Origin of the sequence: Mesorhizobium sp. LjRoot246 (genome assembly GCF_964254115.1) — a bacterium.
Lineage (GTDB): Bacteria > Pseudomonadota > Alphaproteobacteria > Rhizobiales > Rhizobiaceae > Mesorhizobium.
In genome coordinates this window covers 846,278-900,363 of the sequence record NZ_CAXUSN020000001.1, presented here as the reverse complement: position 1 = coordinate 900,363, position 54,086 = coordinate 846,278, and the positions used below count along the sequence as shown (strand labels likewise).

Annotated in this window: 58 protein-coding genes, 1 tRNA gene and 2 pseudogenes (1 of these 61 cut by a window edge); 35 read left to right on the top strand and 26 right to left on the bottom strand. The window is 64.3% G+C overall.

All coding sequences use genetic code 11. The features are described 5' to 3' along the window. Positions 1–166 precede the first annotated feature (166 nt). Positions 167–508, top strand: a complete 342-nt coding sequence (locus ACSQ3L_RS04195) for a hypothetical protein (RefSeq protein ID WP_292183573.1) — start codon at positions 167–169, stop codon at positions 506–508. Positions 509–522: 14 nt separating this feature from the next. Continuing rightward, positions 523–1,223 (top strand): annotated as a pseudogene (locus ACSQ3L_RS04190) (phosphatase PAP2 family protein). Between the two features lie 321 nt (positions 1,224–1,544). Here ACSQ3L_RS04190 and ACSQ3L_RS04185 read toward each other — a convergent pair. Further along, entirely contained in the window at positions 1,545–2,405 is an 861-nt protein-coding gene (locus ACSQ3L_RS04185; protein ID WP_436158792.1) for an SMP-30/gluconolactonase/LRE family protein, read from the bottom strand. 113 nt (positions 2,406–2,518) lie between these two features. On the opposite strand from ACSQ3L_RS04185, the gene ACSQ3L_RS04180 reads away from it, so the two are divergent. Then, the gene (locus tag ACSQ3L_RS04180; RefSeq protein ID WP_436158791.1) at positions 2,519–3,319 is read left to right on the top strand and encodes a helix-turn-helix domain-containing protein; all 801 of its coding nucleotides are present in this window, start codon (positions 2,519–2,521) and stop codon (positions 3,317–3,319) included. 23 nt (positions 3,320–3,342) lie between these two features. Here ACSQ3L_RS04180 and ACSQ3L_RS04175 read toward each other — a convergent pair. Then, positions 3,343–3,477 (bottom strand): annotated as a pseudogene (locus ACSQ3L_RS04175) (dienelactone hydrolase family protein); the annotation flags it as partial. A 148-nt stretch (positions 3,478–3,625) separates the two neighbouring features. On the opposite strand from ACSQ3L_RS04175, the gene ACSQ3L_RS04170 reads away from it, so the two are divergent. Then, positions 3,626–5,002: an adenylate/guanylate cyclase domain-containing protein gene (locus ACSQ3L_RS04170; RefSeq protein ID WP_436158790.1), complete on the top strand. Its 1,377-nt coding sequence runs from the start codon at positions 3,626–3,628 to the stop codon at positions 5,000–5,002. An 87-nt stretch (positions 5,003–5,089) separates the two neighbouring features. Here ACSQ3L_RS04170 and ACSQ3L_RS04165 read toward each other — a convergent pair whose 3' ends face one another. The 3 genes from ACSQ3L_RS04165 to ACSQ3L_RS04155 are packed head-to-tail and all read right to left on the bottom strand — an operon-like array spanning position 5,090 to position 7,376. Then, the gene (locus ACSQ3L_RS04165; RefSeq protein WP_436158789.1) at positions 5,090–5,917 is read right to left on the bottom strand and encodes a lipo-like protein; all 828 of its coding nucleotides are present in this window, start codon (positions 5,915–5,917) and stop codon (positions 5,090–5,092) included. Positions 5,918–5,967: 50 nt separating this feature from the next. Then, entirely contained in the window at positions 5,968–6,906 is a 939-nt protein-coding gene (locus ACSQ3L_RS04160) for a CHAD domain-containing protein (protein WP_436158788.1), read from the bottom strand. Next, entirely contained in the window at positions 6,903–7,376 is a 474-nt protein-coding gene (locus ACSQ3L_RS04155) for a CYTH domain-containing protein (protein ID WP_436158787.1), read from the bottom strand. The genes ACSQ3L_RS04160 and ACSQ3L_RS04155 overlap by 4 nt, the downstream gene beginning before the upstream one ends. 90 nt (positions 7,377–7,466) lie before the next feature. Between ACSQ3L_RS04155 and ACSQ3L_RS04150 the strand changes: the two genes are divergently transcribed. The 4 genes from ACSQ3L_RS04150 to ACSQ3L_RS04135 are packed head-to-tail and all read left to right on the top strand — an operon-like array spanning position 7,467 to position 11,153. Then, positions 7,467–8,153 carry a CerR family C-terminal domain-containing protein gene (locus tag ACSQ3L_RS04150; RefSeq protein ID WP_436158786.1) on the top strand — a complete coding sequence of 229 codons (687 nt, stop codon included), beginning with the start codon at positions 7,467–7,469 and terminating at the stop codon, positions 8,151–8,153. Continuing rightward, positions 8,150–9,103: an HlyD family secretion protein gene (locus ACSQ3L_RS04145; RefSeq protein ID WP_436158785.1), complete on the top strand. Its 954-nt coding sequence runs from the start codon at positions 8,150–8,152 to the stop codon at positions 9,101–9,103. The genes ACSQ3L_RS04150 and ACSQ3L_RS04145 overlap by 4 nt, the downstream gene beginning before the upstream one ends. Further along, complete coding sequence (locus ACSQ3L_RS04140; RefSeq protein ID WP_436158784.1) at positions 9,100–10,020, top strand: ABC transporter ATP-binding protein; 921 nt, start codon at positions 9,100–9,102, stop codon at positions 10,018–10,020. The genes ACSQ3L_RS04145 and ACSQ3L_RS04140 overlap by 4 nt, the downstream gene beginning before the upstream one ends. Further along, positions 10,017–11,153 carry an ABC transporter permease gene (locus ACSQ3L_RS04135; protein ID WP_436158783.1) on the top strand — a complete coding sequence of 379 codons (1,137 nt, stop codon included), beginning with the start codon at positions 10,017–10,019 and terminating at the stop codon, positions 11,151–11,153. Before ACSQ3L_RS04140 ends, ACSQ3L_RS04135 begins: the two co-directional genes overlap by 4 nt. 65 nt (positions 11,154–11,218) lie before the next feature. On the opposite strand, the gene ACSQ3L_RS04130 is transcribed toward ACSQ3L_RS04135, so the two are convergent. Next, positions 11,219–12,148: a LysR substrate-binding domain-containing protein gene (locus ACSQ3L_RS04130; protein ID WP_436158782.1), complete on the bottom strand. Its 930-nt coding sequence runs from the start codon at positions 12,146–12,148 to the stop codon at positions 11,219–11,221. Positions 12,149–12,268: 120 nt separating this feature from the next. On the opposite strand from ACSQ3L_RS04130, the gene ACSQ3L_RS04125 reads away from it, so the two are divergent. Then, positions 12,269–12,871 carry an NADPH-dependent F420 reductase gene (locus ACSQ3L_RS04125; RefSeq protein ID WP_436158781.1) on the top strand — a complete coding sequence of 201 codons (603 nt, stop codon included), beginning with the start codon at positions 12,269–12,271 and terminating at the stop codon, positions 12,869–12,871. A gap of 42 nt (positions 12,872–12,913) precedes the next feature. On the opposite strand, the gene ACSQ3L_RS04120 is transcribed toward ACSQ3L_RS04125, so the two are convergent. The 3 genes from ACSQ3L_RS04120 to ACSQ3L_RS04110 all read right to left on the bottom strand — a co-directional run bounded on the left by ACSQ3L_RS04120 (position 12,914) and on the right by ACSQ3L_RS04110 (position 15,218). Further along, positions 12,914–13,513 carry a DNA-3-methyladenine glycosylase gene (locus ACSQ3L_RS04120; protein WP_436158780.1) on the bottom strand — a complete coding sequence of 200 codons (600 nt, stop codon included), beginning with the start codon at positions 13,511–13,513 and terminating at the stop codon, positions 12,914–12,916. 97 nt (positions 13,514–13,610) lie between these two features. After that, entirely contained in the window at positions 13,611–14,588 is a 978-nt protein-coding gene (locus ACSQ3L_RS04115) for a threonine/serine dehydratase (protein ID WP_436158779.1), read from the bottom strand. A gap of 306 nt (positions 14,589–14,894) precedes the next feature. Then, a complete protein-coding gene (locus ACSQ3L_RS04110) occupies positions 14,895–15,218 on the bottom strand; it encodes a hypothetical protein (RefSeq protein ID WP_024502197.1) in 324 nt (107 codons plus the stop codon). 174 nt (positions 15,219–15,392) lie between these two features. Between ACSQ3L_RS04110 and mbfA the strand changes: the two genes are divergently transcribed. Then, positions 15,393–16,376, top strand: coding sequence for an iron exporter MbfA (gene mbfA / locus ACSQ3L_RS04105; protein ID WP_436158778.1), 984 nt, complete (start codon positions 15,393–15,395; stop codon positions 16,374–16,376). Between the two features lie 186 nt (positions 16,377–16,562). On the opposite strand, the gene ACSQ3L_RS04100 is transcribed toward mbfA, so the two are convergent. From ACSQ3L_RS04100 to ACSQ3L_RS04090, 3 genes are all read right to left on the bottom strand, one after another. Then, positions 16,563–16,907, bottom strand: coding sequence for an antibiotic biosynthesis monooxygenase family protein (locus ACSQ3L_RS04100; RefSeq protein WP_436158777.1), 345 nt, complete (start codon positions 16,905–16,907; stop codon positions 16,563–16,565). Next, entirely contained in the window at positions 16,904–17,236 is a 333-nt protein-coding gene (locus ACSQ3L_RS04095) for an NIPSNAP family protein (RefSeq protein WP_436158776.1), read from the bottom strand. The genes ACSQ3L_RS04100 and ACSQ3L_RS04095 overlap by 4 nt, the downstream gene beginning before the upstream one ends. Before the next feature lie 84 nt (positions 17,237–17,320). Then, positions 17,321–17,536 carry a DUF1127 domain-containing protein gene (locus tag ACSQ3L_RS04090; RefSeq protein ID WP_436158775.1) on the bottom strand — a complete coding sequence of 72 codons (216 nt, stop codon included), beginning with the start codon at positions 17,534–17,536 and terminating at the stop codon, positions 17,321–17,323. Between the two features lie 68 nt (positions 17,537–17,604). Between ACSQ3L_RS04090 and ACSQ3L_RS04085 the strand changes: the two genes are divergently transcribed. Beyond that, positions 17,605–18,279 carry an ArsR/SmtB family transcription factor gene (locus tag ACSQ3L_RS04085; protein ID WP_436158774.1) on the top strand — a complete coding sequence of 225 codons (675 nt, stop codon included), beginning with the start codon at positions 17,605–17,607 and terminating at the stop codon, positions 18,277–18,279. 216 nt (positions 18,280–18,495) lie between these two features. Here the strand turns inward: ACSQ3L_RS04085 and ligD are convergent, their stop codons facing one another. Continuing rightward, entirely contained in the window at positions 18,496–21,009 is a 2,514-nt protein-coding gene (ligD, locus tag ACSQ3L_RS04080; protein ID WP_436158773.1) for a DNA ligase D, read from the bottom strand. 11 nt (positions 21,010–21,020) lie between these two features. After that, positions 21,021–21,881, bottom strand: a complete 861-nt coding sequence (locus ACSQ3L_RS04075; RefSeq protein ID WP_436158772.1) for a Ku protein — start codon at positions 21,879–21,881, stop codon at positions 21,021–21,023. Positions 21,882–22,259: 378 nt separating this feature from the next. Here ACSQ3L_RS04075 and ACSQ3L_RS04070 point away from each other — a divergent pair, with 378 nt between their 5' ends. After that, positions 22,260–22,400 (top strand): hypothetical protein, encoded by a 141-nt coding sequence (locus tag ACSQ3L_RS04070; protein WP_436158771.1) that lies wholly within the window; start codon positions 22,260–22,262, stop codon positions 22,398–22,400. 179 nt (positions 22,401–22,579) lie between these two features. Next, positions 22,580–23,041: a thiol-disulfide oxidoreductase DCC family protein gene (locus tag ACSQ3L_RS04065; RefSeq protein ID WP_436158770.1), complete on the top strand. Its 462-nt coding sequence runs from the start codon at positions 22,580–22,582 to the stop codon at positions 23,039–23,041. 49 nt (positions 23,042–23,090) lie between these two features. On the opposite strand, the gene ACSQ3L_RS04060 is transcribed toward ACSQ3L_RS04065, so the two are convergent. The 4 genes from ACSQ3L_RS04060 to ACSQ3L_RS04045 form a co-directional block, all read right to left on the bottom strand. Then, positions 23,091–23,474: a DUF1850 domain-containing protein gene (locus tag ACSQ3L_RS04060; protein WP_436158769.1), complete on the bottom strand. Its 384-nt coding sequence runs from the start codon at positions 23,472–23,474 to the stop codon at positions 23,091–23,093. Continuing rightward, positions 23,471–25,585 (bottom strand): TRAP transporter permease, encoded by a 2,115-nt coding sequence (locus ACSQ3L_RS04055; protein ID WP_436158768.1) that lies wholly within the window; start codon positions 25,583–25,585, stop codon positions 23,471–23,473. Before ACSQ3L_RS04055 ends, ACSQ3L_RS04060 begins: the two co-directional genes overlap by 4 nt. A 233-nt stretch (positions 25,586–25,818) precedes the next feature. After that, entirely contained in the window at positions 25,819–26,778 is a 960-nt protein-coding gene (locus tag ACSQ3L_RS04050) for a TAXI family TRAP transporter solute-binding subunit (RefSeq protein ID WP_436158767.1), read from the bottom strand. A 146-nt stretch (positions 26,779–26,924) separates the two neighbouring features. Next, positions 26,925–27,386: a RidA family protein gene (locus ACSQ3L_RS04045; protein WP_436158766.1), complete on the bottom strand. Its 462-nt coding sequence runs from the start codon at positions 27,384–27,386 to the stop codon at positions 26,925–26,927. Positions 27,387–27,621: 235 nt separating this feature from the next. Here ACSQ3L_RS04045 and ACSQ3L_RS04040 point away from each other — a divergent pair, with 235 nt between their 5' ends. Both ACSQ3L_RS04040 and ACSQ3L_RS04035 read left to right on the top strand, forming a co-directional pair. Beyond that, positions 27,622–27,978 carry a YciI family protein gene (locus ACSQ3L_RS04040; RefSeq protein WP_436158765.1) on the top strand — a complete coding sequence of 119 codons (357 nt, stop codon included), beginning with the start codon at positions 27,622–27,624 and terminating at the stop codon, positions 27,976–27,978. Next, positions 27,978–29,222, top strand: coding sequence for an RNA polymerase sigma factor (locus tag ACSQ3L_RS04035; protein WP_436158764.1), 1,245 nt, complete (start codon positions 27,978–27,980; stop codon positions 29,220–29,222). The genes ACSQ3L_RS04040 and ACSQ3L_RS04035 overlap by 1 nt, the downstream gene beginning before the upstream one ends. Before the next feature lie 377 nt (positions 29,223–29,599). Here ACSQ3L_RS04035 and cysK read toward each other — a convergent pair whose 3' ends face one another. The 5 genes from cysK to hrcA form a co-directional block, all read right to left on the bottom strand. Further along, on the bottom strand, positions 29,600–30,577 hold the full coding sequence (gene cysK, locus ACSQ3L_RS04030; RefSeq protein ID WP_436158763.1) for a cysteine synthase A: 978 nt from the start codon (positions 30,575–30,577) through the stop codon (positions 29,600–29,602). Positions 30,578–30,749: 172 nt separating this feature from the next. Continuing rightward, complete coding sequence (locus tag ACSQ3L_RS04025) at positions 30,750–31,367, bottom strand: LysE family translocator (protein ID WP_436158762.1); 618 nt, start codon at positions 31,365–31,367, stop codon at positions 30,750–30,752. 278 nt (positions 31,368–31,645) lie between these two features. Further along, positions 31,646–33,001, bottom strand: a complete 1,356-nt coding sequence (locus ACSQ3L_RS04020) for a PQQ-dependent sugar dehydrogenase (RefSeq protein WP_436158761.1) — start codon at positions 32,999–33,001, stop codon at positions 31,646–31,648. Between the two features lie 99 nt (positions 33,002–33,100). Next, positions 33,101–33,298 (bottom strand): hypothetical protein, encoded by a 198-nt coding sequence (locus tag ACSQ3L_RS04015; RefSeq protein WP_013528634.1) that lies wholly within the window; start codon positions 33,296–33,298, stop codon positions 33,101–33,103. Between the two features lie 24 nt (positions 33,299–33,322). Beyond that, the gene (gene hrcA / locus ACSQ3L_RS04010; protein ID WP_436158760.1) at positions 33,323–34,405 is read right to left on the bottom strand and encodes a heat-inducible transcriptional repressor HrcA; all 1,083 of its coding nucleotides are present in this window, start codon (positions 34,403–34,405) and stop codon (positions 33,323–33,325) included. A 156-nt stretch (positions 34,406–34,561) separates the two neighbouring features. Here hrcA and rph point away from each other — a divergent pair, with 156 nt between their 5' ends. The 6 genes from rph to ACSQ3L_RS03980 all read left to right on the top strand — a co-directional run bounded on the left by rph (position 34,562) and on the right by ACSQ3L_RS03980 (position 39,654). After that, positions 34,562–35,278, top strand: a complete 717-nt coding sequence (gene rph, locus ACSQ3L_RS04005) for a ribonuclease PH (protein ID WP_436158759.1) — start codon at positions 34,562–34,564, stop codon at positions 35,276–35,278. Positions 35,279–35,462: 184 nt separating this feature from the next. After that, positions 35,463–35,873 carry a VOC family protein gene (locus ACSQ3L_RS04000; RefSeq protein WP_436158758.1) on the top strand — a complete coding sequence of 137 codons (411 nt, stop codon included), beginning with the start codon at positions 35,463–35,465 and terminating at the stop codon, positions 35,871–35,873. Continuing rightward, the gene (gene rdgB, locus ACSQ3L_RS03995; protein ID WP_436158757.1) at positions 35,873–36,535 is read left to right on the top strand and encodes an RdgB/HAM1 family non-canonical purine NTP pyrophosphatase; all 663 of its coding nucleotides are present in this window, start codon (positions 35,873–35,875) and stop codon (positions 36,533–36,535) included. Before ACSQ3L_RS04000 ends, rdgB begins: the two co-directional genes overlap by 1 nt. Then, positions 36,532–37,695 carry a radical SAM family heme chaperone HemW gene (gene hemW / locus ACSQ3L_RS03990; protein ID WP_436158756.1) on the top strand — a complete coding sequence of 388 codons (1,164 nt, stop codon included), beginning with the start codon at positions 36,532–36,534 and terminating at the stop codon, positions 37,693–37,695. The genes rdgB and hemW overlap by 4 nt, the downstream gene beginning before the upstream one ends. Before the next feature lie 137 nt (positions 37,696–37,832). Then, entirely contained in the window at positions 37,833–38,855 is a 1,023-nt protein-coding gene (locus ACSQ3L_RS03985; protein ID WP_436158213.1) for an IS110 family transposase, read from the top strand. Positions 38,856–39,216: 361 nt separating this feature from the next. Beyond that, positions 39,217–39,654: an EamA family transporter gene (locus tag ACSQ3L_RS03980; RefSeq protein WP_436158755.1), complete on the top strand. Its 438-nt coding sequence runs from the start codon at positions 39,217–39,219 to the stop codon at positions 39,652–39,654. A gap of 73 nt (positions 39,655–39,727) precedes the next feature. Here ACSQ3L_RS03980 and ACSQ3L_RS03975 read toward each other — a convergent pair whose 3' ends face one another. Then, a complete protein-coding gene (locus ACSQ3L_RS03975; protein ID WP_436158754.1) occupies positions 39,728–39,916 on the bottom strand; it encodes a hypothetical protein in 189 nt (62 codons plus the stop codon). Positions 39,917–40,065: 149 nt separating this feature from the next. Between ACSQ3L_RS03975 and rsmI the strand changes: the two genes are divergently transcribed. Both rsmI and ACSQ3L_RS03965 read left to right on the top strand, forming a co-directional pair. Further along, complete coding sequence (rsmI, locus tag ACSQ3L_RS03970; protein ID WP_436158753.1) at positions 40,066–40,992, top strand: 16S rRNA (cytidine(1402)-2'-O)-methyltransferase; 927 nt, start codon at positions 40,066–40,068, stop codon at positions 40,990–40,992. Continuing rightward, complete coding sequence (locus ACSQ3L_RS03965; RefSeq protein WP_436158752.1) at positions 40,985–41,362, top strand: YraN family protein; 378 nt, start codon at positions 40,985–40,987, stop codon at positions 41,360–41,362. The genes rsmI and ACSQ3L_RS03965 overlap by 8 nt, the downstream gene beginning before the upstream one ends. Positions 41,363–41,463: 101 nt before the next feature. Here the strand turns inward: ACSQ3L_RS03965 and ACSQ3L_RS03960 are convergent, their stop codons facing one another. Next, entirely contained in the window at positions 41,464–42,270 is an 807-nt protein-coding gene (locus ACSQ3L_RS03960) for an undecaprenyl-diphosphate phosphatase (RefSeq protein ID WP_436158751.1), read from the bottom strand. Between the two features lie 160 nt (positions 42,271–42,430). Here ACSQ3L_RS03960 and ACSQ3L_RS03955 point away from each other — a divergent pair, with 160 nt between their 5' ends. The 11 genes from ACSQ3L_RS03955 to ACSQ3L_RS03905 all read left to right on the top strand — a co-directional run bounded on the left by ACSQ3L_RS03955 (position 42,431) and on the right by ACSQ3L_RS03905 (position 53,327). Continuing rightward, entirely contained in the window at positions 42,431–43,123 is a 693-nt protein-coding gene (locus ACSQ3L_RS03955; protein ID WP_292183662.1) for a glutathione S-transferase family protein, read from the top strand. Continuing rightward, on the top strand, positions 43,104–44,258 hold the full coding sequence (gene queG / locus ACSQ3L_RS03950; RefSeq protein ID WP_436158750.1) for a tRNA epoxyqueuosine(34) reductase QueG: 1,155 nt from the start codon (positions 43,104–43,106) through the stop codon (positions 44,256–44,258). Before ACSQ3L_RS03955 ends, queG begins: the two co-directional genes overlap by 20 nt. Continuing rightward, the gene (locus ACSQ3L_RS03945; RefSeq protein ID WP_436158749.1) at positions 44,255–45,157 is read left to right on the top strand and encodes an SDR family oxidoreductase; all 903 of its coding nucleotides are present in this window, start codon (positions 44,255–44,257) and stop codon (positions 45,155–45,157) included. Before queG ends, ACSQ3L_RS03945 begins: the two co-directional genes overlap by 4 nt. Before the next feature lie 64 nt (positions 45,158–45,221). Next, positions 45,222–46,316: a penicillin-insensitive murein endopeptidase gene (gene mepA / locus ACSQ3L_RS03940; protein ID WP_436158748.1), complete on the top strand. Its 1,095-nt coding sequence runs from the start codon at positions 45,222–45,224 to the stop codon at positions 46,314–46,316. Between the two features lie 180 nt (positions 46,317–46,496). Next, positions 46,497–47,543 (top strand): glucokinase, encoded by a 1,047-nt coding sequence (locus tag ACSQ3L_RS03935; protein ID WP_436158747.1) that lies wholly within the window; start codon positions 46,497–46,499, stop codon positions 47,541–47,543. Between the two features lie 78 nt (positions 47,544–47,621). Further along, positions 47,622–49,481: an ABC transporter ATP-binding protein gene (locus ACSQ3L_RS03930; RefSeq protein WP_436158746.1), complete on the top strand. Its 1,860-nt coding sequence runs from the start codon at positions 47,622–47,624 to the stop codon at positions 49,479–49,481. Then, entirely contained in the window at positions 49,478–50,320 is an 843-nt protein-coding gene (gene dapB / locus ACSQ3L_RS03925; protein WP_436158745.1) for a 4-hydroxy-tetrahydrodipicolinate reductase, read from the top strand. Before ACSQ3L_RS03930 ends, dapB begins: the two co-directional genes overlap by 4 nt. 32 nt (positions 50,321–50,352) lie before the next feature. Then, positions 50,353–50,973, top strand: coding sequence for a 2,3-bisphosphoglycerate-dependent phosphoglycerate mutase (locus ACSQ3L_RS03920; protein WP_436158744.1), 621 nt, complete (start codon positions 50,353–50,355; stop codon positions 50,971–50,973). A 129-nt stretch (positions 50,974–51,102) separates the two neighbouring features. Beyond that, positions 51,103–51,187: transfer RNA gene (locus ACSQ3L_RS03915), tRNA-Leu, on the top strand. 149 nt (positions 51,188–51,336) lie between these two features. Further along, on the top strand, positions 51,337–53,022 hold the full coding sequence (locus ACSQ3L_RS03910; protein ID WP_436158743.1) for an FAD-dependent oxidoreductase: 1,686 nt from the start codon (positions 51,337–51,339) through the stop codon (positions 53,020–53,022). Then, positions 53,019–53,327: a UBP-type zinc finger domain-containing protein gene (locus tag ACSQ3L_RS03905; protein ID WP_436158742.1), complete on the top strand. Its 309-nt coding sequence runs from the start codon at positions 53,019–53,021 to the stop codon at positions 53,325–53,327. Before ACSQ3L_RS03910 ends, ACSQ3L_RS03905 begins: the two co-directional genes overlap by 4 nt. Before the next feature lie 14 nt (positions 53,328–53,341). Here the strand turns inward: ACSQ3L_RS03905 and ACSQ3L_RS03900 are convergent, their stop codons facing one another. Next, positions 53,342–53,521: a hypothetical protein gene (locus tag ACSQ3L_RS03900; protein WP_292183678.1), complete on the bottom strand. Its 180-nt coding sequence runs from the start codon at positions 53,519–53,521 to the stop codon at positions 53,342–53,344. Positions 53,522–53,740: 219 nt separating this feature from the next. Here ACSQ3L_RS03900 and ACSQ3L_RS03895 point away from each other — a divergent pair, with 219 nt between their 5' ends. Then, positions 53,741–54,086, top strand: the 5' portion of a protein-coding gene (locus tag ACSQ3L_RS03895; protein ID WP_436158741.1) for a hypothetical protein. Its footprint extends 8 nt past the window's final position; 346 of the gene's 354 nt are visible here — the first part of the coding sequence; it begins with the start codon at positions 53,741–53,743; the stop codon falls past the right edge of the window.

The window sequence follows — 54,086 nt, the reverse complement described above, 5'->3', positions numbered from 1 at the left end:
CCCCTGACCGCCCTTCAATCGACAGGCTGGGCGATGGCTGTACATTGACCTTCCGTCTTGCCATTGCCAAGAGCAACGTTTGGTCGAGGTCGCTTGACGTCCCGGCGCGCTTCGGAAACAACGTCCGACACACGCGGCGGGAGCCACTGCGAGGGGGGACGGGACGTTGAGTTTTTCGGGATTGCTGCAGCTCGGCTTTTCGACGGTGATCTTCCTGCTGGCGGCGACCGCCGCCAAGCAATGGGGCATGGCGCCGAGCCTGGGCAAGATCGCGCTGACGTTGGCGCTCTATTCGCTGGGCAATCTGATCATGCTGCGGCTGATCCGCGAGTTCGGTATGTCGGTGTCGTTCAGCCTGTCTGCCGTCATCCAACTGGTCTCGGTGAATGTCGTGGCACTGGTCTTCTTCGGCGAGCGCGTCAACGCGTTGCAGGCGACCGGCATCATGCTGGCAATCGCCGCCGTGGCGCTGATCACACTTGGACCCTATCTGCAAGGCAGGTTGTAACGGGCGAATTGCCGATGAAGAACGCCGCGAACGCTCTGCTCAACCGGGTCGAATTCCCGGTGCTGCTGGCCGGCTTGGTCATCGCCGCCGGCCTGTGGGGTTTGGTGGAGCTGATGGAGGTGGCGCGGTCCGCCACGCCGCACGCCTTCGACACCGAAATCCTGCTCGCCTTCCGCCAGCCCGGCCAGCCGGGAGTGCCGATCGGTCCGCTCTGGCTGGAAGGGGCGATGCGCGACATCACCAGCCTTGGCAGCTCAGCCGTGGTGGTGCTGATCACGACGGCGACGATCGTCTATTTTTTGTTGATCCGCCGGCCGGCAACGGCACTGCTCATCTTCGTCGCGGTGGCGGGCGGCCAGGTGTTGTCGAGCCTGCTGAAAGTCGGCGTCGACCGGCCGCGGCCCGAGCTCGTTTCGCATCTGGTCAGCGAAACCTCGCTGTCTTTTCCGAGCGGTCACGCCATGCTGTCGGCGGTGACCTACCTGACGCTTGGCTCACTGGCGTCGCGCTTCCTGAATGGGCAAACGACGAAGATCTATGTCTTGTCGCTGGCGGTGCTGACGACGCTGCTGGTCGGCATCAGCCGCATCTATCTCGGCGTGCACTGGCGTCGGACGTGCTGGCCGGCTGGTGCGCCGGCTTCGCCTGGGCGATGCTGTGCTGGCTTGCGGCGCGGCTTCTGCAGCGACGCAAGGTGGTGAATGACGATGCCTGATCGCGCCTGAACGGCGACAGCGAGACCCGAGATTAGATCAACCGGTTGATCAACCCGTGCCCGCAACCCGCCAACAGGAAAACCGCCGACAGTAAGGCTGCCGATGTCATGAAGGTCTTGAAGATAGTCAACCGCGTTATCCCCCGCCCAGATGGAACATCCTAGCTCGCAATTCTCAGGAAGTATCTGGAAAAATGGCCACTCACGCGGCGGCTTAGGTCTCAGACAGCCATGCTGACGATTATCGCCGACGAACGACGGTTCCATCTCATGGCTGTTGGCGAACGTCTCGGAGATCGGCCCGGAGGCGCCGGACGGCTCTCAATCGAGCTTCAGCGCGGCAACCTCGCCTTCGTTCATCAGCGGCACATAGAGGATCGACTTGCCATCCGTGCCGATGTCGGCGCTGCCCGGCTTGAAATGCGCCACCGCTTCCGGCGCGGCGCCGGCTTGATAGCGGTAGAGCGTGCCGGTCATGTAGGCGGTGGCGTAGATGGTGTCGCCGATGGCGACGACGCCGTCGAGGTCGGCGAATTTCTGGGCGCCTGGCAGTGGCGAAACCACCTTGCTGGCGATGTCGACCGACAGCAGTCCACCCGGCTCCGCCGTGCTGAAGTCGGGTCTGATGCCCTTGCCCCAGGAGGCGACGATCAACCTGTTACCATCGGCGAAGACGCCGTTGGGCGAGGCCAGCGTAGCGTCTTTGACGAACAGTTCCGGCCGCTCGCCGTCGATGCGGTAAATGGCGTCGGCCAGCATGTCGGTGACATAGACCTTGCCGGATTGGTCCGCCGTCATGTCGTTCAGGAAGACGGCGTTCGGCACCGCGATGCTGGCGACGAGCTTGCCGCTAGCGAGGTCGACGACGCGTACTCTGGTGATGTCGGCGACATAGAGCTTGCCGCCCGCTATCGCCATGCCTTTGGGCGCGTCCATGCCGTCGGTCCAGTGTTGAATGACCGTCTTGCCGTCCACGGACAGCACGGAGAGATAGCCGTTGCCGTCGGCCTCGCCGGGATTGCCGACGATGTTGGAGACGATGATGCGGTTGTTGGCGGCGTCGAACAGGGCCGATTCCGGCTGTTCGAGGCCGGTGGCGCGCCAAAGTTCGCCGGCCTCGGCGGCAGGCATTGCTGCAATGCCGATGACGGCGAGAAAGGCCGAGGTGATGAGGGTGTTCATGACTGCTCTCCTGTGATGACGGCGAAGAGCTATGATTTTCGATACTTTTCCGAAAGGTCGATTAGCGCTAGTATCGAAAGTCGATACGAAACCGTCGGCAAGAGGCGCATCCCATGAACGGTCTGATCTTCGAGGCGCTGAAGCGGACGCTGAAGGCGAAGGGCGTCACCTATCGCGCGCTTGCCGAACGCATGGGCGTTTCCGAACCGACGGTGAAGCGCATCTTTCACGAGCGCAACTGCAAGCTCGACCGGCTGGTGGAGATCTGCGCGGCCGCCGGCGTCGAGCTGGAAAACGTGCTTGGCTCGATGAACCGGGGACCGGGTCCGGTCAACCACATCGCGCCGGAAATCGAGCGCAGGCTCGCCGGCCGGCCGGCGCTGCTGTTCGTCTTCGTCATGCTGTCGGAAAAGTTCACGCCCGAAGGCATCATGCGCTCGCAGGGCCTGAGCGAGGCCTCGATGTTCCTCTATCTGCGCGATCTCGAGGAGCTCGGCCTGGTTGCGCTCGGCCGCGGTCTCACGGCAAGAGTGCTGGTCGAGACGCCGATCCAGTGGAATTTCGAAGGGCCGCTCAGGCCGCTGTTCGAGATGACCAACAAGAATTTCATCGGCTGGGCTATCACCCATATCGACAAGGAAGCGACCTTCGTCAGCTTCTCCAGGCGGATGCGGCCCGAGACGGCGGAGATGGTGCGGCGCGAGGCGGAGGATCTCGCCGACCGCGCCAAACTGCTCGCCCATCACGACCAGCACACGACGCCCGAAGACGGACTGGTCGGCTACAAATGGACGTTTGCCTTTGGCGCGACGCCATTTCCGGCGATCATGCCGATTGGTCCGCATCCGCGAGATGCCGGTGCGTTCGAGCGGCCCGCCGCTCCTGCAAAGGGACGCCGCCCGTTACCGGCCTGACGCGGCCAATCATCCCGAGCAGGATATGGCGCGTTGGGATAGAACAGATCCGGCACCAACACGGTATAGCCCTCTGCAGCCAGGCGTTCCGCCATGCCGCCCAGCACCGGCCGCGGGCCGAACGCATCCATGTGGAGAATGACGCCGGGCGGTTTTCGCCATGATCTTTTATCCGGACATTTTTTGCTCTTTGCAGCCGCGATTCAAAAATGAAATCACATTCATGATAGAGTTCGCGCACTGATTTGCCTGTAGAGGGCGGGTTTGCCGAATGCGTGACACGTCCCCGTGAATCGAAGTGATCCTATGCCGACCCCGCCAACACTTGAACTTCGCCGCTATTCGCGCCTGAAAAATTTGCGGGCGCGCGCAGAACGCCAGGGTGCTGCATTGCAGTTCTGGGCCCGTACGGCATCGCTCGCTGTGATCTCCTGCTTCTTTTCATTGATCAGCCGCTGGGATGCTTCGCTGCTCTTCGTGCTGGCGGGCCTCGTGCTGTTCCAGCTCGTCGGCCTGATCCAGTTTCACTTTGCGCGCCGTCGCACGGCGCGATGGTGGATCGGTTACCTCGTCGGTACGCTGGACATCATTCTGTTGACCGTTCTGCTGGTAACGCCCAACCCGTTTTCCCTGGAGGTCGCGCCGGCCGCGATGCAACTGCGCGAGGGCAGCTTCAAATTCCTGCTGATTTTCGTATGCCTTGGCGCGCTGACCCTTTCGACACGATTGGCGCTCTATCTCGGCGCGCTCGCGGCCTTGACATGGGCGATCGGGGTGGGATGGGTGATTTCTCATTCGGGAACCGTCATTCCGGCGACGAACCTCTATTCGCTGCCGATGACAGAGCGACTGAACCTCTATCTCAACCCCAATTTCGTCGATACATTTGCACAGGCGACCAACGTGTTGGTTGTGCTGATTATCGGCGCAATCATGGCGCTGGTTGTCTATCGTTCCCGACATCTGTCGGAAGACTATGTCAAGGCAGAGCGCGCCCGCGCCAATCTCGCCCGGCATTTTTCGCCCAATGTCGTCGACCAGCTCGCCACCGATGACGAGCCCTTCGGCCCGGTTCGCCGGCAGGATATCGCGGTGCTGTTCGCCGACATCGTCGGCTTCACACACTATTCCGAGGATCATCCGGCCGAAGCAGTGTTCGAACTTCTGCGTCAGTTCCACCGTCGCATGGAACAGGTCGTTTTCGACCACCATGGCACCGTCGATAACTATATCGGCGATTGCATCATGGCGACATTCGGGGTTCCGCAAGCCAGCCATGACGACGCGACTCGGGCCATCCAGTGCGCTGAAGCGATGGTCGCCGCTCTCGAAGACTGGAATGTACAGCGGGTGTCCAGGGGGTACCCGCCGCTGGACGTTCGGATCGGTGCACAATATGGCGCAGTGGTCATCGGCGCGGTCGGCAGCGAGCGCAATCTGTCCTTCGCGGTGGTGGGCGACGCCGTCAACGTCGCCAGCCGTTTGCAGTCGCTCTGCCGTGAGCTTCAGGCGAATATTTGCTTTGGGTCACGACTGATTGAGGCCGCGAAGGCGGAATCGCCCACGACACAGTTGAATGCGCGCGATCATGGACCGGTGAGCATCCGCGGCCGGGACGAACCGGTCCATGTCTGGGTCGAACACAGAGCCGAAAACCAGGGTGCTATTGCGGTTTCGGCGTGATAAGGCCGCCATGTGAAACGCCTGCACCTCGGCTGGATAGCGGTAGGCCGCGCCATAGGGGCATGTCCTGACCCAGGCCGAAAGCCATTACGTGTCTGAGGCGATTGCGCCAGCCTTTACGGCTGCGGCGTCTGTGCTTGCCTTGTCGTCCCAGACCATCTGTCGATAGTCGAAACCATATTCCAGCGTCGGTTTGACGATGCGGAAATACGGCGACAGGTCGAAATCGCGCGGTGTGTACAGCGAGTGGTGGCGGATGTGCAGGATTTCCTTGCGCGAATAGTTCGACTGCGCCGAGGCGCGGCCGGGCGCTCGGGTGATCTCGGGCAGGATCGGATAGCGGATCTGGCCATAGGCCTCGGCGATCAGCGTCGAGCAGATCGCCCGTGTCGGGTCGCCGGAGCCGAAGGCCAGCATGCGGCGGCGCCAGCGCACCGGCACCGGCGGCGTCGGGAAGAAGAAACGCAGCATGTCGAAAATGTTCTTGAGGTCGTATTTCAGGCCGAGCTTGCCGATCATGAAGGCGACGACCTTGTCGCGATCCTCCGGCGCCAGTCCGCTCGCCCGGCAGATGCGGGTGTTGTAGGTGCGATAGCGCGACAACGGCACGGCGACGCAGCCTTCGCCGAGCGTGACCTCGATCAGCCGCCGCCGTTCCGTTCCGTCTTCCGGTTCGGCCAGCGCGTCGCCCACATAAAAGGCCGCATGCGACCAGGTCGACTGGGTCAGGTACTTGATCGCCGCCGAGATCTTCTGGTTGCCCTCGATCAGCAGGATGTCGCCGGGCTCGAGCGTGCGGCGCAGCGTCTCGGCATCGGACGGCGTATAGGGTTCGTAGCCGGACGACTCTTCCTGCAGCCGGCCGGCAAGCCAGCGGCCAAGTCGATCCAGAAGCGTGTCGCCGGGCGAGGTCATGCCGTATTGCGATTAGCATGGGCGGGCGGCTGTGCGCCAGCCGCACGTGGTCAGCTTGCGGTCGCCGCGGCCTCTTCCGGCGGCTGAGCCAGGTCGTCGCGCGCCTTGCGGGCCAGTTTGCGGGTCGAGCGTTTGGGGCTGTCGCCGAACAGCTCGGCCGCCTGGGCCAGACAGCTCTTCTTCAGCTGCTTCTCCGACCGCTTCAAAAGCTTGCCCAGAAGCTTCGTGTCCTCGGGCGGTCCGAGCGGCCGGTCACCGGCCTGGAGAAGATCGCGCATCACCAGCACATCGTGTAGGTCGCCCAGCCGTTCACCCAGTTCGTCGACCGCCTTGCGCCTAGCCTTGATCGGTGTCGGCCACAGCCTGCCGAGCAGCGACAGATGCATGCCGTGGGTCTTGGCCGCCTTGCGCAGATCGTGGAAATCATTGGCCGCGCCGCGCGATCCGGCCTTGTCGAGCGCCTTCCTGGCCCGGCGCAGCGTGACGCGGGCGCCTTCGGCAAGCACGTCGGCCGCCTGTTCCGGCTGATCGGGCAAGGCCAGCGTGTCGATGCGGCGCAGGCCTTCCTCGCAAGCGGCGGTCGCCGCACCGATCGCCGCTTCGAGCCCTGTGCCCTCGTGCAATTCATGCTGGCGCGCGATCAGCCTGTCGCGCGCAGCAGTCAGCCCGTCGTCCGCACTCTCCTTGGGAAAGCTTGCCGCCAGCCGGTCGATTGTCTCGATCAGCGCCGTCGCCTCGCGCGGGCCGGCAAGCAGGGCCGCGACGTTGCGATAGCATTGGTTTTCGGTCTCGCAGAATGTTTCGTCGCCGGAACGAACGAGACGCAACAAGGCACGGGCGCTCTTCAACCGCCTGCGGCATTTGTGCAGCCCCTGTTCCGGCCGACCGCGCGCGGCGTCAAGATGGGCCAATGCCTTGCCGATTTCCTCGGCAAGGATACGCCTGACCTCGCCGGTCAGCGGCAGGCGCGGATCGATACGAAAGCTCATGCGGCGATCTCCGGTATCCCCCCGAGGGCGAGCGACGCGTTGTAGAATTTTGACTCACCAGTGACTTCACGGCCAAGCCAGTCAGGCAGCATTTCGTCCGGCACGTCCTCCGGCGTCTCAAGTTCGGCGACCACAAGTCCCGAAAGCGGGCCGCCAAAGACATCGACTTCGTAGAGATAGCCACGGTGCCTAACATGGTGACGTGTCTTCTCGATGACACGTCCGATGGCGAAGTCCAGCATCTCCAACGCCTCCGACAGCGGGATCGGGTATTCGAATTCGTCGCGCGCGCGCGCCTTGCTGCCGAATTTGAGCGTCAGCTTGGCGGACGTGCCATCGCTGATGCGGACGCGCACGGTTCGCCCGGGGCCGGCAGCGAGATAGAATTGCTGGATACGGATATCCGCCTCGGCAAGTTCTAGCCAGGCGGTGCTGGTGACCAGGAATTTTCGTTCGACTTCCTTGCCCATGGCCGCGCACTAAAGCGTTTGCCGCCGTCGATGGCAAGACAATGACGAGCAGAAGTTGACTTTAATCAATCGATTGATTAAAAGCTGCTCATGATCAAGCCACCTGACGCCAAAAGTCTTCGCCGCGAGCCCGCCGAGATGACGCGCGCGGCTCTCGTGCGGGCGGCGCTGAAGCTGTTCGGGCGGCAGGGTTTCGATGGCACCTCGACGCGCGAGATCGCCGCCGAGGCGCAAGCCAATATTGGTTCGATCGCCTATCATTTCGGCGGCAAGGAGGGCCTTCGCACCGCTGCCGCCGACTTCATCGTCGAGACCATCCAGGCGGTCGCCGGCCAGGCGCTCGGCGACGCGCAGACACCCATGCCGGTTGGCCCGGAGGCGGCGCAGGCCCAGCTCTTCGCGGCGCTGGAGCGGATGGTCGGCTTTGTCGTGGCAAGCCCGCAGGCCGGCGAGATCGTGCAGTTCGTGTTGCGCGAGCTTTCGCATCCGACGGCAGCCCTCGACCGTATCTATGACGGCGTGTTCGAGCCGACGCATCGCCGGCTGTGCCAGCTCTGGGAACAGGCGACCGGCGAGCCGGCCGAAAGCGAGGCCACAAGGCTGACCGTGTTCACGCTGATCGGCCAGGTCGTCTATTTCCGCATCGGCCGCGAGGCGGTGATGCGCCGCATGGGCTGGAACGACATCGGCGCCACCGAGGCGGCCAAGGTGGTGGCGGTCACATCGGGCAATCTCAAGGCCATATTGGCTTCCAGGACGAAGGGGCAAAGACCATGAGCTTTCTGTGTTCGCTGCCGCTCGCCGCGCAGCTCTTCAGTGCCTGTGCCCCGGCTGCTCCGCTGGCTGTCGGCTATGTCGAAGGCGACTACGTGCTTTTGGCGCCGATCGAGGTGGCGCAGGTCGAGACCGTCGCGGTGAAACGCGGCGACCGTGTGGTGCCCGGCACGACCGTGGTGACGCTGGAAAGTGCCGATGCGAAGATCGCGGTGGCGCAGGCCGAGGCCGGCCTTGCCCAGGCGCAGGCGCAATTGGCCGACCTGCAGATCGGCAAGCGGCCGGAAGAGATCGCCGTGCTGAAGGCCGAGGTCGATATGGCCAGCGCCCAGGCCGCCGACGCCAAGCGCAAATTCGACCGCGCCGCCGATCTGTTCAAGCGCGGCGCCGGCACGCAGGCCGATTTTGACACCGCGTCCGCGACGCTGGAGACCGCCAACGCGCAGGTCGGCCAGGCCACCGCCAATCTCGCCGTCGGCGGCCTGCCGGCGCGGCCGGAAACGATCAAGGCCGCCGACAACCAGGTCAAGCAGGCGCAGGCGACGCTGGAGCAGGCGCAGTGGCGGCTGTCGAAGCGGGTGCTGGCCGCCCCTTCGCCAGGCCGCGTCAACGATGTCATCCGCAATCCGGGCGACACGGCCGGTCCGACCGCACCGGTCATTTCGATCCTGCCCGACGGCGCGGTGAAGCTCAGCGTCTACATACCGGAGAGCGCCTTCTCCTCGGTCAAGGTCGGCACCTTGCTCGGCGTCCATTGCGACGGCTGCGGCCCGGCCGTGAAGGCGCGCGTCAGCTACGTCTCGCCGGACCCCGAATTCACCCCGCCGGTGATCTATTCGCTCGAAAACCGGCAGAAGCTGGTCTACCTCGTCGAGGCACGGCCGGAGGGCGATGCCGGCCCGCTGCAGCCGGGGCAGATCGTCGATGTCGATCTGGCGGACAGCGCAAAATGAACGCCATCGACGTCCATGGCCTGGTTAAGCGCTTCGGTGACAAGACCGTCGTCGACCATGTGACGATGTCGGTTGCCGAGGGTGAGATCGTCGGCTTTCTCGGGCCGAACGGCTCGGGCAAGACCACCACCATCCGCATCATGTGCGGCCTGCTGACGCCCGACGAGGGCGAAGGCACGGTGCTCGGCTTCAACATCCGCACCGACAGCCTGCGCATCAAGCGCGAAGTCGGCTACATGACGCAGAAATTCTCGTTCTACGAGGATCTGACGATCGGCGAGAATCTCGAATTCGTCGCGCGGCTCTACCGGCTGAAGCCGGTCGAGGAACATGTGGCGCGCACGTTGCAGGACCTCGGCCTGGCGTCGCGCCGCGATCAACTGGCCGGCACCTTGTCGGGCGGCTGGAAGCAGCGGCTGGCGCTGGCCGCCTGCATCATGCACAAGCCGAAATTGCTGCTGCTCGACGAGCCGACGGCCGGCGTCGACCCGAAGGCGCGGCGCGAATTCTGGGACGAGATCCATCGCCTTGCCAGCGGCGGACTGACCGTGCTGGTCTCCACCCACTACATGGACGAGGCAGAGCGCTGCCACCGCATCAGCTATATCTCCTACGGCAAGATGCTGGCCACCGGCACTGTCGCCGAAGTGGTGAAAAATGCCGGGCTGACCACCTTCGTCCTGCAGGGTCCGCGCCTCGACCAGGTGGCCGAAGCGCTTCAGGGCCGCCCCGGCGTCGATCAGGTGGCGCCGTTCGGCGCGACGCTGCATGTCGTCGGCTCCGACAAGAAGAAGCTTGAGGCGGCACTCACCGATGTCGAGAAGCAGCACAAGGGCGTGAAAGTTTCGCCGGGCGAAACCAGCCTCGAGGACGTCTTCATCCAGTTCATGTCCGGCTCGAAGGACAATATGGCATGAACGATGTCTTTTCCTTCGCCCGGCTTGGCGCGCTGCTGATCAAGGAATTCATCCAGATGCGGCGCGACCGCATCACCTTCGCCATGATGCTGGGCGTACCGCTGATACAGTTGGTGCTGTTCGGCTACGCCATCAACAATGATCCCAAAAGCCTGCCGGCCGCGCTGGTGGCAACGAGCAACGATCCCTACACGCGTGCCATTGTCGCGGCGCTGCAGACCACCGGCTACTATCGTTTCGACCATGTCGCGCAAAGTGCCGCCGAGGCCGAGTTCCTGATATCGCGCGGCGACGTCGCCTTCGTCGTCACCATCCCCGCCGATTTCGCCAGGCGGGTGGAGAGCGGCAACAACCCGGAGATACTCATCGAGGCGGACGCCACCGATCCGGCGGTGGCCAGTGGCGCCATCTCGACGCTCGGCACCGTCGCCAGCCAGGCGCTGCTGAGGGCGCAAGGCACGCAGGAAGCCGCCGCCGAGGCCGCCAAGGGTCAGCTCGATGTCGTCGTACACCGGCGCTACAATCCCGAAGGCATCTCGCAATACAACATCGTGCCCGGCCTGCTCGGCGTCATCCTGCAGATGACCATGGTGATGATGACCTCGATCGCGCTGACGCGCGAGACCGAGCGCGGCACGATGGAGAATTTGTTGGCGATGCCGTCGAGCCCGCTTGAGATCATGATGGGCAAGGTGCTGCCCTATCTGGCGGTCGGCGCCGTGCAGGTGGTGGTGGTGCTGGCGGCGGCGAAGCTTCTGTTCGCCATCCCCTTCACGGGGTCGATGTCGCTGCTCCTGACCGCCGTGCTGATCTTCGTGCTGGCGCTGGTGCTGCTCGGTTATACGATCTCGACCATCGCCCGCACGCAGATGCAGGCGCTTCAGCTCACCTTCTTCTTCTTCCTGCCGTCGATCATGCTGTCGGGTTTCATGTTCCCCTATCGCGGCATGCCGGACTGGGCGCAGACCTTCGGCGAGATCTTCCCGCTGACGCATTTCCTGCGCATCACCCGCGCGGTGATGCTGAAGGGCGCGCAATTGCCGGCGGTGGCGAGCGAGATCGGCTGGCTGGTGGTGTTCGTGGCCTTGTTTGCCGGCGTCGCACTGGTGCGGTTCAGGCGGACACTGGATTAGACGCCGCGCTCGTGGCGTCGTCGTCCCAAGGCGAAACGGAAGCGTGCGCTGGCTTCCCTCGAGCCTCACCCGAGGCTGCCGGCGAAGCGCTCGGCAAAGTGTTCGCGTCGGAAAGCGTCGACGACGAAATCGATGAAGACGCGGGTTTTCCCGGGCAGCAGCCTGCGGCTGGCGAAGTAGATCGAGAGCGCGCCGGCATCGGCATACCAGCGCGGCAGCACCCGGACGAGGTTACCGTTTTCAAGATGCTGCAGTGCGTCCGACACCGCGATCATGGTGACGCCAAGCCCCAGCAGAGCGGCTTGCCGCATGGCGGCCGGATCGTTGACGACAATGGTCTCGCGCGGTGAGCCCGCCATCTCATTGCCTGCGGCATCCCGCATCGTCCAGTGACGGATGCGGCCGGTAGTGAGCGAGCGCATGAGAATGCCATCAAAGGCGGCAAGGCCGGGAGGATCGGTCGGAGGCGTCCGCCCTGCCATATAGGCGGGCGAGGCGACGGCGATGACGTGGACCGGCGCTAGCGACCGCGATACGACGCCCGGCGAGAGGTCGAAGCCACCGCCGATTGCCGCATCATAGCCCTCGGCCACTAGGTCCACCGGCCGGTTCTCGAAATGCCATTCCGGGCGGATGAGCGGATAGCGCATGAGAAATGCCGGCAGCAAGGGCAAGCAATAGGCGATGCCAAGCGTCGGCGACAGGCTGAGCTTGAGCACGCCGGCGGGTTCGCTGCCGCCGCTGGACGTCATGGCAATGGCGTCTTGCAGCGCTTCGAGATTGCCGCCAATGTCGTGCAGGAAACGCTCGCCGGCTTCCGTCAGAGCCAGTTTGCGCGTCGACCGATGGAACAGGCGCAAGCCGAGATTGCGCTCCAGCATGGCAACGTTGCGGCTGACGGCGGCAGGTGTCAGTCCGAGCAGCCGCGCGGCGGCGGAAAAGCCGCCAGCTTCCGCACTGCGAACAAAGGATTCGAGATTGGCGAGCGTCTCCATCGTTCTCCGTCACGAACAATTTTTCAACCAATGCTTGAGAATAAGACAAGCAAATGCCGGCTAATCCTAGACCAATAAAAGGGCGATATCCACTCCCACGAAACCAACGGAGTGAAGATAATGAACAGCATCGGCATCATCGGCGCCGGCAATATCGGTCAGGCATTCGCCAGCGCGCTAGCCAGGAACGGCATCGAGGCCACCATCGCCAATAGCCGCGGCCCGGAGACACTGGCGGAGCTCGTCGCGTCAATCGGCTCCTCGATCAAGGCCGGCACGCTGCAAGAGGCGGCAGCCAAGGATATCGTGCTTGTCGCGGTCAACTGGTCGAAACTTCCGGCAGCGCTTGCCGGCCTGCCCGACTGGAACGGGCGCATCGTCATCGATGCCAACAACTCGATCGAGGCGCCGCTGTTCAAGCCGGTCGATCTCGGTGGCCGCTTCTCGAGCGAGGTGTTTGCCGATCTCGTGCCCGGCGCCAGGGTGGTGAAGGCGTTCAACCATTTGCTGGCAAAGCTGTTGGCCAGCGACCCGGCGGCGGAAGGCGGCAAGCGCGTGCTGTTCTATTCGGGTGATGACGCGCAGGCCAAGGCCGAAATCGGCGCGCTGATAGGCAGGCTTGGCTTCCATGGCATAGATCTCGGCCCGCTGGCGCTGGGCGCTCGCCTCGTCCAGTTTCCGGGCGGTCCGTTGCCGGTCCTCAATCTCGTTCGCTTCGAATAATACACCCGGGCTGGCGTCCTCTTGCGGGCGACCAGCCGTCGCCTAGCCGTTCAGCGAAGCCGGACCGCTAACGAACGGGTTCTTCCGGACATGGAACCGCAGCACGCGGTCCGCATCCTTCGAAATGCCGATCCTGACGCTCTGTCCGATTTCGCCGGGCTCGTCACTATCGCGTGCGAGCCATAGCGGACCTTTGCGGCAAAGATCGAGCCCGTCGAGCGAACGATCGATCCGCAACGCCTGGGCCAGCCTTCCCGGTCCCCGCGCCAGGTCGCGCAAGCGGTCGATGCCGCGATTGAGCCGCATGATCGGAATGCCTTCGAGCGGCTCGAGCGCCCTGATCAGCACGCCGGTTCCGACCCCCGGCATCTCGCTCGAGACATTGAGCATGTAGGAGATGCCGTAGGCGAGATAGACATAGGCGTGCCCAGCGTCGAGAAACAGCGAACGGTTGCGCGGCGTCTGGCCCCGGTAACCGTGCCCGGCGGCATCGCCGACGACGTAGGCTTCTGTCTCGACGATGCGGCCGCTGGCGATGCCTTCGGGCAGTTCGCGCACCACAATCTTGCCGATGAGGGTGCGGGCAAGGGATGCTGTATCGTCGGGCAGCTCAGAACGCGTGAGCGGGCGGTAGATGACCATGCTCAGCGCGGCGACGATTTGGCGGCGGGCGAGAAGTGATCCAAGGCGGAGCCTGTCGCCAGATACTCCATGTCAGATCCCCTTGGACATCGCCGTCTCAAGCCGCCGCCATGATCCCGGCATACGTCCCGAAGTCGACATTGCCGCCGGACAGCACCACGGCAACGCATTTGCCGGACAGTTCGATCTCGCCCGATGACAGCGCCGCCAGCGCGACGCAGCCGCCGGGCTCGACCACCAGCTTGAGATAGGCCATGGCGTCGCGCATCGCCTGTGCGGTCGCCTTGTCGGAGACGGCGATGGCACCGGCGAGGTTCCTGCGGTTGATCTCGAAGGTGATCAGGCCGGGCTCGGCGGTCAGGATCGCGTCGCAGATCGAGGCGTGGCCGGGTTCGTTCGAGACCCTGGCGCCTTCGATGAGCGAACGGCGGGTATCGTCGAAATGCTCGGGCTCGACCGCCCAGACCGCGGTGTCGGGCGAGGCGTCCTTGATCGCGACCGAAATGCCGCTCGACAGGCCGCCGCCGCCGCACGGAATGACGACCGCGTCGAGGTTGACCCCAAGCGCCTTGGCTTGGCGCATCAATTCGAGCCCGATCGTGCCTTGGCCGGCAATGATGGCCGCATCGTCGAAGGGCGGCACCAGCACCATGCCTTTGTCGATGTAGGGCCGCACCACGGCCATGCGGTCGTCGCGAAAGCGGTCGAACGGCACCACCTCGGCCCCCATCTTGCGCACGTTGGCGATCTTCATAGCCGGCGCGTCTGAAGGCATGGCGATGACCGCCTTGACGCCGAACATCGCCGCCGATGCCGCGACGCCTTGCGCATGATTGCCCGACGAGAAGGCAACGACGCCACGGCTGCGTTCCTCTTCACTGAGCGACGACAGCTTGTTGTAGGCGCCACGGAACTTGAACGAGCCGGTGCGCTGCAGCGTCTCCGGCTTGAACAGGATGCGGCCGCCGAAGCGCTTGTTCAGCTCCTGCGATTCGATCAACGGGGTTTCGACGATCAGGCCGGCGAGCCGCGCGGCGGCGGCGTGGATGTCGGCGATGCCGGGAGGGGTGGTCATGGCGGATCCTGCGGAAGTGTTGTCCGTTCATGGTGCACGGAAAGGGCCGCGCGACACCAATGAAAAAATGTGACCGTTACAAAGTTTGGCGTCGCCAACGCCACGGCTGCACGCCCCCCTCTGGCCTGCCGGCCATCTCCCCCTCAAGGGGGGAGATTAGACGTCACGAAAGCTCTCACCAACTTACAACGCCGACAAGAGAAGCGCCGAAGTCGAAACTGCCAATCTCCCCCCTTTGAAGACCCTTGAAGGGGAGATGTCCGGCAGGACAGAGGGGGGCGCTGTCCCGCTGACATCTCGCCAGTTTCACCCCAGCAGCGTCCTCTGCCTCTTGCTCCCGCCCAGCTTGCGCCAGTTGTTGAACCGGTGGCTGGCGGCGGCGAACGAGATCTTCATCTGCTGGGCGACCGAATAGCGCGACTTGCCTTCGTCGAACATGCGGTAGCAGCACTCCACGCCTTCCTCGGTCAGTTTGCCGTCCGGCGCCTTGTTGTGCGGATTGGCGGGGTCGAATTTCTCGACCTGCTGCTCGACCAGGCCTTTCAGGCGCTGCAGATCGGCCTCGATGCTGGCGATGAGATCGAGAACGGGCTTTGGGTCATAAGGATGCGGAGGCTGTTTTGCCGTCATCTGCGGATTCCTTGTTCTGGCTAGGTCAAGTTATATAGGTGAACATTCACTGATAATGAAGGGGCAGCCTGGCATGCGAGCTTCAACAATTCTTGACCGCGACCCAAGCGCGCAATTGACCAAAGGCGATACAAGCCATAGTTTAGAATGGTTCTAAACTAGGGTGAATTCCTCATGCTTTCCCGCGTTTTCGGCCTCGGCCGCCGTCCTTTCGAATCGCTCTCCGAACAGGAGATCCTGGCGCTGGCCATTTCGTCGGAGGAAGACGATGGCCGCATCTACCGGGCCTATGCCGACGGGTTGACGGAAAACTTTCCGCAATCGGCGAAAGTCTTCGAGGAGATGGCCGAGGAAGAGGACGGTCATCGCGATGCGCTGATCGGGCTTTTCCGCAAGCGTTTCGGCGAGCGCATACCGTTGATCCGTCGTGAGCATGTGAGGGGCTATTACGAGCGCAAGCCCGACTGGCTGGTGCGGCCGCTCGGCATCGAGCACGTGCGCAGCCAGGCCGAGGCGATGGAGCGGCAAGCCTACCTTTTCTATGTCGAGGCGGCCAAGCGCACGGCAGATGCCTCGACCCGGAAACTGCTCGACGATCTGGCGGTGGCCGAGCTGGGCCACGAAACGCTGGCGCAGCGCCTGGAGCAAAAGCACGTGCCGGGCGAAGTGAAGGACGAAGAGGCCGCCGCCGAGCAGCGCCAGTTCATCCTCACCTATGTGCAGCCGGGGCTGGCCGGGCTGATGGACGGGTCTGTGTCGACGCTGGCGCCGATCTTCGCCGCCGCATTCGCCACGCATGACACCTGGCAGACTTTTCTGGTCGGGCTTGCCGCCTCGATCGGCGCCGGCATCTCGATGGGGTTTACAGAAGTGGCTTCCGACGACGGCAAGCTGTCGGGCCGCGGTTCGCCGGTGAAACGCGGCATCACCACAGGCGTCATGACGTCGGCGGGTGGTCTTGGCCACGCATTGCCTTACCTCATCCCGCATTTCTGGACGGCGACCGCCGTCGCAGCGGTGGTGGTGTTCTTCGAACTGTGGGCAATCGCCTTCGTCCAGAACCGCTACATGCAGACGCCCTTCCTGCGCGCCGCCTTCCAGGTGGTGCTGGGCGGCGCGCTGGTGTTCGCGGCGGGGGTATTGATCGGCAATGCGTAGCTTCTTTCCGGGGAAGGTGGATCGGCGCGCAGCGGTGAGACGGATGAGGGGTGTTCCAGCGGAGTGAGACGCTGATTGCGTACCTTTGCGTATCCGCTTTAGACGAAGGTTCCCGCCAAGCTGGAACACCCCTCATCCGTCGCCTTCGGCGACACCTTCTCCCACAGGGGGGAGAAGGGAAGAACCTCACCCATTCACCGCCCGACTGTCGGCCGGCGCCTCATCCCTCTCGGTCAGTCCATAATCGCGCACTACATGCGCGATGCGCAGTCGGTAGCCGGCAAAAATACCGCCACGGCCGGCCTTCTGCGCCTGCCGGTGTTCCTCGGTGTTGCGCCAGGCCTTGACCGCCTCCTCATCACGCCAAAATGACAGCGACAGGATGCGGTTCGGGTCGACCAGGCTCTGAAAACGCTCGATGGAGAGAAAGCCGTCGATGCCGTCGAGCAGCGGACGCAAGTCGGCGGCGATGCCCAGATACGCATCGCGCCTGCCCGCCGCCGGCTCGACCTCGAAGATGACGGCGATCACGGCAGCACCAGTTTCGCGTGCGGGCCTGACGCCAGTTTCAGGAACATGCGGTCCTCCTTCAGGATGAATCTCTCACGCTTGGCGAATTCGTAGTTTGCCTTGCCGACGGGATCGGCGGCAAGCCGCGCACGATAGGCTTCGTAGGCCGCCAGGCTGTCGATGTTGTAGGCGGCGTAGGCGGTCGTCGCCGAGCCCTCATGCGGCGCGTAGTAACCGATCAGATCGGCGCCGCAGCGTGGAATGGTCTGGCCCCAGTTGCGCGCATACTCCTCGAACGCCGCCTTGCCGAACGGGTCGATCTCGTAGCGGATGAAGCAGGTGATGGTCATTGTGGTCTCCTTGGTTTGCGTCGATAGTTCAAGCGGCATCGAAACGTTCTGCCGCCCCGGTCTGCTAGGCAGTTCGTCGTGCGGTCAGGCCTGCCAGAAGGATTTCGCGCATTCGCGGCGCACGTCTTGCCGCGTCAGGCCAAGGTCGCGCAGCAAATGATCATCGATCTCGGCGAGGTCGAGACGCTGCAAATGGCGGTCATACCAGCGGGCCAACAGCCGCGAGCGAAGCCAGGTGACGAACGGGAACGATTGACGGCTGGCGAGCGGTGTCGAGGGGAAAGCGGGTCGTGCGGTCATCGTCGTCTCCTTGATCTGATCGGAGAATAGTGGTTATCTGACAAGAATGCTTCGATGAGGAACGAACTATGCGCGAAGGACCTGACATTGCCCACATCGCCAGCCTGGTCGGCGACCCGGCCCGGGCAAACATGCTGAACGCGCTGATGGGCGGCACGGCGCTGACGGCGAGCGAACTGGCGCTCGAGGCCGGCGTGTCGCTGCCGACCGCCAGCTCGCATCTGTCCAAACTGATCGAAGGCGGGCTGCTCACCGTGGCGAGCCAGGGCCGGCATCGCTACTATGGCCTCGCTGGGCCGCAGGTGGCGGGCATGATCGAAGCCATCACCGGTGTCGCGGAGGCCGTCGGCCCAAAGCGCGTACGGCCCGGTCCGCGCGATGGAGCCATGCGCGTGGCGCGCGTCTGCTACGACCACCTCGCCGGTGAGCAGGCGGTGGCGATGCTCGATCGTCTTGTCGCCAAGAATGTGCTGGTCCGCGACGAACAGGAGATCAGGCTCGGGCCGTCGGCGGCATCGCATTTCGCTGCCATCGGCATCGACGTCTATACCAAGCCGCGCCGGCCGGTGTGCCGCGCCTGCCTAGACTGGAGTGTGCGGCGCTCGCATCTCGCCGGCACGCTGGGCGCCGCCATCCTCGACAAGATTTTTGCCGAGAAATGGGCTCGGCGCGAGAAGGACAGCCGCGCGGTGATTTTCTCGCCGCCGGGCAAGCAGGCGTTCGAGCGGGTTTTTCTGAGTTGAGGGGCCGACGCTGATTTCGCCACGCTGGCGGGCCAGCGCCCCCCTCTGCCCTGCCGGGCATCTCCCCCTCAAGTGGGGAGATTGGCAGTTTCATCGTCTCGCTCGCCCTACAGCGTTGATAGTTGGCGAAAGCGCCGGAGCGCATAATCTCCCCCCTTGAGGGGGAGATGGCCGGCAGGCCAGAGGGGGGCGTGACAGAGCGCTACGTGCGGTGGATCACCCCCGCTTCAACACCTTCCCTTGCTCGAAAAAATCCCTCCACGGATCGGCTTCCGCCAGCCGCTTCATCGTCGTTTTGTCGCCGATCGGAAACGCGTTCGGGGCCAGCCCTGCCTCGATCTCGGCCCAGGTCACCGGCATCGACACGGTGGCGCCCTTTTTGGCGCGCGACGAATAGGGCGCGACCGTCGTCGAGCCCCGGCCATTGCGCAGATAGTCGACGAAGATCTTTCCGGTGCGCGCCTTCTTCGACAGCGTCGCCGTGTAGCGGTCCGAGGCGCCCTGCTCCAGCGCCTTGGCAAAATCGTGGGCGAAGGTCTTCACCGCCTCCCAATCCGCCGAGGGCTTCAGCGGCACCAGCACATGATAGCCCTTGCCGCCTGAGGTCTTGACGAAATTCGGCAGCGACAGCTCGTCGAGCTTGCCTCTGATGTCGAGTGCCGCCTCGCGCACTGCCTTCACGTCGACGCCTTCATCGGGGTCGAGATCGAAGATGATCTGGTCCGGCTTCTCCAGCTCATCAACGGTGCAGCCCCAGATGTGGATCTCGACCACGCCGTACTGGACCAAAGCCGCAACGCCATCGAAGTCCCGGATGAACAGGATCTCCTCGCCGTCGGTCGGGTCCTTCATGCGGGCGATCTTGTCGCTCATGCCGGCCGAGGCGTGTTTCTGGAAGAAACGCTGGCCGCCGACCCCGTCCGGCGCCCGCACCAGGCTGAGCGGCCGGTTGACGATGAACTGTTCCATCCGCGGCCACACTTGCGCGTAATGGTCGAGCAGGCCTTGCTTGGATATTTTCTCGTCCGGCCACAACAGCTTGTCGGGATGGGAGAGTTTCACCGTGGTCGTCATCGACCCCGACGCGCTGCCCGATGCCGTCTTGGCCGTGCTCTTGGCTGTCGCGGCCTTGCCTGCCGACGCCTTGGGCTTTTCCTGCACGACTTCCTCCGCCGGCTTGTCCTCACGCAATCCCTGGAACGAGGCGTGGCGTATTATACGGTCCGACGTCCAACTGCGAAACTCCACTTCGCCGACAAGTTCCGGTCTGACCCAGACCAGGCCCTTGCCCTTCGGCACGGCTTCGGCGAAGGGCGATGATTTAGCCGTCAATGCATCGAGTTTTGCCTTCAGCTCATTGGCGCCCTTGCCGGAAAAACCGGTGCCGACGCGACCGGCATAATGCAGTTTGCCGCCCTCGTGGAAGCCAACGAGAATCGAGCGCAGTCCGCGCCCGGTCTTGTCCGACGGCAGATAGCCGCCGATGACGAATTCCTGCCGCGCCGTGCATTTCGATTTCACCCAGCTGGGGCCGCGGCCGCTGCGATAGGGCGCGTCGGCACGCTTGGAGACGACACCTTCCAGGCCCATGCGGCAGGCATGCTCCAGCATGATCTTGCCGGGCTCGGAGAAATGGTCGCTGAAACGCACCGCCGGATTGTCGGACTGCTTGCCGAGCAGCTCCTGCAAGGCCTGCTTGCGCTCGACCAACGGCTCGCGGCGTAGATCCTTGCCGTCGAGGCGCATCAGGTCGAAGACGTAATAGATGAAGCGATTCGTTCGCTTCGCCGACAGGTCCTGCTGCAGCAGCGCGAAGGACGAAACACCGCTGTCGGCCAGCACGACCACCTCGCCGTCTATGATGGCGTCGCTGCACTTCAGCGCGGCCAACTCCGCGATGATCTCGCCGCCGAATTTCTCCGTCCAGTCGAGGCCGGTGCGGGTCAGCAGCCGCACGTCGGTGCCGGCGATCTGCGCCTGCATGCGATAGCCGTCGAACTTCACCTCATGCAGCCAGTCCTTGCCCGGCGGCGCATCGCGCTCCAGCGTGGCCAGCTGCGGCTCGATGAAGTCGAGTTTCTTGCCCCCGGCCTTCGCCTTGCCGGCGGCCGGCTTGCTGGAATGCCAGACCTTTGGCTTCTCGCTCTTGGCTGTCTTGCCCTCGCCGACCTCCTCGATGGTCAGGCCCGACTTCACCGATTCCGGCGCTTCCTTCAGGATGTCCTCGCCCGGACGCGCTGCGGCATCGTCCGACTTGATCAGCAGCCAGTTGTCGCGTTTTTCGCCCGCTCGGGGTTTCAATCTGACCAGGTGCCACAACCCATGCAGCTTGTGGCCTTTGAGCTCGAAGCTGATATGCCCCTTCTTCATCGCCTTGGCCGGATCGGCCTCCGGAATCCAGGTGCCTTCGTCCCAGACGATGACCGAGCCGCCGCCATATTCGCCCTTCGGGATGGTGCCTTCGAACGGCGCGTAGTCGATCGGGTGATCCTCGACATGCACGGCGAGCCGCTTCTCATGCGGGTCGAGGCTCGGGCCGCGCGTCACCGCCCAGCTCCACAGCACGCCGTCATGTTCGAGCCGCAGGTCGTAATGCAGCCGCGTTGCCGCGTGCTTGTGGATGACGAAGATGCCGCCCGCCTCGCCCTTCCTGGTACGGGCTATCTTGCCGGCCGGCTCGGCGGTCTTCTTGAAATCGCGCTTGGAGTGATACTGTTCGAGGCTGGCCATCGCTCGTGTCCTCAGGCCGATTTGCGTTTGGGCGCGCTGGCTTTCGGCTTGCCGCGTTTGGCTTTCGGCGAAGAGGAAGCCTTCGCTGAGCCGCTATCCGACGACAGGCTCTTCTTCAGCGCGTCGAACAGATTGACGACATTGGAGGGTTTTGGCACCGCCTTGGCCTTCGGCGCCTTGTGGCCGGCCTTCTTGGCGCGGATCAGCTCCAGCAGTGCCTCCTCGTATTTGTCGTCGAATTTCGAAGGATCGAACTTGGCCTTCTTCTTGTCGATGATCAGTTCGGCGAGATCGGTCATTTCCTGATCGGTCTTCACCGACTTGATGTCGCCAAACACAGTCTCCGGCTGGCGCACCGTGTTGTCGTAGCGCAGAGTCGTCAGCACCATGCCTTTGCCGAGTGGCTCGATGACCACGGGCCGCTCGCGTTGATAGAGCACGATCCGCGCCAGCCCGGCCATCTTCTTGCCCGCCATGGCGTCGCGGATGACGGCGAATGCCTCTTCCGACACCTTGTCGGCCGGTGCGACATAGTAGGGCGTGTCGAGATAGATCTGCTGGATCGAGGCTTTGTCGACGAAACCGTCCAGCGCCATCGTGTGCGAGGACTCGATCTGCACCGCCTCGATCTCGTCTTCCTCGATATGGACGAAATCGCCATCGTCCAGCTCATAGCCCTTGATCTCGTCGGCCTCACCGAGCGGCTTGCCGGTTTCCGCATCGACATAGATGCGCTTGACCGTATTGCCGGTCTTGCGGTTGAGAATGCGGAACGACACCCGCTCCGTGTGGGTGACGACATTGGTCAGCTCGACGGCACAGGTGACCAGCGAAAGCTTCAGGTAGCCCTTCCAGGCTGGACGCGGCGCCATGAGAAATTCCCTTCAAGAACCAGATGAAAGTGAGAACGGACAGACGCCGCTCCAGTTCCGCCGCGCGGGTGTTCAGATGCAAAGGATCGTTTCCCGGGCGCCAAAGGCGTGCAGCACGGAAATTTCACGGGCGCGGCAAAAGTTGAAACAGAACCGCGCGCGGACGACATTCAAACGAAACATATGTGATGCAAAAGTCACACCAGGCGAAATGGCGACAAAGAGCACGGAAACACCCCGAATCAGCCGCATTCCGGCCACGAAGCAACGGGTTTTCGACCAGAAATTAACATCACGTTCACCGACTATTCACGCCTCGATGCTATCATTCTCGCAATTCGGAAGGGACATCCGAAAATCGGGACAGGGACAGGTAAAATGAACTTCCTCGCGCACCTCATCGGCTATGTCGCCGCCTTCCGCGAATTCGTCGCGCCGACCTATCGGCCCGAGCGCTATTACATGCGCGGCCCCGGCCCGGCCTGCGCCCGTCGCGGCAGTTCGCTGGGCGCGCACTGATCATGGCTTTCGAAAATCGACACGACAGCCGGATCTGCAGGCCGGCCGCCTCTACCCGCGCCACCACCTATCGCGCCGAGCGTCCCGCTCTCGCCGACAGGCGGCGTGCGACAACGCCGCGGCTTTGATGCCATCGCTGGCTGGCTTAGTGTCATAGGACACGAGCAGCCGAGGCTAGCGTGACCGACCTTCCCCAATCAAGTCGACCCAAGTCAGACCATCCCTCCGAAATAGTCCTCGATGTACGCCATCCATTGATCGTTTTCGATGGCGTCTGCGTGCTCTGCTCCGGCTTCGTGCGCATGGTGGTCAGGCTCGACCGTCAAAGCCGTTTCCGCTTCGCCACCGCGCAGTCGCCGTTAGGCGAGGCGCTGTTCCGGACCCATGGACTGCGCACCGACTCCTACGAAACCAATCTCGTCCTGATCGACGGCGTCGCCTTCACCCGGCTCGACAGTTTTGTCGCCGTGATGTCGGAACTCGGCTGGCCCTGGCGGGCGATGAAAGCTTTGCTGCTGTTGCCGCGCCCGCTGCGCGACTGGCTGTACGACCGCATTGCCAAGAATCGGTACACGTTGTTCGGCAAGAAGGACAGCTGCGACATTCCTGCTCCGGAACTGCGCGAGCGGTTCCTTGGCTGAGGGTGTGGTTGCTGGAGAACGAGCCGCCGCTCGCCGGCTTGAATATGCTCTACCGCGGCTGGCTCGTGCCGTCCGGTCCGCAGGGCTCCAGCACGATCGTGCCGCCTGCCGTCTTGCCCAGTTCACGGCAGTCCTGAACCGAGCACAGAGTCCAGCCGTCACCGGTCGCGCCGGAGGCGGCGAGGACGACGCGCCGCTGTGGGCCGACATCAGGTGTATAGATCCACCAGCCGTCCTTCAGCACCGCGCTCTCCGGCGGTTCCATGCCGGCGCCCGAGCCCTTGATCCGGGCTTCAACCACCTGCAGGCCGGAAGGCATCACCTTCCAGTCCTCCTCCCAGCGCGTCCGTTCCACCGAATGGATCCAGGACAGCGTGAAGGCGGCGACGGAGAGCGTCACCGTCTTGCCGGCGGCCAGGATGCACAGGCTCATGTGGTGGCCGGCCGTGCCTGCCAGCAATGCCAGCCGATCCAGGCGAGCGCCAGCACCCAGCCGGCCTCGTCGGTGAGCGGCACCGCGGCGACCAGCAGCACGCCGGCGGCGAAGGCCAGCAGGCGTTCCCACCACGCCATGCGCTTGGCAAGGAAGCCGACGGCGGCGGCACCCCACAGCACGATGCCCATGCATGCCTTGGCGACGATATAGGCTACCTCGACGGGATAGCCGAACTGGGCGGCAATCGGCCCGGCGTCCTGCAGCATCAGCGCTGGCGTGTAGACCGCCATGAACGGCACGACGAAGCCGGCGATGGCGAGCTTGGTCGCCTGGATGCCGATCTTGAGGCCGCTTTCCTTGGCCATCGGTGCGGCGGCAAACGCGGCCAGCGCCACCGGCGGCGTCAAATCGGCCATGATGCCGAAATAGAAGACGAACATGTGGCTGACCAGCAGCGGCACGCCGAGCGACAGCAGCGCCGGCCCGGCCAGCGACGAGGTGATGATGTAGTTGGGAATGGTCGGGATGCCCATGCCGAGCACCAGGCAGGTGAGCATGGTCAGCACCAGCGACAGGAACAGATTGTTCTCGCCGATCGAGATGATCCAGCCGATGAAGGTCGAGGCGATGCCGGTCAGCGTCAGCGTGCCGATGACGATGCCGACGATGGCACAGGCGATGCCGACCGGCAGCGCGTTCTTGGCGCCTTCCGCCAGAGAATCGACGCAGATTTGCAGCGTCTCGCGGCCGCCCTTGAACGTGAAGCAGGCGACGACCAATGCGGCGATGACCAGGCCGAGGAGATTGACGCCGAATTTCATGAACGAAGCGGCGGCAAGCCCAAGCGCCAGCCAGAAGACGATGCGGAAGGCGAGCGGCCCGATCGCTGCCGCCAGCGGCGTGCCGAGGATAAGCACGATGGTCAGCGCAAGGCCCATCGTGCCGGCGAAGATCGGCGTGTAGCCGGCAAACAACAGATAGATCAGGGCCGCCAGCGGCAGCACGAGCGGCCAGTGTTGCCGCACCGCGTCCCACGGGTTGGGCAGGTCCGCCTTGGCCATGCCGTGCAGGCCGGCCTTGCCGGCTTCCAGATGCACTTGCCAGAAGCAGGCGCCGAAATAGAGCAGCGCCGGGATGATCGCCGCCTTGACCACTTCGGCATAAGGCACGTTCAGTGTCTCGGCCATGATGAAAGCGACCGCGCCCATTACCGGCGGCATGATCTGGCCGCCCATCGACGAGGTCGCCTCGACCGCGCCGGCAAAAGCCGAGCGGAACCCAAAACGCTTCATCAGCGGGATGGTGAACTGCCCGCTGGCCACGACATTGGCCACACCCGAGCCGGAAATGGTGCCCATCAGCGCCGACGATAGCACGCAGACCTGCGCCGGGCCGCCGCGCCATGTGCCAACAAGGCCGAGCGCGAAATCGTTGAACAGCGCGATCATGCCGGCGCGTTCGAGGAAGGCGGCAAAGACGACGAAGATGAAGATATAGGCGGCCGAGACATAGATCGGCGTGCCGTATATGCCTTCGGTGCCGTAAGCGAAGGTGTCGACCAGCTGGGCGAAATCATAGCCGCGATGGATGAATGGCGGCGGCAGATGGTTGCCGACGAAACAATAGGCGAGAAAGATGAAGGCGATGACCGCCAGCGGCAGGCCCATCAGCCGCCGTGCCGCCTCGAAAACCAGCACCACCAGCACCGCGCCGACGATCAGGTCCGGCGTGGTCAGGAAGCCGGAGCGCCGGATGAGGTCGGCATAAAACACCCAATTGTACAGGCCGGTGCCGAACCCGAGCACGCCGAGCGTCCAGAACGCGACTTTCGCCGGCAGGCTTTTGGCGCGCAGATTGGCGATCAGGCTAAAGCCGAGCAGCAGCAGGAAGCCGACATGCATAGCCCGCACCACCTGGCTCGGAATGCTGCCATAGGCGGCGACATAGATCTGGAACACGGAAAAAGCGACGGCGATGAGAAAAGCCGCCTTGCCGGCGATGCCGTCGCCGAAGCCGGGTGGCAGACCTTCGACCTGCTCTTCGACGGCAGGGAGATGGAGGATGGGGGATTTGCCGTCGCTTGTTGTTCCAGACGTTGCTTCGCTCATCCAACGGTCTCCAAAACGAGCGAATTGTAGTGCGAGGCGCCCCCCTCTGTCCTGCCGGACATCTCCCCTTCGAGGGGGGAGATCGGCAGCATTGATGTCGGCGCTCGTCCAGCAACGTCAGCGATTGGCGAAGGGCGTGGTGACGGCCAATCTCTCCCCTCGAGGAGGAGTTGCCCGGCAGGACAGAGGGGGGCGCCTGGCGAGTACATCTCAGATAGCCGAGCCATCCTCCGCTACTTCAACAATCCCTTCTCCTTGTAATACCGCTCAGCACCCGGGTGCAGCGGCACCGGCATGCCGTCGAGCGCCTTGGTGGGGTCGATCGCCTTGGCGGCGGCATGTGCCGCGGCAAGCTGGTCGAGATGGTCGAAAATCAGCTTGGTCATCTGATAGGCGGTTTCGTCCGAGACATCAGCGCGGGTGATGAGGAAATTGCCGACGGCGGCGGTCGCGACATCCTCGCCCTGGCCCTCATAGGTGCCCTTGGGAATGATCACTGAAAGATAGGGCGCGCCGATCTTGGCGACGTCTTCCGCCGGCACCGCCACGACATTGATCGGCACGGAGGTGGCGAGGTCGCGTATCGAGGCGACGCCGAGCCCGGCCGATTGCAGCGTGGCGTCGAGCTGGCGGTTCTTGATCAGCTCGACCGATTCGGCGAAGGGCAGATACTCGACCCTGCCGAGATCCTCATATTTCAGCCCGGCGGCGGCGAAGATGGCGCGGGCGTTGAGCTCGGTGCCGGACGCCGGCGCGCCGACCGACAGGCTCTTGCCCTTGAGGTCGGCCAGCGTCTTGATGCCGGACTCCTGGCTGGCGACGATCTGGATGTAGTTGGGATAGATGGCGGCGATGCCGCGCAATTTGTCCAGCTTGCCGGGGAAGCCGGCCTCGGTGTTGCCTTCGGCGGCCATCTTGACGGAATCGCCAAGCGCAAAAGCGATCTCGCCCTTGCCCTGCTGCAGCAGGTTGAGGTTTTCGACCGAAGCCTTGGTCGCCTGCACCTGGGTGCGGGCACCCTCGATGCCCTTTCCGTAGATTTCCGACAGGGCCACGCCGAGCGGATAATAGACGCCGGAAGTGCCTCCGGTCAGCACGTTGATGAATTCCTGCGCTCCTGCTGAAACAACGCCAAGGCCGAGCGAGAGCGCCACGGCGCCGGCCGCAACAAATTTCGTTCTGAAATGGAACATCTGATTTCCTCCCTGAAATAGCGGCCGCATCACCTCCCTGACGCGAACAGGGGCGAGTTTAGACGGCAGACGGCAAATGCCAACCCGGAATTGCAGCCGTTAGACGAACGGTTGAGGAGGCGCGCAAACCAGAGCGCTGTTCTCCATCAATCCGGCAGGGCCGCGACCGCTACGATTTCAATGACGATGTCTGCCTGGGCAAGCGCTGCAACGCCGATCACCTCCGAGGGCGGTGGATTGTTGTAGCTGCAGTGCTTCGGACAATGCTCGGCAAAGAAGGCGTCCAGCACGTCGAGGCGAAAATTGGGAGAGCTGAGAACGCCGCCATCGGGAAAGGGACCTCTGACGAAGAAGGTCAGCCTGATGAGATGGTCCAGCCCGGTGCCCAGTTCCTCAAGGTCCGACTTGATGTTGCCGAGCACCGCGCGCCACTGCGCCGCCACATCGCCGGCGAAGCCGCCACCCTTCTTGCCGGCCGGATCGTAATCGTCTGAAGTGGCGGTATTTCCGCTGAGGTAGACAGTCCCTTTCGCGCCGCTGACGACTGTGCCCTTTCCCCACGGCATCAACCGGCCGTTCTTGAATTTCTTGTGGGCCACGAGTTGCATTTTTCCTCTCCTGTCGCTCGCGCCATCCGCCCTGTCCTCGACAGAGGATAGTGCTGCGAGGAACCGCAGCCAGTGCGGCGCAAGCTGTCATCCTGCGGACGAGGTGAGATCTGGTCCTTGCGAAATGTCGTGGTGGAGCCGAAAGATTTTTCCAGTGCCTGTCGAAATCAGACGAAGCCGCGCGACATACGTCCGGCTCGCAATGACGCGGCCTTCGAAACCACGGGAGAAGACCATGCGATACATGCTTTTGATCTACGCCAACGAAGCCGCGATGGCGGCGGCGCCGACGGACGCGACTTATCAGATCAGCGCCGCCTATGGCGCTTACACCGAAGCGCTGAAGAAGTCGGGCGCCTGGCTTGGCGGCGACCGGCTGCGGCCGACCCAAGCGGCGACCCTGGTGCGGATGGCCGATGGCAAGACCAACGTGCTCGATGGCCCCTATGCCGACACCAAGGAACAGCTCGCCGGCTTCTACATGATCGAGGCCGAGGATGCCGACGCCGCGATCGCCTGGGCAGCGCGCTGCCCCGCCGCCAGCACCGGAACGGTCGAAGTGCGGCCGATCTTCGAACAGACCGCCATGTGATGGCCAATGTCTCGGAGACCGCGAGGGCGGCCGCCGAGGCGGCCGCCCGGCAGAGCTACGGCAAGCTGGTCGCCTGGCTCGCGGCGCGCACGCGCGACGTGGCGGCCGCCGAGGACGCGCTGGCCGACGCCTTTGCCGCCGCTCTCGAACGCTGGCCGCGAACCGGCGTGCCGGAAAAGCCGGAAGCCTGGCTGCTCGCGGTGGCGCGGCGGCGGCGCGTCGACGCGGTGCGGCGGCGGCTGACCAGCGAGGCCGGCCGCGAGCATCTCAAGCTGATTGCGCAGGAGATGGAGGCGCGCATGACCGACGAAGACCTTCCCGACGAGCGGCTGCGGCTGATGTTCGCCTGCGCCCATCCGGCGATCGAGCCCGGCGTGCGTTCGCCGCTCATCCTGCAGACCGTGCTCGGGCTCGACGCGGCAACGATCGCCTCTGCCTTCCTGGTCTCGCCGGCCACGATGGGCCAGCGCCTGGTGCGCGCCAAGAGCCGCATCCGTGAAACCGGCATCCCATTCCGCGTGCCGGAGCGAGCCGAGCTTGGCGAGCGCCTGGACGCGGTGCTGGAAGCGATCTACGCCGCCTTCGCCGAGGGCTGGTCCGATCCGGCGGGCACCGAGACGCAACGCCGCAATCTGGCGACCGAAGGCATATGGCTCGGCCGCCTGGTGGCTTCGTTGTTGCCGGAGGAGCCTGAGGTGCTTGGCCTCTTGTCGCTGATGCTGTTTGCCGAGGCGCGCCGCGCCGCACGGCGCAGTGCCGAAGGTGACTTCGTGCCGCTTGCGGAACAAGATTGCCTTCTATGGGACCGCGTCCTCATCGACGAGGCGGAGATGCTGCTTTCCCACGCCGCGGCCAAAGGTGTCATTGGTCGCTACCAGCTTGAAGCGGCTGTGCAGTCCGCGCATACGGCACGGCGGCTGACCGGCTTCACCGACTGGGTGGCGATCCGCGAACTCTACGACGCGCTGCTTTCGATAGCAGGATCGCCGGTGGTGGCGATCAACCGCGCGGTTGCGATCGCCGAGGCTGACGGCGCTGTGACAGGACTCGCGACCCTTGACGCGCTGGGCGACGACAAGCGGCTCGATGAGTACCAGCCCTATTGGGCGGCCCGCGCCGGTCTCCTGGCCAGGCTTGGTCAGGTACCGCAGGCAACCGAGGCCTATGACCGGGCGATCGGTCTCGAGCGCGATCCGGCGGTGCGCCGGTTCCTGCAGGGCAAAAGGGCGGTGCTCCGAAACTGAGCCTCGCTCTCGGCCGTCCGTTCAGCCTGGCCACATCTCATGCGATGTGTTGAGTGTCTTCATCAGGGAATGCCGGCGCAGCTTCGACCACACACGGTCGATATCCGGCCAGGCCGCCTGCGCCTTGTCTGCCCCGGCCGGTTTTCGGCGGGCAAGATTTGCAGCGTTGGCGGGACAGCACCCCCCCTCTGTCCTGCCGGACATCTCCCCCGCAAGGAGGGAGATTTGCAGCTTAGGCGCTCCGCCGACTCTAAGACAGTGACGATTGGCGAAAGCCAAGATGACGGCCAATCTCCCCCCTTGCGGGGGAGATGCCCGGCAGGGCAGAGGGGGGTGCGAAGGATCTCGGCGTTTCTATTCTTGGGAATAGCGCGAACCTACGCTCCCAACCCCTCGAACAGGATCGTCGAAAGATAGCGCTCGGCGAAATCGGGGATAACCACCACAAGGTTCTTGCCCTTGTTCTCCGGCCGCGAGCCGACGACAATGGCTGCCTGCAAGGCGGCGCCCGACGAGATGCCGACCGGCACGCCTTCGAGGCGGGCGACGAGGCGGGCATTGGCGACCGAATCCTCGTTCGAGACCTTGACGATCTCGTCATAGATTGTCGTGTCGAGGATCTTGGGTGCAAAACCGGCGCCGATGCCCTGGATCTTGTGCGGGCCGGGCTGGCCGCCCGACAACACCGGTGAGGATTCCGGCTCGACGGCGACGACATGCACCGAAGGCTTGCGCTTCTTCAGCACCTGGCCGACGCCGGTGATGGTGCCGCCGGTGCCGATGCCGGCGACGAAGATATCGACCTCGCCATGCGTATCGTTCCAGATTTCCTCGGCCGTCGTGGTGCGGTGGATTTCCGGATTGGCCGGATTCTCGAACTGCTGCGGGATGATCGCGTTGGGGATCGTCGCGGCCAGTTCGTCGGCCTTGGCTATGGCTCCCTTCATGCCCTTCGGACCCTCGGTCAGCACCAGCTCGGCGCCGAGCAGCGCCAGCATTTTCCGGCGCTCGACCGACATCGTTTCGGGCATCGTCAGGATCAGCTTGTAGCCCTTGGCGGCGGCGGCGAAGGCAAGCGCGATGCCGGTGTTGCCGGATGTCGGTTCGATCAGCGTGGTCTTGCCGGGAGAAATCTTGCCGGATGCCTCCAGCGCCTCGATCATCGCCACGCCGATGCGGTCCTTGACCGAGGCGATCGGATTGAAGAATTCGAGCTTGGCAATGAGATTGGCGACGATGCCCTTTTCCCTGGCGAATTTGTCGAGCCGCACCAGGGGCGTGTCGCCGATCGTATCGGTGATGGAATCGTAGACGCGGCCGCGACCGGGCGCACGGGCTGTGACGGGCTTGTTCATTGGTTTCGCTCCCAGAATTTCAGGCAGGTGGTCCGCAAGATAGGACCTTCGGCCGCGCAAGATAGACTGTCGGCAGAAAATATCCGAGTGGGACCTGTGTCTAAAACAGTGCCGTCTCGGAAAAGCATTTCCCGCAAAGGCCTGTTTGCGAAATGCTTTGGCCGAAAGCCCTCTATTGGCGGGCGGCAATCGCCGCGGCAGCGCCGACCATGAAGCCCGCGGCCGTGCGGTTCAGCGCCTTGAGCGCGCGCGGCGATCTCAGGAACCAGCGCGCCTTGGCGGCAAGCGCCAGATACGGCACCAGCACCGCCAACAGCACGACCACCGTCAGCGCGACGAGAATGCCGTAATCGGCCAGCGTGATGGTCTTCAGGTCGACGATGGTCGGCGTGATCGCGAGATAGAAGATCATCGTCTTCGGATTGCCGAGCGTAACGGTGAGGCCGGCGACGAAGCTCGACAGCAGCCCGCCTTTGCCTTTCCTCGCCTCGACGGTCTCGGGCGTGATGCCGCTGTTCCAGAAGCGCCAGCCGAGGAAGGCGAGATAAGCGACGCCGAGCCATTTTATGGCGAGAAAAACCATGCCGAAACTCTGCGCGACGAAGGCGAGGCCGAGCACCACGGCGGTCAGATAGGTGATGTCGCCAACCATCAGGCCAAAGGACATCGCCAGCGACGAGCGGAAGCCGGAGCCAAGCGCACGCGCGACGAGCGCGGTGACGCCGGGACCAGGAATCGCGGCGGCGATGCCGAGAGCGGCACTATAGGCGAGGAATCCGGTAAGGGTCATGGCATTCGTCTCAGATCAGAGCGCTTTATCGCATGGGACCGGCCAAGATTGAATTCCCTGGGGTCGGATTCTATTGCACCAGATATCGGGGGCCTCGCCTTACGAAGCCCCCTCATCCGGCCGCTTCGCGGCCACCTTCTCCCCGAGGGGAGAAGAGACGGGCGCCAGCGCCTGCTGACTCCTCTCCCCTCGGGGAGAGGTCGGATTGCCCCGAATTGCTGTTGCAATTCGGTTTTGGCAATCCGGGTGAGGGGGCTTGTGTCGCCCGGTAAAATTGCTCAAGAACGGCCGTCGCCATGGGTGACGCGCCAGATGGTGCCGTTGCCATCCTCGCTCACGATCAGCGCGCCATCGCTCGCCACCGCCACGCCGACCGGACGGCCCCAGACCTCACCGTTGGAGGCGACGAAGCCGGTGATGAAATCTTCATACTCGCCGGTCGGCTTGCCGTCCTTGAACAGCAATCTCACCACCTTGTATCCGGTCCTGTTGCCGCGGTTCCATGAACCATGCAGCGCGACGAAGGCATCGCCCTTGTATTCGGCCGGAAAGCTTGTCCCCTCGTAGAAGGCGATGTTGAGCGGCGACGAATGCGCCTGCATCAGCACATCGGGAATATCAGCCTTGCCGGCAAGATCGGGGCGCTCGCCCTTGTGGCGCGGATCCTCGTTGTTGCCGATATAGTACCAGGGCCAGCCATAGAAGGCGCCCTCTTTGACCGCGGTCGCGTATTCGGGCGGCACATTGTCGCCAAGCGCATCGCGTTCGTTGACGACGCACCACAACGCCCCGGTCGCCGGCTGAACGGTCATGCCCGAGCAATTGCGCAGGCCGGTGGCAAAGATGCGGCCGTTGTTGCCGTTGGGATCGAAGGCCAGCACGTCGGCGCGGCCGTCCTCGGATCCCCAGGCAGCACCGAGCGGCTGCGACTTCGCCCAGGCGGCTAGGCCGCCTTTCGGTTCCTTGCCCATACCCTCGGCGACATTCGATCCCGAGCCGACCGACAGATAAAGCGTCTTGCCGTCCGGCGAGAAGGCTATGTCGCGGGTCCAGTGATGATTGGCAGGGATGTTGTCGACGATGGTTTCAGGGTCGCCGGATGTCTTCAGGTCGCCATTGCGGTAGGCAAAGCGCACGATGCTGTCGCTGTTGGCGACATAGACCCATTGCGGGCTATCGCCCGGCGGATAGAAGGCAATGCCATAGGGCTGGTTGAGATTGCTGGCAAAGATGCCGTCCTCAGCCGGCTTCGCGCTGCCTTCGGTCAAGCGATAGACGCGGACCTGGTTGGCTTCGCTGTCGGCGACGAACAGGTCGCCATTCGGCGCGACGCGCACGACGCGCGGATTGTCGATGCCCGATGCGATCAGCTCGGCCGAGAACCCTGGCGGCAATTGCGGCTTGGCGTCTTGTGGCCGTTCCGCTGGGCTGGCGCTGTTCGACGCGGATTTGGTGGCATAGGGCTTTGGCATATCGTCCGGCCTGATCAGGCGACGCACGCCCGGCTTGTCCGCTCGCCAGTCGCCGAAAGCGGCAGCACCTTTCAGCACGGACTTATCCGCCTGCTGGGCGAATGAAACGGTCGAGAGAAACAGTGCGGCGGCGGAAATCGCCAGACCGGCGGAACGGATCATCCTATCCTCCAATGTTTGGCCGAGAAGACAGGAACGGGCGGCTTTATCGATCGTTCCCGCGGCACACAATGAGTTGAAGGAAGCTCCCGTTTTCCGGGCTCAGGTGCCGGCGGCGTAGAAATCGTCGTCGAGGCGTTTTTCCAACTCGACGAGATCGGCCGGCAGTGGCAGGCCCATGGCACGCATTTCCCGCAGTTTCTCGCGCAACTGCTCCTGGATTTCGTGCTGGTCCTCCGGCTGGTTGACCATTTCCTCGAGCAGCAGGCTGATCCGGGCCTTGAATTCTTCGAGCGCCATCGTCGTCTCCTCGGTTAGATCAGCTTAACGGAGCATGCGCGATATCAGCTGCGCGGTGTAATCCACCATCGGCACGATGCGCGCGTAATTCAGCCGGGTCGGGCCGATGACGCCGAGCGCGCCGACGACGCGGGCGTCCTTGTCGCGATAGGGGGCGACCACCAGCGACGAGCCCGACAGCGAAAACAGCTTGTTTTCCGAGCCGATGAAGATGCGCACGCCCGACCCCTGTTCGGCGAGGTCGAGCAACTGGATCAGACCGTCCTGCGTCTCCATGTCCTCGAACAGATGGCGCAGCAGTTCGATGTCGGCCTGCGCGGTGACATTTTCGAGCAGATTGGCGCGGCCGCGCACGATGAGCCGCGCCGGCAGGCCGCTGTCGGCGCCGGCCCATACTGCCAGCCCCTTTTCGACCAGGTCCTGCGACAGCGTGTCGAGTGCGGCCCTGGTTTCTTCCTTGATGCGGGCGATCTCGATCCGCGCCTCGGCCAGCGTGCGGCCACGGATATGGGCGTTGAGGAAATTCGAGGCCTCGTGCAGTTGCGAGACGGTGACGCCGGCGGGCAGCTCGACGACGCGGTTTTCGACGTCGCCATTCTGCGACACCAGCACCGCCAGCGCCTTGGTCGGTTCGAGCTGAATGAATTCAATGTGCTTCAGCGCCACCTCGTTCTTGGCGGCCAGCACCAGACCGGCGCCGCGCGACATGCCCGACAGCATCTGGCTGGCCTCGGTCAGCATCTGCTCCAGCGTCGCGCCCGAGCCGGACGCCCGCACCTGTGCCTCGATGGCGCGGCGCTCCTCGTCGGAAAGGTCGCCAAGCTCCATGAAGGCGTCAACGAAGAAACGCAGGCCGGCTTGCGTCGGCAGCCGGCCGGCCGAGATGTGAGGCGCGTAGATCAGGCCGAGATGCTCGAGGTCGCTCATCACGTTGCGGATGGTGGCTGGCGACAGCGAGGACGGCAGGATGCGCGACAGGCTGCGGGATCCCACGGGTTCGCCGTCCTTGAGATAGGAATCGACGATGCGCCGAAAAATGTCGCGCGAGCGCATGTCGAGCGATTGAAGAGCGGGCAACTGCGAAGCGGGATCGACTGTCTTGGTCATACGGCCAAAAACCTCCGGCCCAAGGATATAGACTTACGCTGCGCCCGCGCAACCCGGTGTCTGTGTCAGATCGCCCGGCCATTTTCCTTTGCGCCACGCGTCCCATGCGGTTACAAGCCGGCCAAGATTCCGAAAAATGACAAGAAAGCAGCCTGAATGCGCCCCTCCAAACGCCAATTCGACGAAATGCGTGCCATCTCCTTCGAGCGCGGCGTGTCCAAGCATGCCGAAGGCTCATGCCTGGTGAAGTTCGGCGACACGCATGTCCTGTGCACGGCAAGCCTCGAAGAGAAGGTGCCGGGCTGGATGCGCAATTCCGGTAAGGGCTGGGTGACGGCCGAATACGGCATGCTGCCGCGTTCGACCGGCGAGCGCATGCGCCGCGAGGCTTCCGCCGGCAAGCAGGGCGGCCGCACGCTAGAGATCCAGCGGCTGATCGGCCGCTCTTTACGCGCCGTGGTCGATTTGCAGGCATTGGGCGAGCAGCAGATCACCGTCGACTGCGACGTCATCCAGGCCGATGGCGGCACCCGCACCGCCTCGATCACCGGCGGCTGGGTGGCGCTGTACGACTGCCTGCGCTGGATGGAAGCGCGCCAGATGGCCAGCGTCGCCAAGGTGCTGAAGGACCACGTCGCGGCGATCTCCTGCGGCATCCATGACGGCCAGCCGGTCATCGATCTCGACTATATCGAGGATTCCTCGGCCGGCACCGACGCCAATTTCGTCATGACCGGCAAGGGCGGCATTGTCGAGGTCCAGGGCACCGCCGAAGGCGAACCTTTCTCGGAAGAGCAGTTCGCGGACTTGATGGGCCTGGCCAAGAAAGGCATCCAGCGCCTGGTGAGTTTACAACAGATGGCGGTGGCGTAGGTTTTCAAATGCCGAGCTTGAGCGCCCCCCTCTGGCCTGCCGGCCATCTCCCCCTCAAGGGGGGAGATTGGATGTCATTTCGGCCTTCGCCAATCTCCGGCGTTGCAGGATGCGCGACAACGCAGAAGCTGCCAATCTCCCCACCTGAGGGGGAGATGGCCGGCAGGCCAGAGGGGGGCGCCTCGTGACACCCTCTGCAATCCTGGAATCCGCCCTCTACGTCACCGACCTGACCGCCGCGGAAACCTTCTACACCGACATTCTCGGCCTCAATCTCCTCGGCAAGGTCGACGGCCGCCACCTGTTCTTCCGCTGTGGCCCCGGCGTGCTGCTCATCTTCAACGCCGAGGCAACCAAGATCCCGCCGGCGCCCGACGCCAGGTTGCCGGTTCCGCCGCACGGCACGGTGGGCGAAGGCCATCTCTGCTTTGCGGCGACCGCCGACGAAATCGCGCGCTGGAAAGCCCGTCTCGAGGCGAAAAACATCGCCATCGAAAGCGAATTCGAATGGCCGCAGGGCGGCCGTTCGATCTATATACGCGACCCCTCGGGCAATTCGATCGAATTCGCCGAGCCACGGATCTGGGGCATTTGATGCATTCTCTCGATGGCAAGAAGATCGTCGTCGCCAGCCACAATGACGGCAAGCTGCGCGAATTCGCCGGCCTGATGGGGCCGTTCGGCTTCGAGGCGAAGTCGGCCAAGGAGTTTGACCTGCCGGAGCCTGATGAGACCGGCACCACCTTCGAGGAGAACGCCTACATCAAGGCGCTGGCCGCCGCCAAGGCGACCGGCCTGCCCGCGTTGTCGGACGATTCCGGCCTGTGCGTCGACGCGCTTGATGGCGCGCCCGGCGTCTACACCGCCAATTGGGCAGAAACACCTGACGGTTCGCGCGATTTCGGCATGGCCATGCAGCGCACCGAAGTGGCGCTGCAGGAAGTCGGCGCTGCCTTGCCGGAGCAGCGCAAGGGACGCTTTGTCGCCGTCATCTGCCTGGCGTTCCCCGACGGCGAGGCCGAATATTATCGCGGCGAGGCAGAAGGCACGCTGGTCTGGCCGCCGCGCGGCGAGCTCGGCTTCGGCTATGACCCGGTGTTCCTGCCCGATGGCTTCGACAAGACTTTTGGTGAAATGACGGCGCAAGAAAAACACGGCTGGAAGCCCGGACAGCCGACGGCGCTGTCGCACCGCGCCCGCGCCTTCCAGAAATTCGCCCAAGCGCGATTGGATTTGACCAGATTGGGCTCGGCATGAGCATGCTGCTCGACCGGACGCCCGGCTTCGGCGTCTATGTCCATTGGCCGTTCTGCGCGGCCAAGTGCCCCTATTGCGACTTCAACAGTCATGTTCGCCACCAGCCGGTCGACCAGGACCGCTTCGCCAGCGCCTTCGAGGTCGAGCTGGCGACGATGCGTGAGCGCACCGGGCCGCGCGAGGTGACCAGCATTTTTCTCGGCGGCGGCACGCCGTCACTGATGAAGCCGGAAACGGTGGCCAGGGTTCTGGACGCCGTGGCGAAGAACTGGACCGTTCCTGATGGCATCGAGGTGACGCTGGAGGCCAATCCCTCCTCGGTCGAGGCCGAACGCTTTCGCGGCTACCGGACGGCTGGCGTCAACCGCGTGTCGCTTGGCGTGCAGGCGCTGAACGACAAGGATTTGCGCTTCCTCGGCCGGCTGCACGATGTCGATGAAGCACTGCACGCCATCGGGCTGGCGCGGGAAATATTCCCAAGGCTCTCCTTCGACCTCATCTATGCGCGGCCCGGCCAGACGCCGGAGGCGTGGGCATCGGAGCTCCAACAGGCGATCGGCCACGCGGCCGACCATTTGTCGCTCTACCAACTAACCATCGAGGAAGGCACGCCCTTCCACGCGCTGCATGCGGCGAAGAAATTCATCATCCCCGACAATGACCACGCCGCCGACCTCTATGCGCTGACGCAGGAGATCACTACGGCGCACGGCCTGCCGGCCTACGAGATTTCCAACCACGCCCGGCCGGGCGCGGAAAGCCGGCACAATCTGACCTATTGGCGCTATGGCGAATATGTCGGCGTCGGCCCCGGCGCGCATGGCCGCTTCGTCGAGAACGGCCGCCGCACGGTGACGATCGCCGAAAGAATGCCGGAAACCTGGGCCAATCTGGTCGAGGCCAAGGGGCATGGCGTCACCGGCGGCGAGATCCTGACGCGCTCGGAAGAGGCCGACGAGTTCCTGCTGATGGGCCTGCGGCTGGCCGAGGGTATCGATCTCTCCCGCTACGAGGCGTTCTCCGGACGCGGCCTGTCGACGGCACGGCTGTCGATGCTGCAGGGCGAGGGACTGGTGGCGCCGATCGGCAACACCCGGCTCCGCGCCACGCCAGCCGGCATGATCGTGCTCGACGCCGTGGTGGCCGATCTGGCGCGGTAGCGAACCTTCGTCATCCTCGGGTCTTCGCGACGTCGCTTCGCTCCTGCTCCGCCCGTGGATGATGGGTGGACGGCCCCTTGCGGCATCGAATGTGCCAAACTGGTCGTGTTGAACCCAGCGGAAGGAGACCGTCCGTCATGCAAGTTATCAGATTTGGAATCGATTTGGCCAAGAATGTGTTCCAGGTGCACGGGGTGGATGCGACCGAGCGAGTGGTCGTGCAGCGCCAATTGCGCCGCGCGCAGGTGGTGAAGTTTTTTGCCGCGCAGCCGCCGGCGCTGATCGGCATGGAGGCCTGCGGTTCGGCCCATCATTGGGGCCGCACGCTCAGCGCGCTCGGCCATCAGGTCAAGCTGATGCCGCCGACCTATGTGAAGCCCTACGTCAAGCGCAACAAGAACGATACCCGCGATGCGCAAGCCTGTTGCGAGGCGGTGAGCCGGCCCGACATGCGCTTCGTGCCGATCAAGACGGTCGAACAGCAATATGCCCGCGCGCTGCATCGTGCGCGTGACCTTCTGGTACGCCAACGCACGCAGCTGGCCAATGCCATTCGCGGCCATCTCTACGAAATGGGTCTCGCGAACGCCAAGGGGGCGGCGGGCATCGAGGGCCTGCTGCAGCTCATCGAAACGGCCGATGAAGCCATCCCCGCGGCGTTGTTGATCTGCCTGCTGCCGCTGGCCGGGCAATGGCGGGCGCTGGATGGCGAGATCGGCAAGCTGGACAAGCAGATCCTGGCTCAGGTCAGGCAGCAGCGGGCGGCCTTGCGGCTGATGACGATCCCGAGCGTCGGCCCGATCATCGCGCATGCGACGATCGCCGCCATCGGCGATGGCCGCCAGTTCGCCTCGGCCAGGGACTTCGCCGCCTGGGTCGGCCTGACCCGCAAGAACCACGACACCGGCGGCAAGCACAGATTGACAGGCCATATCAGCCGCGCCGGCGATGGCGGCTTGCGAAGGCTGCTCATTCTCGGCGCCAGTTCCTGGTTGCGGCAGGTCAGGGCCAAGCCCGACAGAGGCTCGCCCTGGATACGCGGCCTGCTGGCCAGGCGGCCGGTCAAGGTCGCCGTCGTCGCCCAGGCAGCCAAGACCGCCCGCATCATCTGGGCAATGCTGAACTCGGGACAGGAATACAGGGCACCGGCTGCGGCATAAACCGCAAAGCAAGGCCCTTAACAGCGTAAGGAGCAAAAGGCAGCACGGCAAAATGGTCAGGACCTGGGTCGGGACACTCCGCCTTCGTCATCGCGATACAAGAGCGCGTGTGGATGATTGGAACCCGATCCGCGTAACCCTTGAGGGCCAGCGGTCCAAACTCGACCGCATCAAAAGGCCGAATACATGACCGCTCCAGACTATCTGCCGAATATGCCAATTGCACCTTGCCAACAGGGGGCCGTCCATACATGACGAAGGTGGGGATGCCTCGCCCAATCTCCGAAGCTTAGGATTGCGCTTCTGAAGGCGCGCGTTTCACGGTATCTCGGCTGAGACCGCCACTCACGAGGCCACCCGCATGAACCCGACTGTATTCTCCTGGCAATTCTGGGCATTGCTCTCGGCTGCATTCGCGGCCTTGACGGCGATCTTTGCCAAGGTCGGCATCGAGAACATCAATTCCGATTTCGCCACCTTCATTCGCACGGTCATCATCCTGATCGTGCTTGGTACGATCCTGCTGGCCAGCGGCCAGTTCCAGTCGCCGGCAACGATCTCAGCGAAGACCTGGCTGTTCCTCGGCCTGTCCGGTCTGGCCACCGGCGCCTCATGGCTTTGCTACTTCCGCGCCTTGAAGATCGGCAATGCGGCGCAGGTGGCGCCGATCGACAAGCTAAGCGTCGTGCTTGTGGCGGTGTTTGGCGCGGCCTTTCTCGGCGAGCGGTTGTCCGGAGCGAACTGGCTTGGCATCGCCCTTATCGCGGCTGGCGCGGTGCTGGTCGCCTATCGGGGGTAGCGGCGCGCCATTGCGGGCGTTCTTGGTTTCAAGACGGGTGATGAAGATATCGAAGCGGTTGGGCATCGTCCGGTCAGTGCTCCGTCGTGCTGTCGGGTTTGTTGTCGGAAAGCCTGACGTTCGTAGGCAAGGCGCTCGCGGCTCGCTCTTTGGTCAGGCTGTGCTCGGTCTTGGCAGACGGGCGCTTGTCCCTGCGTGCGGCAACGCGGTTGCGGCCGGCATAGTAGGGCTCGAAAGCGTCCTGTATCTTCAGGCTGTCCATCCTGTCCTCCTCCGGAATCAGGGGGCTAATCTGCCAATGCCGGTTTGGTTCCCCACTGTGGCAAAGGAATGGCGAATTCCTTACATCGGCGTCAGCTTTTGCAAGCCCGCGCCAGCCGTGCCAAACAGGGCTGAACGGAGAAGTCATCAGTGACCGCAGAGACGGGCAAGCGCAGCTATGTGGTCGGGCAGACCGAGATCGCGGCCCGGCCGCTGGAGCCGGCGCTTTATCTGGTGGCGACGCCGATCGGCAATCTCGCCGACATCACGCTGCGCGCATTGGAGACGCTGGCCGCCGCCGACATCGTCGCTTGCGAAGACACACGGGTGTCGCGCGTGCTGCTCGACCGCTACGGCATCCGCCGCCGCACCACGGCCTATCACGAGCACAATGCCGGCGAGGCCGGGCCGAAGCTGATCGCGGCTCTGCAGGCCGGACAGAGCGTGGCGCTGATTTCCGATGCCGGCACACCGCTGGTGTCCGATCCCGGCTACCGGCTGGTCGGCGAGGCGCTCGACCGTGGCATTCGCGTCGTGCCGATCCCCGGCCCGTCGGCGCCGCTCGCGGCGTTGACCGCATCCGGCCTGCCGTCGGACGCCTTCCTGTTCGCCGGATTCCTGCCTGTGAAGAAAGGCCAGCGGCTGACGCGGCTGGAAGCACTGAAAGCGGTGCCGGCGACGCTGATTTTCTTCGAATCGCCGCGCCGGCTGGCCGAGTCCCTGGCTGCCATGGTCGAAGCCCTCGGCGGCGAGCGCAAGGCCGCCATCGGCAGGGAATTGACCAAGACCTTCGAGGAGATGCGCACCGGCACGCTGCGAGGGCTCGCCGACCACTATGCGGCGGCCGATACGCCGAAGGGCGAGATCGTCGTCTGCGTCGGTCCGGCCGAGGCCAAGGCTGACGAGCCGGCCGACATCGACCGCCTGCTTTTGTCGCTCGCCGCCGAGATGCCGGCCTCCAAGGCGGCGGCGGAAGCCGCGAAAATGACCGGCGGCCAGAAGCAGGCTCTCTACCGGCGGCTGCTCGAACTCAGAGATGCCGCCGAGGACGTTATCGCGGAAGGCGACGGTGGCTGACCGCCCGAGCGCCAGCCGCCAAAAGGCCTATCGGCGCGGTCATCGCGGCGAATGGCTGGCGGCGGCAGCGCTGATGCTGAAAGGCTACCGCATTCTCGCCCGCCGCCACCGCACCCGCTTCGGCGAAATCGACCTGATCGCACGGCGCGGCGATCTGGTGCTGTTCGTCGAGGTCAAGGCGCGGCGCACGCTGATGGAGGCGATGGAGGCGATCAGTCTGGAATCGGAGCGTCGCATAGAAGGCGCGGCCGACATCTGGCTCTCGCGCCAGTCGGACTACGGCAAACTGTCGATGCGCTTCGACATGGTCGCGGTGCTGCCCTGGCGCTGGCCGGTGCATGTCGAGAACGCGTTTTATGGAAGGAGTTGAGGGAGCCACTTACGGGCGTTGCTCGCCCTTCGCATGGCTCAGGGCGTTCGTCGTTCGGAAAGCCAAGCAATTGGCTTTCCGTCCGCTTCGCGGACCACTCCTCACCCCCAAATCATCAGCGCCAGCAGCCCAACGCCGCCCACCACCAGCCGCCACCAGCCGAACAGCGCGTAGCCCTTGCGCGAGACGTAATCGAGCAGGAAGCGCACGACGATGAGCGCCGTGACGAAGGCGGCGACGAAGCCGACGGCGATGATCGGCAGGTCGGCACTGCTCAGCACGTCGCGGTTCTTGAACAGGTCGAAGGCGAAGGCGCCGACCATGGTCGGGATCGCAAGGAAGAAGGAAAATTCCGCCGCCGCGCGCTTGTCGACGCCCAAAAGCAGCGCGCCGACGATCGTCGAACCCGAGCGCGATGTGCCTGGGATCAGCGACAGGCACTGGAAAAGCCCGATCTGCAGGTAAAGCCGCGTCGGAAACCTCTCGACGTCGCGGTAGACCGGCTTGAGATTCATGCGGTCCACCGCCAGCAGCACGACGCCGCCGATGATCAGCATGATGCAGATCAGCCTTGGCGATTCGAACAGCACCGTCTTGATGAAATCATGCGCCAGCGCGCCGATGACCGCCGCCGGCAGGAAGGCGATCAGGATGCCGATGGCGAAATGCCGGGTCAGACGATCATGCGGCAGGTCGAGCAGCATTTGCCACAGCCGGCGGAAATAGACGCTGAGGATCGCCAGGATGGCGCCGAGCTGAATCAGGATCTCGAAGGCCTTGCCGGTCGAGTGGAAGCCGAGGAAATGGCCGGCAAGCAGGATATGGCCCGTCGAGGACACCGGGATGAACTCGGTCAACCCCTCTAGCAAGCCGAGCAGCAGGGCTTCGACGATGGTCTGGCTTTCCATGGCTACCTCGGCATTGGCGTGACGGCTGACAGAACGGCTTGCTTGTCATGGCGTTGAAGTCCCCCTATAGGTCGCAACACCCTGACGGCCCGCTAACCGGGCGGCCAAGACTTACCGGTGCGCCCTGCGATTCGCCAGTGCGCTTTATCATCGCGGAACCATGCTGACGCTTTTCCACCATCCCATGTTCGCCACCTGTCGCTTCGTCCGCCTTGCTTTCGGCGAGTATGGCGAGGAGCTGGCCTTGATCGAGGAAAAGCCGTGGACACGGCGCAAGGAGTTCCTGGCATTGAACCCGGCCGGCACGCTGCCCATCCTGCTGGCCGAAGGCGATGTGCCGATCGTCGGAGCGACGGTGATCTCGGAATATCTCGATGAAACGCGCGGGGTGCTCAAGCGCGACAAGCGGCTGTTTGCCGAGGACCCGATGCAGCGCGCCGAAATCCGCCGGCTGATCGACTGGTATCTCAACAAAGCCGAAAGCGAAGTCACCCGCCACCTGGTGCGTGAGCGCGTGCTGAAGCCGGTCATGCCGGAAACGGCGGGCGGCGGGTCTCCCGATTCGAGCGCGATCCGTGCCGCGCGCGCCAACATCCGCCAGCACATGAAATACACCAACTGGCTGGCCGGCACCCGCCATTGGCTGGCCGGCTCGAGGGTCACCTATGCCGACCTCGCGGCTGCGGCAACGCTGTCGGTGCTCGATTATCTCGGCGAGATCGACTGGCGCGAGCATGCCGCGGCGCGCGAATGGTACACGCGGGTCAAGTCGCGGCCCTCCTTCCGACCGCTTTTGACCGACCGCGTGCGCGGCCTGTCGCCGGTGTCGCATTATGCGGACCTTGACTTCTGACGCCGCGAAACTGCGCGCGCTGATCGACGCGGAAGCGCATCGCGCCGGCTTCGATGCGATCGCCGTCACCTCTCCCGATGCGATCCCGCTGGCGCCGGCGCGGCTGGCCGAATTCGTCGCCGACGGCTTTCACGGCTCAATGGACTGGATCGCCGAGACGCTTCAACGCCGCGCCGAACCGACGGCACTGTGGCCGCAGGTGCGCTCGATCATCGTGCTGGCGATGAACTATGGCCCGGACCACGATCTACGTGCAGTGCTGGCCAGGCGCGACCGCGGCGCGATCTCTGTCTATGCGCAGAACCGCGACTATCATGAGGTGATGAAGGGCCGGCTGAAGGAAATCGCCGGCAAGCTCGTGGCGCGCGCCGGCGGTGATGTGAAGGTGTTCGTCGACACCGCGCCGGTGATGGAAAAGCCGCTGGCCGAGGCCGCCGGGCTTGGCTGGCAAGGCAAGCATACCAATCTGGTCAGCCGCGAACACGGCTCCTGGCTGTTCCTTGGCACCATCTTCACCACCGCCGAACTGGTGCCCGACCGCGCCGAGATCGACCATTGCGGCTCTTGCCGCGCCTGCCTCGACGCCTGCCCGACCGATGCTTTTCCGGCGCCCTACCGGCTCGATGCAAGGCGCTGCATCTCCTACCTCACCATCGAGAACAAGGGGCCGATTCCACATGAATTCCGCGAAAAAATCGGCAACCGCATCTATGGCTGCGACGACTGCCTGGCCGCCTGCCCGTGGAACAAGTTCGCGAAAGCCGCGTCCGAGGCCAAGCTTGCCGCGCGCGACGAATTGCGCGAACCGCCGCTCGCCGACCTTCTGGGCCTGGACGATGCTGCCTTCCGATCCTTCTTCTCTGGATCGCCGATAAAACGCATCGGCCGCGATCGGTTCGTCCGCAACGTGCTGATCGCCGCCGGCAATTCCAAGGATGCCTCGCTGTCTGGCGCCGTGCGTACCTTGCTTGGCGATCCGTCGCCGCTGGTGCGGGGCGCGGCAATATGGGCGCTGGCGCGGCTGGTGCCGGACGCCGAATATTCGAAACGGGCGGCCATCGGCCTAAAAACGGAGAACGACGAAACCGTGCGCGACGAATGGCGTCTGGCGCGGCCAACCAGGGCGCAGGCATGAGCGAAAAGCAGATATTCATCTTCGGCGCCGGCTATTCCGGCAAGGCTTTTGCCCGCGCCGGCAAAGGTGCCGCCAAGATCCTTGGCACGACGCGCTCGCCGGAAAAATTCGAGACGCTGCGGCAGGCCGGCATCGCGCCGCTGCTGTTCGACGGCGCGCTGACGGATGAGATTGCCGATGCATTGCAGAAGACAACGCATCTGCTGATTTCCGTCGCCCCGGAAGAGGCCGGCGATCCGGTGCTGAATGCCGCCCGCGTGGCGATCATGGCCCGGATGCCGGCGCTCGAATGGATCGGCTATCTCTCCACCGTCGGCGTCTACGGCAATTATGACGGCGCCTGGGTCGATGAAACGGCCGAATGCCGGCCGGTATCGAAGCGTTCAATGATGCGGGTGGCCGCCGAGCAGGACTGGCTGGAGCTCGGCCGCGAGGTTGGCCGGCCGGTGGCGATCCTGCGGCTCTCCGGCATTTACGGGCCGGGCCGCAATGCCCTGGTCAATCTGGAAAACGGCACCGCAAGGCGGCTGGTCAAGCCCGACCAGGTGTTCAACCGCATCCATTGCGACGACATTGCCGGTTGTCTCTGGCATCTCGTCGACGGCAATACTGGAGGCATCTTCAACGTCACCGACGATCTGCCGGCGCCGCCGCAGGATGTCGTCGGCTATGCCGCTTCGCTGATGGGCATAGAGCCGCCACCAGAAATTCCCTTCGACGCCGCCCAACTTTCGCCCATGGCGCGGTCCTTCTATGGCGAGAACAAGCGTGTCGCCAACGCGGCGATCAAGGCGGCGGGCTATCGTTTTCGCTTTCGCGATTACCGCGCCGCCTTCGACCATATGTGGGCCAGCGGCGACTGGCGCGACGGCGAGGCGCGCAGCCCGATGAAGCGCTGAAGATCGAAGCGTCGTCCGTTACGTGGTATGATTCGGCCTTGGATTGCGGTGGGGAACCGGTTTCATGAAGACAGTGATGCGGCCATTTCTCGGCAAAAAATCTCTGTTGGCCGCCGCACTCGGTCTGCTTGCCCTCACCGGTCTAGCCGTACAGCCGGCTGCGGCCGAGGAACGGGCAAAAGACCTGTTCAGCGCCAAGAAACTGCCGGCCGCGACCGCTGCGCAGTCGATCGGCTTCTACTCCAAGGGCTGTTTTGCCGGCGGCGTCGCTATTCCCATGGACGGTCCGACCTGGGAGGTGATGCGGCCGTCGCGCAACCGTCGCTGGGGCCATCCGGCGATGATCGCGGTGATCGAGCAATTGTCGCGCGATGCCGCGGCAGATGGTTGGCCAGGCTTGCTGATCGGCGACATTTCGCAGCCGCGCGGCGGTCCGATGATGACGGGCCATGCCTCGCACCAGATCGGGCTCGACGCCGATATCTGGCTGACGCCAATGCCCAGCCGCCCGCTGTCGACGGCGCAACGCGAAAGCATGAGCGCCACCTTGATGGTCGACGAGAAGACCCATCTGGTGAAGGACGCATTGTGGACGCCGGCGCATACAAAGCTTTTGAAGCGAGCGGCAAGCTACAGCCAAGTCGAGCGCATCTTGGTCAATCCGGGCATCAAGAAAAAGCTCTGCGACACGGTCAAGGGCGACCGCAGCTGGCTGCGCAAGATCAGGCCATTCTGGGGCCACGACTATCATTTCCATATGCGCATCGGTTGCCAGCCGGGCTCGCCCGGCTGCAAGGCGCAGGAAGCGACGCCTGCCGATGATGGTTGCGGCGAGCCGCTGGCCTGGTGGTTCACGCAGGAGCCGTGGCGGCCCAACAAGAACCCGGATGCACCGAAAGCCCGAGACCTGATGACGATGGCGAACCTGCCGAGCCAATGCCGCGCCGTGCTCGACGCGCCGGGGCCGGCCTCTGCCGAGGCCGCGACCTACCACGGCGGCAGCGTGCCGGTGGCAGTTGCCGCGCCTGAACCCGAAGCGCCGTCGCTGCCCGCCACCACCGCCAGTGGCACCGCCGGATTGCCAAGCGCGGTGAACGCCTTCACCGCGACCCCCGAGATCGGCGTCCCGCTGCCGCGACCACGGCCGCCAGGGAACTGACTGTCGCGGGCACCGGACTCAATCGGTTTAGCGTGCTGTTTTTGTGAATAGTGGCCATTTGGCCGCAGAAGCTGTGTCTGCACGCCGCTGGGTTCGAAAACCGTTTCCCTTTTCAAACCCATGCGCTAGTCAACGGGAGAACGGCGATATGCAGTCGGGGGGCCGGAGACGGACGAGAGCATGCCAGGCACAGGCGACGACGATACCTTGTTGCGGTTTCCGATCCTGATCGGCGACATAGGCGGCACCAATGCGCGCTTTTCGATCGTGCTTGACGCCAATTCCGAGGCCGGCGAGCCGACCATCGTCCAGACGGCGAACTACAACACCATCGACGAGGCGATCCAGGCGGCCGTGCTCGACCGCTCCTCGGTGCGTCCCAATTCGGCGGTGCTGGCGGTCGCCGGTCCGGTCGACGGCGACGAGATCGAGCTCACCAACTGCCCATGGATCGTCAAGCCGAGAAAAATGTTCGCCAGCCTCGGTCTAAGCGACATCGTCGTGCTCAACGATTTCGAGGCGCAGGCGCTGGCCGTCGTCGCGCTCGGCGAGGAGCACATGGAAAAGATCGGCGGCGGCACGCCGGAGCCCAATGCCGGGCGCGTCGTGCTCGGTCCGGGAACCGGACTCGGCGTCGCCGGGCTGGTCTATGCGTTGCGCCACTGGATACCGGTGCCCGGTGAGGGCGGCCATATGGACATCGGTCCGCGCTCGGCCCGCGATTTCGAGGTTTTCCCGCATATCGAGAAGCTCGAAGGCCGCATTTCGGGCGAGCAGATCCTGTGCGGGCGCGGTCTGGTCAACGTCTACCGGGCGGTGGCCAAGGCGGATGGCAAGCCGTCGCCCTTCACCACGCCGGCGGAAATCACCGCCGCTGCGCTGGCGAAAACCGATCCGGTTGCGGAAGAAGCGCTGGAGACCTTCGTCACCTGCCTCGGGCGCACCGCTGGCGATCTCGCTTTGGTGTTCATGAGCCGTGGCGGCGTGTTTCTCACGGGCGGCATCGCGCAGAAGATCGTGCCGGCGCTGAAAGCCGGCAATTTCCGTGCCGCCTTCGAGGACAAGGCGCCGCACAGCGCGCTGATGCGCAACATGCCGGTCTATGTCATCACCCATCCGCTGGCCGCACTTCTCGGCCTTGCCGCGTATGCCCGGAACCCCTCGCTGTTCGGCGTCCAGACTTCGGGGCGGCGGTGGCGCGACGAAGTTAGTCAGCCCAAGGCATAGGCAAGCCGGCTGCTTGGCGTTAAGAGGGGTGCCAAATTGCCCGGCCGCGGGAAGCGGAAACCTACGAAGCGCTCCGATTTGACATTTCAGCCCCCCAATTTGTCGAAACCCCGCGCGGGCGAGATCGTGGCGGTCATCCGCCGCATCCTGCGCGAAAACGGCCACGAGTACCGGGGCGCGTATATCTTCACGATCCTCTGCCTGCTGACCGTGTCGGCGACGACGGCGCTTGCCGCCTGGATCATGAGCCCGGTCGTCAACCAGATATTCTATGAACGTCGCGGCGATCTCATCCCATGGATCTGCGCCGCACTGCTCGGCGCGTTCATCCTGCGCGGCCTTGCCGGCTACGGCCAAGCGGTGACGATGGCCAGGATCGGCAACAATCTGGTGGCGCGCTACCAGCAGCGCATCTTCAACCATTTGATGAAGCTCGGCGTCTCCTTCTTCAACGACACAAGGTCCGGGCGGCTGGCGGCGCAAGTCAACGAGAACGTCAACGGCATTCGCGATCTTTTGTCGATGACGGTCACCTCGACCGCGCGCGATGCCGTCTCGCTGGTCGGCCTGGTCGGCGTCATGATCTATCAGGACCCGATACTCTCCTTGAGCTCGCTGCTGATCGGACCGCCGCTGATCTGGACCGTCACCTATTTGATGCGCCGGGTGCGGCGCATCACGCGCGAATCCGTGCAGATCAACTCGCGGCTGATCGGCGCCATGCAGGAGGCCACGCAAGGTATCGCCATCGTCAAGGCCTTCACCATGGAGGACGAGCTGTCGCGCCGCATCAGCAAGCTCGCCGAGGATGCCGAACAGCGCTCGAACAAGATCGCCCGCGTCTCCGAGCGGCTGACGCCGGTGTCCGAACTGCTGGCCGGCATCGCCTTCGCCAGCGTCATCGCCTATTCCGGTTACCGAGCCACCGTTCTCGGCCAGCCGCCGGGCGCGGTGTTTTCTTTCATCACGGCGCTGACGCTCGCCTATGATCCGGCCCGCCGGCTGGCGCGCATGCAGGTCGGCATGGAACGCGCGCTGGTCAATGCGCGCATGATCTATGAGCTGCTCGACATCGAGCCGCAGCAGAGTGACGCTGCTGGCGCCGCCGAAGCGAAGTTCACCTCCGGCGAAGTGCGCTTCAACAATGTCTCCTTCCGCTATGTCGAGGAAGCGCCGGTCCTGCACGATCTGAGCTTTGTTGCAGCCGCCGGCAAGGTGACCGCCATCGTCGGCGCCTCGGGCGCCGGCAAGACGACATTGGTGGCGCTGCTGCAGCGCTTCTATGATGTTGAGGCGGGCACGATCGAGATCGACGGCCAGGACATCTCCAAGGTCACCAAACAGTCGCTGCGCGGCTCCATCGCCTATGTCTCGCAGCAGCCCTATCTGTTCGAAGGCACCATCCGCGACAACATCCGCTACGGCCGGCCGGGTGCCACCGACGCCGAAATCGAACAGGCAGCAGAGCAGGCTGCGGCCGACGACTTCATCCGCCAGCAGCCGCAGGGCTACGACACGCCGGTCGGCGAGAACGGCGTGACGCTATCTGGCGGCCAGCGCCAGCGCGTATCGATTGCGCGCGCCATCGTGCGGCAGGCGCCGATCCTTTTGCTCGACGAGGCGACGTCGGCGCTCGACAACGAGGCCGAGGCCCGCGTCCAGCAGGCGCTCACAAAGGTCATGGAAGGCCGCACCACCATCGTCATCGCGCACCGGCTGTCGACGGTGGTCAATGCCGACCACATCATCGTCATGGAACAGGGCCGGCTGGTCGAGGAAGGCACGCACGCCTCGCTGATGGCCGATCCGCACAGCGTCTATGCCCGCTTCCATCGCATCCAGGGCGTCAAGGGCCTGGGGCTTGTCGACGACAGCGCGCCGATACAGACTTCGGCTCGCAAAATCGAGACGCAGAGCATCGCCGGGAGCACGAGATGAGCGAGACATCAGCAACCGACAGACCGGCAAGTGATATGGGCCTGGTGGTGGTGGGCGCTGCTGGCCGCATGGGCCAGACGCTGATCCGGGCGATCCACACCATCCCCGGCGCGCGGGTCATAGGCGCGGTCGAGCGGGCGGGTTCGCCCCATCTGGGCAAGGATGCCGGCGAGCTGGCCGGCATTGGCATCATCAATGTGGCGATCGGTGACGATCCGCTGCCGGTCTTCGCCAGGGCTGACGGCGTGCTCGATTTCACCACCCCGGCCTCATCAGTTGAATTCGCTGGTTACGCCGCGCAAGCGCGCATCGTTCACGTCATTGGCACGACCGGGTGCACGGCCGACGACAATGCGAAAATCGCCGCGGCGGCGCGCCATGCGACGATCGTCAAGTCGGGCAATATGAGCCTCGGCGTCAATCTTCTGGCGGTGCTGGTCGAACAGGCGGCGCGCGCGCTCGACGCCGACGATTTCGACATCGAAATCCTCGAAATGCACCACAAGCACAAGGTCGACGCGCCGTCGGGCACCGCACTTCTGCTCGGCGAAGCCGCCGCCGCCGGACGTGGTATCGCGCTTGCCGGCAACGATGTACGGGTCCGCGACGGCCACACTGGCGTGCGCAAGACGGGCTCGATCGGCTTTGCCACGCTGCGCGGCGGCTCCGTCGTCGGCGACCACAGCGTGATGCTGGCCGGCACCGGCGAGCGCATCACGCTTGCCCACCATGCCGAGGACCGCGCCATCTTCGCCCGCGGCGCCGTCAAGGCGGCGCTTTGGGCGCGTGGCCGCAAGCCGGGACTGTATTCGATGCGGGACGTGCTCGGCCTCAGCTGAGGGGCCTATCTGCCAACTTGAAGGGAGCAAACATGTCGAGAACCCTCGTGCTCGTGCGCCACGGCCAGAGCGAATGGAATTTGAAGAACCTGTTCACTGGCTGGCGCGATGTCGACCTGACCGAGCAGGGGCATGCCGAGGCCAAGTCCGCCGGGCAAAAACTCAAGGCGCGCGGCCTGAAATTCGACATCGCCTTCACCTCGGCGCTGATCCGGGCGCAAAAAACCTGCCAGCACATCCTCGACGCCGTCGGCCAGAGTGATCTCAAGACCATCCGCGACCAGGCGCTCAACGAGCGCGACTATGGCGATCTCTCGGGCCTCAACAAGGACGACGCCCGCAAGAAATGGGGCGAGGAGCAGGTGCATGTCTGGCGCCGCTCCTACGACGTGCCGCCGCCCGCCGGCGAAAGCCTGAAGGATACCGGCGCGCGCGTCTGGCCCTATTACCTGCACGATCTGCAGCCGCATGTGCTGCGCGGTGGCACGGTCTTGGTCGCCGCGCACGGCAACTCGCTGCGTGCCCTGATCATGGCGCTGGATGGCAAGTCGGGCGAGGAGATCGTCAAGCTGGAACTCGGCACCGGCGTGCCGGTCATCTACCAGCTCAACGCCGATTCGACCGTGGCTTCGAAGGAAGTGCTGGAGGACTGAGGCGGCAGCTTCGAGGCAAATTTTTCGAAGTCGGCAGCGCCAACGCCCGAAACTGAGCCGGCGAGCGTCAGCCCTCGAAAAAAAGCGCGTTGACACACATCGCTTGCCCGCTTACATGAGCCCGCACCAGCCCAGATGGCGGAATTGGTAGACGCGCACGGTTCAGGTCCGTGTTCCGCAAGGAGTGGAGGTTCGAGTCCTCTTCTGGGCACCAAATTCCCGTTTCGAGCCATTCGACGGTTCAGAAACTTAAAGAAAAAGCCCGGTTCGTCCGGGCTTTTTCTTTGCCGCCAACCTCCCCTCCCGACCAGGCGCCGAACAAACCCCTTCAAACCCGGCGGCCGCTTCGCTACGCTCCAACCCATGTCTCAATCCGCCACCGCAATCTTCGGCGCCCGCCGCGACCAGGCCTTCCCGACGCTGGCCGAGGTGGACATCGACCGCATGCGCCGGTTCGGCGAGGCCAGCGCCTATGCCGCCGGCGAGCACATCGTCACGGCAGGCGATGTGGCGCCCGGTCTGATCGTGGTGTTGTCAGGCAAGGTCGACATCACCCAAGGTGGTGGGCTCGGCGGGCGCGAGACGATCGTCACCCACGGTCCGGGCAGTTTTGTCGGCGAGCTGGCCCAGCTCTCGGCACGGCCTTCGTTGGTCAATGTCGAGGCAGCCGAGCCGGTGGAGGCGTTCGTCATCGCCTCGCAACGGCTGCGCGACCTGATGGCGCAGGAGGCCAATCTCGGCGAGCGCATCATGCGGGCGCTGATCCTGCGCCGGGTCGGACTCTTGGAAAGCGCCACCAGCGGGCCGATCATCATCGGACCCGTCGGCAATGGCGACGTGTTGCGGCTGCAGGGGTTTCTGTCGCGCAGCGGCCAGCCGCACCGCGTGCTCGATTCCGACAGCGATCCCTGCGCCAAAACCCTGGTCGAGCGCTTCGAGGTCGATCCGCACCATCTGCCGATCGTGCTCTGTCCAAACGGCAGGCTGCTGCGCAATCCGGTCGAAAAGGATCTTGCCCGCTGCATCGGCCTGCTGCGGCCGATCGATGCCGATACAGTGTATGACGTGGCCATCGTCGGCGCCGGACCGGCAGGGCTGGCGGCGGCGGTCTATGCGGCATCGGAAGGCCTGTCGACGATCGTGCTCGATTGCCGTGCCTTCGGCGGTCAGGCCGGCGCGTCGTCGCGCATCGAGAACTATCTCGGTTTTCCCACAGGCATTACCGGCATGGCGCTGATGGCGCGTGCCTACAACCAGGCGCAGAAATTCGGCGTCGAAATGGTCATACCGGACGAGGCGAAGCTTTTGAGCGCCGCCACCGACGCGTCGGGCGCCCGCTATTTGCTCGATGTCGGCGACGGCGAGACAGTGCGCACGCGCAGCGTGGTGATCGCCAGCGGCGCGCGCTATCGCCGCCTCGATGTCGCCAATCTGGCGCGGTTCGAGGGAACCTGCGTGCATTATTGGGCGTCGCCCATCGAAGGCCGGCTTTGCTCGGGCCAGGAGGTGGCGCTGGTCGGCGCCGGCAATTCGGCGGGACAGGCGGCGGTGTACCTGGCCAGCCATGCGCGCAAGGTGGCGTTGCTGGCGCGCGGCGGCAGCCTTGAAGCCAGCATGTCGCGCTATCTCGTCGAGCGGATCAGGGCGCAGCCGAACATCGAGGTGCTGACCGGGACCGAAATCGAGGCCCTGGAGGGCGACGCGGGCAATCTTGCTACCGTGCGCTGGCGCAACCGAGACAGCGGCGCGGAAACGACGCGCCCGATCCGCCATCTCTTCCTGTTCATAGGCGCCGACCCGAACACCGACTGGCTGGCCAACTGCGATGTGGCGCTGGATGCCAAGGGTTTCGTGCGCACCGGATCGGACCTGGGATCGGCGCAGATGGAGACGAGCCGCAGCGGCGTGTTCGCCATCGGCGACGTCCGCGCCGGCTCGGTCAAACGTGTCGCGGCGGCCGTCGGCGAAGGCGCCCAGGTGGTCGCCGCATTGCATGCATATCTCGCGCGTGGCGACGCCAACGTACCTCAAACGCCCGGGAGACCATGATGGATGAATGCAGACATACGCGCGACATCAGGAAGGTGACGCCGAGCGCTCTCGGCTGCGAGGAATGCCTAAAGAGCGGGTCGCAATGGGTGCATCTGCGGCTGTGCCGCACCTGCGGCCATGTCGGCTGCTGCGACGACTCGCCCAACCGCCACGCCACCAAGCATTTTCACGCCACAGGCCACCCGATCATCGAGGGCTACGATCCGCCGGAAGGCTGGGCATGGTGCTATGTCGACGAGGTGTTTGTCGACCTCGGCGACGACGTGACCCCGCAGAACGGCCCGATCCCGCGCTTTGTTTGACGGCCGAGGCCGGTCTATCGCACGGAACCGGTGACGGTCGGGTCGATCGGGCTGGGAACGGATTTGCGTTCGGTGCCGGCAAGCGCTGCGATGATCAGCAGGCTGGCGACCACAGGGACAAACAGGATGGCAACGCGAGCTTGCACGTAAAATATGGCGCGCCATTCATTGCGCTTGTCGGGGCTGTTGCTCATCATACTCACTTTGTCGGCCCCCCGGCGGTGACATAGCCGGGAACGGTTAAACAACTCCTTCCGACTTCGTTAACCCGGCGGAATTGAGGCGAGGATCTCGACCTTCTGGTGCATGAAACGGTGCGGCTGGGGCGCGAGATTGCGGCGGAGGGTGCTGCGTCTTCCTAGTCACCGGCAGGCATGCGATTCTGCCGCTCTGATTCGCGAGGTACGACGGTGATGCTCTTTCGTATGGCTGCACTGGCGGCCTTGCTCTTCACCACCTCGGCGCAGGCCGCTGAGATGGCCTTCTTCATCAAGAACCTGCGCAAGGAAGCGGTGGCGGTCGAGCTGTTCAGCCGCGACCGCGAGACGGTCTGGCCTGGCAACGACAAGGTGTTCCTGATCGACCCCGGTTCGCAGAAGTCCGTGCCGCTCTCCTGCAATCAGGGCGAACACATCTGCTACGGCGCCTGGGTCGACGGCAATGACAGCATTTCGGCCGGCGTCGGGCCGGACAATGACCAGCCCTGCGATACCTGTTGCTTTATCTGCGTGGAGCATTCGACCGAGACGATCGATCTGG

Coding starts and splice junctions, on each gene's coding strand:
- ACSQ3L_RS04140 (WP_436158784.1), top strand. CDS start 9,100: ATGAACGCCATCGACGTCCATGGCCTGGTTAAGCGCTTCGGTGACAAG.
- ACSQ3L_RS04025 (WP_436158762.1), bottom strand. CDS start 31,367: ATGACCCTTACCGGATTCCTCGCCTATAGTGCCGCTCTCGGCATCGCC.
- ACSQ3L_RS04110 (WP_024502197.1), bottom strand. CDS start 15,218: ATGACGGCAAAACAGCCTCCGCATCCTTATGACCCAAAGCCCGTTCTC.
- ACSQ3L_RS04130 (WP_436158782.1), bottom strand. CDS start 12,148: ATGGAGACGCTCGCCAATCTCGAATCCTTTGTTCGCAGTGCGGAAGCT.
- mepA (WP_436158748.1), top strand. CDS start 45,222: ATGAAGACAGTGATGCGGCCATTTCTCGGCAAAAAATCTCTGTTGGCC.
- ACSQ3L_RS04155 (WP_436158787.1), bottom strand. CDS start 7,376: ATGGGCAAGGAAGTCGAACGAAAATTCCTGGTCACCAGCACCGCCTGG.
- ACSQ3L_RS04075 (WP_436158772.1), bottom strand. CDS start 21,881: ATGGCGCCGCGTCCAGCCTGGAAGGGCTACCTGAAGCTTTCGCTGGTC.
- ACSQ3L_RS04020 (WP_436158761.1), bottom strand. CDS start 33,001: ATGATCCGTTCCGCCGGTCTGGCGATTTCCGCCGCCGCACTGTTTCTC.
- ACSQ3L_RS04170 (WP_436158790.1), top strand. CDS start 3,626: ATGCCGACCCCGCCAACACTTGAACTTCGCCGCTATTCGCGCCTGAAA.
- ACSQ3L_RS04120 (WP_436158780.1), bottom strand. CDS start 13,513: ATGGTCATCTACCGCCCGCTCACGCGTTCTGAGCTGCCCGACGATACA.
- ACSQ3L_RS04040 (WP_436158765.1), top strand. CDS start 27,622: ATGCGATACATGCTTTTGATCTACGCCAACGAAGCCGCGATGGCGGCG.
- ACSQ3L_RS04045 (WP_436158766.1), bottom strand. CDS start 27,386: ATGCAACTCGTGGCCCACAAGAAATTCAAGAACGGCCGGTTGATGCCG.
- ACSQ3L_RS04165 (WP_436158789.1), bottom strand. CDS start 5,917: ATGACCTCGCCCGGCGACACGCTTCTGGATCGACTTGGCCGCTGGCTT.
- ACSQ3L_RS04160 (WP_436158788.1), bottom strand. CDS start 6,906: ATGAGCTTTCGTATCGATCCGCGCCTGCCGCTGACCGGCGAGGTCAGG.
- ACSQ3L_RS04015 (WP_013528634.1), bottom strand. CDS start 33,298: ATGGCGCTCGAAGAATTCAAGGCCCGGATCAGCCTGCTGCTCGAGGAA.
- ACSQ3L_RS03980 (WP_436158755.1), top strand. CDS start 39,217: ATGAACCCGACTGTATTCTCCTGGCAATTCTGGGCATTGCTCTCGGCT.
- ACSQ3L_RS04150 (WP_436158786.1), top strand. CDS start 7,467: ATGATCAAGCCACCTGACGCCAAAAGTCTTCGCCGCGAGCCCGCCGAG.
- hrcA (WP_436158760.1), bottom strand. CDS start 34,405: ATGACCAAGACAGTCGATCCCGCTTCGCAGTTGCCCGCTCTTCAATCG.
- ACSQ3L_RS04085 (WP_436158774.1), top strand. CDS start 17,605: ATGCGCGAAGGACCTGACATTGCCCACATCGCCAGCCTGGTCGGCGAC.
- ACSQ3L_RS04035 (WP_436158764.1), top strand. CDS start 27,978: ATGGCCAATGTCTCGGAGACCGCGAGGGCGGCCGCCGAGGCGGCCGCC.
- ACSQ3L_RS03985 (WP_436158213.1), top strand. CDS start 37,833: ATGCAAGTTATCAGATTTGGAATCGATTTGGCCAAGAATGTGTTCCAG.
- ACSQ3L_RS03910 (WP_436158743.1), top strand. CDS start 51,337: ATGTCTCAATCCGCCACCGCAATCTTCGGCGCCCGCCGCGACCAGGCC.
- ACSQ3L_RS04070 (WP_436158771.1), top strand. CDS start 22,260: ATGAACTTCCTCGCGCACCTCATCGGCTATGTCGCCGCCTTCCGCGAA.
- mbfA (WP_436158778.1), top strand. CDS start 15,393: ATGCTTTCCCGCGTTTTCGGCCTCGGCCGCCGTCCTTTCGAATCGCTC.
- ACSQ3L_RS03900 (WP_292183678.1), bottom strand. CDS start 53,521: ATGAGCAACAGCCCCGACAAGCGCAATGAATGGCGCGCCATATTTTAC.
- ACSQ3L_RS03960 (WP_436158751.1), bottom strand. CDS start 42,270: ATGGAAAGCCAGACCATCGTCGAAGCCCTGCTGCTCGGCTTGCTAGAG.
- ACSQ3L_RS04090 (WP_436158775.1), bottom strand. CDS start 17,536: ATGACCGCACGACCCGCTTTCCCCTCGACACCGCTCGCCAGCCGTCAA.
- ACSQ3L_RS03955 (WP_292183662.1), top strand. CDS start 42,431: ATGCTGACGCTTTTCCACCATCCCATGTTCGCCACCTGTCGCTTCGTC.
- ACSQ3L_RS03975 (WP_436158754.1), bottom strand. CDS start 39,916: ATGGACAGCCTGAAGATACAGGACGCTTTCGAGCCCTACTATGCCGGC.
- ligD (WP_436158773.1), bottom strand. CDS start 21,009: ATGGCCAGCCTCGAACAGTATCACTCCAAGCGCGATTTCAAGAAGACC.
- ACSQ3L_RS04180 (WP_436158791.1), top strand. CDS start 2,519: ATGAACGGTCTGATCTTCGAGGCGCTGAAGCGGACGCTGAAGGCGAAG.
- hemW (WP_436158756.1), top strand. CDS start 36,532: ATGAGCATGCTGCTCGACCGGACGCCCGGCTTCGGCGTCTATGTCCAT.
- ACSQ3L_RS03935 (WP_436158747.1), top strand. CDS start 46,497: ATGCCAGGCACAGGCGACGACGATACCTTGTTGCGGTTTCCGATCCTG.
- ACSQ3L_RS04125 (WP_436158781.1), top strand. CDS start 12,269: ATGAACAGCATCGGCATCATCGGCGCCGGCAATATCGGTCAGGCATTC.
- ACSQ3L_RS04115 (WP_436158779.1), bottom strand. CDS start 14,588: ATGACCACCCCTCCCGGCATCGCCGACATCCACGCCGCCGCCGCGCGG.
- dapB (WP_436158745.1), top strand. CDS start 49,478: ATGAGCGAGACATCAGCAACCGACAGACCGGCAAGTGATATGGGCCTG.
- ACSQ3L_RS03920 (WP_436158744.1), top strand. CDS start 50,353: ATGTCGAGAACCCTCGTGCTCGTGCGCCACGGCCAGAGCGAATGGAAT.
- ACSQ3L_RS04185 (WP_436158792.1), bottom strand. CDS start 2,405: ATGAACACCCTCATCACCTCGGCCTTTCTCGCCGTCATCGGCATTGCA.
- ACSQ3L_RS04060 (WP_436158769.1), bottom strand. CDS start 23,474: ATGAGCCTGTGCATCCTGGCCGCCGGCAAGACGGTGACGCTCTCCGTC.
- ACSQ3L_RS04135 (WP_436158783.1), top strand. CDS start 10,017: ATGAACGATGTCTTTTCCTTCGCCCGGCTTGGCGCGCTGCTGATCAAG.
- cysK (WP_436158763.1), bottom strand. CDS start 30,577: ATGAACAAGCCCGTCACAGCCCGTGCGCCCGGTCGCGGCCGCGTCTAC.
- ACSQ3L_RS04095 (WP_436158776.1), bottom strand. CDS start 17,236: ATGACCATCACCTGCTTCATCCGCTACGAGATCGACCCGTTCGGCAAG.
- ACSQ3L_RS04055 (WP_436158768.1), bottom strand. CDS start 25,585: ATGAGCGAAGCAACGTCTGGAACAACAAGCGACGGCAAATCCCCCATC.
- queG (WP_436158750.1), top strand. CDS start 43,104: ATGCGGACCTTGACTTCTGACGCCGCGAAACTGCGCGCGCTGATCGAC.
- ACSQ3L_RS03945 (WP_436158749.1), top strand. CDS start 44,255: ATGAGCGAAAAGCAGATATTCATCTTCGGCGCCGGCTATTCCGGCAAG.
- rph (WP_436158759.1), top strand. CDS start 34,562: ATGCGCCCCTCCAAACGCCAATTCGACGAAATGCGTGCCATCTCCTTC.
- ACSQ3L_RS04050 (WP_436158767.1), bottom strand. CDS start 26,778: ATGTTCCATTTCAGAACGAAATTTGTTGCGGCCGGCGCCGTGGCGCTC.
- ACSQ3L_RS03905 (WP_436158742.1), top strand. CDS start 53,019: ATGATGGATGAATGCAGACATACGCGCGACATCAGGAAGGTGACGCCG.
- rdgB (WP_436158757.1), top strand. CDS start 35,873: ATGCATTCTCTCGATGGCAAGAAGATCGTCGTCGCCAGCCACAATGAC.
- ACSQ3L_RS04145 (WP_436158785.1), top strand. CDS start 8,150: ATGAGCTTTCTGTGTTCGCTGCCGCTCGCCGCGCAGCTCTTCAGTGCC.